Origin of the sequence: Tenuibacillus multivorans (assembly GCF_900103915.1) — a bacterium.
In the GTDB taxonomy this organism is placed as follows: domain Bacteria; phylum Bacillota; class Bacilli; order Bacillales; family Alkalibacillaceae; genus Tenuibacillus; species Tenuibacillus multivorans.
Genome location: NZ_FNIG01000013.1, coordinates 1 through 57,671 on the forward strand (window position 1 = coordinate 1; position 57,671 = coordinate 57,671).

The 57,671-nt window shown below is 39.7% G+C and carries 62 protein-coding genes, 1 rRNA gene, 1 pseudogene, 2 riboswitches and 1 other annotated feature (1 of these 67 running past the window's edge); of the genes and pseudogenes, 23 read left to right on the forward strand and 41 right to left on the reverse strand.

The features are described from left to right. The 3 genes from BLP77_RS14535 to leuS form a co-directional block, all read right to left on the reverse strand. Positions 1–297, reverse strand: a 16S ribosomal RNA gene (locus BLP77_RS14535); the annotation flags it as partial. Positions 298–669: 372 nt separating this feature from the next. Next, complete coding sequence (locus BLP77_RS14540; protein WP_093857848.1) at positions 670–978, reverse strand: rhodanese-like domain-containing protein; 309 nt, start codon at positions 976–978, stop codon at positions 670–672. A gap of 170 nt (positions 979–1,148) precedes the next feature. Further along, the gene (leuS, locus tag BLP77_RS14545; RefSeq protein WP_093857849.1) at positions 1,149–3,563 is read right to left on the reverse strand and encodes a leucine--tRNA ligase; all 2,415 of its coding nucleotides are present in this window, start codon (positions 3,561–3,563) and stop codon (positions 1,149–1,151) included. A gap of 76 nt (positions 3,564–3,639) precedes the next feature. Further along, positions 3,640–3,856, reverse strand: a binding site (T-box leader). 142 nt (positions 3,857–3,998) lie between these two features. Here leuS and mnmM point away from each other — a divergent pair. Next, on the forward strand, positions 3,999–4,565 hold the full coding sequence (gene mnmM / locus BLP77_RS14550) for a tRNA 5-(aminomethyl)-2-thiouridylate-methyltransferase MnmM (RefSeq protein ID WP_093857850.1): 567 nt from the start codon (positions 3,999–4,001) through the stop codon (positions 4,563–4,565). Positions 4,566–4,569: 4 nt separating this feature from the next. Here mnmM and BLP77_RS14555 read toward each other — a convergent pair whose 3' ends face one another. Together BLP77_RS14555 and BLP77_RS14560 are read right to left on the reverse strand one after the other, a co-directional pair. After that, positions 4,570–5,640, reverse strand: coding sequence for a tetraprenyl-beta-curcumene synthase family protein (locus tag BLP77_RS14555; RefSeq protein ID WP_093857917.1), 1,071 nt, complete (start codon positions 5,638–5,640; stop codon positions 4,570–4,572). 18 nt (positions 5,641–5,658) lie between these two features. After that, complete coding sequence (locus BLP77_RS14560) at positions 5,659–6,450, reverse strand: alpha/beta hydrolase (protein ID WP_093857851.1); 792 nt, start codon at positions 6,448–6,450, stop codon at positions 5,659–5,661. Positions 6,451–6,527: 77 nt separating this feature from the next. On the opposite strand from BLP77_RS14560, the gene BLP77_RS14565 reads away from it, so the two are divergent. Further along, on the forward strand, positions 6,528–7,040 hold the full coding sequence (locus tag BLP77_RS14565) for a gamma carbonic anhydrase (RefSeq protein ID WP_093857852.1): 513 nt from the start codon (positions 6,528–6,530) through the stop codon (positions 7,038–7,040). A gap of 260 nt (positions 7,041–7,300) precedes the next feature. Here the strand turns inward: BLP77_RS14565 and BLP77_RS14570 are convergent, their stop codons facing one another. Together BLP77_RS14570 and metK are read right to left on the reverse strand one after the other, a co-directional pair. Continuing rightward, positions 7,301–8,779, reverse strand: coding sequence for an aldehyde dehydrogenase family protein (locus BLP77_RS14570; protein ID WP_093857853.1), 1,479 nt, complete (start codon positions 8,777–8,779; stop codon positions 7,301–7,303). A 173-nt stretch (positions 8,780–8,952) separates the two neighbouring features. Next, positions 8,953–10,152 (reverse strand): methionine adenosyltransferase, encoded by a 1,200-nt coding sequence (metK, locus tag BLP77_RS14575; protein WP_093857854.1) that lies wholly within the window; start codon positions 10,150–10,152, stop codon positions 8,953–8,955. 143 nt (positions 10,153–10,295) lie between these two features. Beyond that, positions 10,296–10,408: riboswitch (SAM riboswitch) on the reverse strand. Between the two features lie 271 nt (positions 10,409–10,679). Here metK and pckA point away from each other — a divergent pair. Continuing rightward, the gene (gene pckA, locus BLP77_RS14580) at positions 10,680–12,272 is read left to right on the forward strand and encodes a phosphoenolpyruvate carboxykinase (ATP) (RefSeq protein ID WP_245686901.1); all 1,593 of its coding nucleotides are present in this window, start codon (positions 10,680–10,682) and stop codon (positions 12,270–12,272) included. 36 nt (positions 12,273–12,308) lie between these two features. Here the strand turns inward: pckA and ytkD are convergent, their stop codons facing one another. Both ytkD and BLP77_RS14590 read right to left on the reverse strand, forming a co-directional pair. Further along, positions 12,309–12,791 (reverse strand): RNA deprotection pyrophosphohydrolase, encoded by a 483-nt coding sequence (ytkD, locus tag BLP77_RS14585; RefSeq protein WP_093857856.1) that lies wholly within the window; start codon positions 12,789–12,791, stop codon positions 12,309–12,311. A 27-nt stretch (positions 12,792–12,818) separates the two neighbouring features. Then, positions 12,819–13,376 carry a hypothetical protein gene (locus BLP77_RS14590; protein WP_093857857.1) on the reverse strand — a complete coding sequence of 186 codons (558 nt, stop codon included), beginning with the start codon at positions 13,374–13,376 and terminating at the stop codon, positions 12,819–12,821. 118 nt (positions 13,377–13,494) lie between these two features. Between BLP77_RS14590 and BLP77_RS14595 the strand changes: the two genes are divergently transcribed. Next, positions 13,495–14,262, forward strand: coding sequence for a DUF6612 family protein (locus tag BLP77_RS14595; RefSeq protein WP_093857858.1), 768 nt, complete (start codon positions 13,495–13,497; stop codon positions 14,260–14,262). Between the two features lie 66 nt (positions 14,263–14,328). On the opposite strand, the pseudogene BLP77_RS14600 reads toward BLP77_RS14595, so the two are convergent. Next, a pseudogene (locus BLP77_RS14600) lies at positions 14,329–14,457 on the reverse strand (acetyltransferase); the annotation flags it as partial. 212 nt (positions 14,458–14,669) lie between these two features. Between BLP77_RS14600 and BLP77_RS14605 the strand changes: the two are divergent. From BLP77_RS14605 to BLP77_RS14615, 3 genes are all read left to right on the forward strand, one after another. Continuing rightward, a complete protein-coding gene (locus BLP77_RS14605) occupies positions 14,670–16,736 on the forward strand; it encodes a catalase (RefSeq protein WP_093857859.1) in 2,067 nt (688 codons plus the stop codon). 70 nt (positions 16,737–16,806) lie between these two features. Beyond that, the gene (locus BLP77_RS14610) at positions 16,807–17,001 is read left to right on the forward strand and encodes a hypothetical protein (RefSeq protein ID WP_093857860.1); all 195 of its coding nucleotides are present in this window, start codon (positions 16,807–16,809) and stop codon (positions 16,999–17,001) included. Then, positions 16,989–18,380: an amidase gene (locus BLP77_RS14615; protein WP_093857861.1), complete on the forward strand. Its 1,392-nt coding sequence runs from the start codon at positions 16,989–16,991 to the stop codon at positions 18,378–18,380. The genes BLP77_RS14610 and BLP77_RS14615 overlap by 13 nt, the downstream gene beginning before the upstream one ends. A gap of 301 nt (positions 18,381–18,681) precedes the next feature. On the opposite strand, the gene BLP77_RS14620 is transcribed toward BLP77_RS14615, so the two are convergent. From BLP77_RS14620 to BLP77_RS14655, 8 genes are all read right to left on the reverse strand, one after another. Continuing rightward, a complete protein-coding gene (locus BLP77_RS14620) occupies positions 18,682–19,011 on the reverse strand; it encodes a hypothetical protein (RefSeq protein ID WP_093857862.1) in 330 nt (109 codons plus the stop codon). 75 nt (positions 19,012–19,086) lie between these two features. Further along, positions 19,087–19,929: an ABC transporter ATP-binding protein gene (locus tag BLP77_RS14625; protein ID WP_093857863.1), complete on the reverse strand. Its 843-nt coding sequence runs from the start codon at positions 19,927–19,929 to the stop codon at positions 19,087–19,089. Positions 19,930–20,085: 156 nt separating this feature from the next. Beyond that, positions 20,086–21,198 carry an o-succinylbenzoate synthase gene (gene menC / locus BLP77_RS14630; protein ID WP_093857864.1) on the reverse strand — a complete coding sequence of 371 codons (1,113 nt, stop codon included), beginning with the start codon at positions 21,196–21,198 and terminating at the stop codon, positions 20,086–20,088. Continuing rightward, positions 21,195–22,676, reverse strand: a complete 1,482-nt coding sequence (locus tag BLP77_RS14635; RefSeq protein WP_093857865.1) for an o-succinylbenzoate--CoA ligase — start codon at positions 22,674–22,676, stop codon at positions 21,195–21,197. The genes menC and BLP77_RS14635 overlap by 4 nt, the downstream gene beginning before the upstream one ends. 125 nt (positions 22,677–22,801) lie before the next feature. Further along, a complete protein-coding gene (gene menB / locus BLP77_RS14640; RefSeq protein ID WP_093857866.1) occupies positions 22,802–23,620 on the reverse strand; it encodes a 1,4-dihydroxy-2-naphthoyl-CoA synthase in 819 nt (272 codons plus the stop codon). A gap of 30 nt (positions 23,621–23,650) precedes the next feature. Then, positions 23,651–24,442 carry a 2-succinyl-6-hydroxy-2,4-cyclohexadiene-1-carboxylate synthase gene (menH, locus tag BLP77_RS14645; protein ID WP_093857867.1) on the reverse strand — a complete coding sequence of 264 codons (792 nt, stop codon included), beginning with the start codon at positions 24,440–24,442 and terminating at the stop codon, positions 23,651–23,653. After that, on the reverse strand, positions 24,439–26,166 hold the full coding sequence (menD, locus tag BLP77_RS14650) for a 2-succinyl-5-enolpyruvyl-6-hydroxy-3-cyclohexene-1-carboxylic-acid synthase (RefSeq protein WP_093857868.1): 1,728 nt from the start codon (positions 26,164–26,166) through the stop codon (positions 24,439–24,441). Before menD ends, menH begins: the two co-directional genes overlap by 4 nt. After that, positions 26,163–27,551: an isochorismate synthase gene (locus BLP77_RS14655; protein ID WP_093857869.1), complete on the reverse strand. Its 1,389-nt coding sequence runs from the start codon at positions 27,549–27,551 to the stop codon at positions 26,163–26,165. Before BLP77_RS14655 ends, menD begins: the two co-directional genes overlap by 4 nt. Before the next feature lie 158 nt (positions 27,552–27,709). On the opposite strand from BLP77_RS14655, the gene BLP77_RS14660 reads away from it, so the two are divergent. Genes BLP77_RS14660 through BLP77_RS14675 form a run of 4 tightly spaced genes read left to right on the forward strand, consistent with a single transcriptional unit; the run spans position 27,710 to position 30,548 of the window. Continuing rightward, positions 27,710–28,657 (forward strand): 1,4-dihydroxy-2-naphthoate polyprenyltransferase, encoded by a 948-nt coding sequence (locus tag BLP77_RS14660; RefSeq protein ID WP_093857870.1) that lies wholly within the window; start codon positions 27,710–27,712, stop codon positions 28,655–28,657. Between the two features lie 48 nt (positions 28,658–28,705). Beyond that, the gene (locus BLP77_RS14665) at positions 28,706–29,092 is read left to right on the forward strand and encodes a hotdog fold thioesterase (protein ID WP_093857871.1); all 387 of its coding nucleotides are present in this window, start codon (positions 28,706–28,708) and stop codon (positions 29,090–29,092) included. Between the two features lie 10 nt (positions 29,093–29,102). After that, a complete protein-coding gene (locus BLP77_RS14670) occupies positions 29,103–29,459 on the forward strand; it encodes a TraR/DksA C4-type zinc finger protein (protein ID WP_093857872.1) in 357 nt (118 codons plus the stop codon). Between the two features lie 54 nt (positions 29,460–29,513). After that, positions 29,514–30,548, forward strand: coding sequence for an NAD-binding protein (locus BLP77_RS14675; RefSeq protein ID WP_093857873.1), 1,035 nt, complete (start codon positions 29,514–29,516; stop codon positions 30,546–30,548). Here the strand turns inward: BLP77_RS14675 and BLP77_RS14680 are convergent. The 3 genes from BLP77_RS14680 to yugI form a co-directional block, all read right to left on the reverse strand. Beyond that, positions 30,537–30,944, reverse strand: coding sequence for a YugN family protein (locus BLP77_RS14680; RefSeq protein ID WP_093857874.1), 408 nt, complete (start codon positions 30,942–30,944; stop codon positions 30,537–30,539). The genes BLP77_RS14675 and BLP77_RS14680 overlap by 12 nt on opposite strands. Before the next feature lie 208 nt (positions 30,945–31,152). After that, the gene (locus BLP77_RS14685; protein ID WP_093857875.1) at positions 31,153–32,316 is read right to left on the reverse strand and encodes an iron-containing alcohol dehydrogenase; all 1,164 of its coding nucleotides are present in this window, start codon (positions 32,314–32,316) and stop codon (positions 31,153–31,155) included. Between the two features lie 109 nt (positions 32,317–32,425). Beyond that, complete coding sequence (gene yugI, locus BLP77_RS14690; protein ID WP_093857876.1) at positions 32,426–32,803, reverse strand: S1 domain-containing post-transcriptional regulator GSP13; 378 nt, start codon at positions 32,801–32,803, stop codon at positions 32,426–32,428. Positions 32,804–33,022: 219 nt separating this feature from the next. Here yugI and map point away from each other — a divergent pair, with 219 nt between their 5' ends. Beyond that, positions 33,023–33,775: a type I methionyl aminopeptidase gene (gene map / locus BLP77_RS14695; RefSeq protein WP_093857877.1), complete on the forward strand. Its 753-nt coding sequence runs from the start codon at positions 33,023–33,025 to the stop codon at positions 33,773–33,775. A 110-nt stretch (positions 33,776–33,885) separates the two neighbouring features. On the opposite strand, the gene BLP77_RS14700 is transcribed toward map, so the two are convergent. Continuing rightward, positions 33,886–35,538, reverse strand: a complete 1,653-nt coding sequence (locus BLP77_RS14700) for a catalase (RefSeq protein WP_093857878.1) — start codon at positions 35,536–35,538, stop codon at positions 33,886–33,888. A gap of 291 nt (positions 35,539–35,829) precedes the next feature. On the opposite strand from BLP77_RS14700, the gene BLP77_RS14705 reads away from it, so the two are divergent. Beyond that, positions 35,830–36,999, forward strand: coding sequence for a MalY/PatB family protein (locus tag BLP77_RS14705; RefSeq protein ID WP_093857879.1), 1,170 nt, complete (start codon positions 35,830–35,832; stop codon positions 36,997–36,999). 39 nt (positions 37,000–37,038) lie between these two features. Here the strand turns inward: BLP77_RS14705 and BLP77_RS14710 are convergent, their stop codons facing one another. The 6 genes from BLP77_RS14710 to ribD all read right to left on the reverse strand — a co-directional run bounded on the left by BLP77_RS14710 (position 37,039) and on the right by ribD (position 41,473). Next, positions 37,039–37,620 (reverse strand): superoxide dismutase family protein, encoded by a 582-nt coding sequence (locus tag BLP77_RS14710; protein WP_093857880.1) that lies wholly within the window; start codon positions 37,618–37,620, stop codon positions 37,039–37,041. A gap of 102 nt (positions 37,621–37,722) precedes the next feature. Next, positions 37,723–37,911, reverse strand: coding sequence for a hypothetical protein (locus tag BLP77_RS14715; protein ID WP_093857881.1), 189 nt, complete (start codon positions 37,909–37,911; stop codon positions 37,723–37,725). Between the two features lie 94 nt (positions 37,912–38,005). After that, the gene (gene ribH / locus BLP77_RS14720; RefSeq protein ID WP_093857882.1) at positions 38,006–38,476 is read right to left on the reverse strand and encodes a 6,7-dimethyl-8-ribityllumazine synthase; all 471 of its coding nucleotides are present in this window, start codon (positions 38,474–38,476) and stop codon (positions 38,006–38,008) included. Positions 38,477–38,481: 5 nt separating this feature from the next. Further along, positions 38,482–39,669, reverse strand: coding sequence for a bifunctional 3,4-dihydroxy-2-butanone-4-phosphate synthase/GTP cyclohydrolase II (locus BLP77_RS14725; RefSeq protein WP_093857883.1), 1,188 nt, complete (start codon positions 39,667–39,669; stop codon positions 38,482–38,484). A gap of 52 nt (positions 39,670–39,721) precedes the next feature. Further along, positions 39,722–40,372, reverse strand: coding sequence for a riboflavin synthase (gene ribE / locus BLP77_RS15920; RefSeq protein ID WP_147034614.1), 651 nt, complete (start codon positions 40,370–40,372; stop codon positions 39,722–39,724). After that, positions 40,373–41,473, reverse strand: a complete 1,101-nt coding sequence (gene ribD / locus BLP77_RS15925) for a bifunctional diaminohydroxyphosphoribosylaminopyrimidine deaminase/5-amino-6-(5-phosphoribosylamino)uracil reductase RibD (RefSeq protein ID WP_147034613.1) — start codon at positions 41,471–41,473, stop codon at positions 40,373–40,375. 31 nt (positions 41,474–41,504) lie between these two features. Then, positions 41,505–41,654: riboswitch (FMN riboswitch) on the reverse strand. Positions 41,655–41,938: 284 nt separating this feature from the next. On the opposite strand from ribD, the gene BLP77_RS14735 reads away from it, so the two are divergent. The 3 genes from BLP77_RS14735 (at position 41,939) to BLP77_RS14750 (ending at position 43,945) form a co-directional block, all read left to right on the forward strand. Further along, positions 41,939–42,064: a YjcZ family sporulation protein gene (locus tag BLP77_RS14735; protein WP_093857884.1), complete on the forward strand. Its 126-nt coding sequence runs from the start codon at positions 41,939–41,941 to the stop codon at positions 42,062–42,064. 369 nt (positions 42,065–42,433) lie between these two features. After that, on the forward strand, positions 42,434–43,141 hold the full coding sequence (gene deoD / locus BLP77_RS14745; protein WP_093857885.1) for a purine-nucleoside phosphorylase: 708 nt from the start codon (positions 42,434–42,436) through the stop codon (positions 43,139–43,141). Between the two features lie 201 nt (positions 43,142–43,342). Next, positions 43,343–43,945 (forward strand): biotin transporter BioY, encoded by a 603-nt coding sequence (locus BLP77_RS14750; RefSeq protein WP_093857886.1) that lies wholly within the window; start codon positions 43,343–43,345, stop codon positions 43,943–43,945. Positions 43,946–44,008: 63 nt separating this feature from the next. Here BLP77_RS14750 and BLP77_RS14755 read toward each other — a convergent pair whose 3' ends face one another. From BLP77_RS14755 to BLP77_RS14770, 4 genes are all read right to left on the reverse strand, one after another. Beyond that, entirely contained in the window at positions 44,009–45,484 is a 1,476-nt protein-coding gene (locus tag BLP77_RS14755) for a leucyl aminopeptidase (protein WP_093857887.1), read from the reverse strand. A gap of 105 nt (positions 45,485–45,589) precedes the next feature. Further along, positions 45,590–46,264, reverse strand: a complete 675-nt coding sequence (locus tag BLP77_RS14760) for a 3D domain-containing protein (protein ID WP_093857888.1) — start codon at positions 46,262–46,264, stop codon at positions 45,590–45,592. A gap of 100 nt (positions 46,265–46,364) precedes the next feature. Continuing rightward, positions 46,365–46,682: a YuiB family protein gene (locus tag BLP77_RS14765; RefSeq protein WP_371859602.1), complete on the reverse strand. Its 318-nt coding sequence runs from the start codon at positions 46,680–46,682 to the stop codon at positions 46,365–46,367. 106 nt (positions 46,683–46,788) lie between these two features. Beyond that, the gene (locus BLP77_RS14770) at positions 46,789–48,009 is read right to left on the reverse strand and encodes an NAD(P)/FAD-dependent oxidoreductase (protein ID WP_093857889.1); all 1,221 of its coding nucleotides are present in this window, start codon (positions 48,007–48,009) and stop codon (positions 46,789–46,791) included. Positions 48,010–48,330: 321 nt separating this feature from the next. On the opposite strand from BLP77_RS14770, the gene BLP77_RS14775 reads away from it, so the two are divergent. Further along, positions 48,331–49,326, forward strand: coding sequence for an NAD(P)/FAD-dependent oxidoreductase (locus tag BLP77_RS14775; protein WP_093857890.1), 996 nt, complete (start codon positions 48,331–48,333; stop codon positions 49,324–49,326). Positions 49,327–49,526: 200 nt separating this feature from the next. Continuing rightward, positions 49,527–50,249 (forward strand): TerC family protein, encoded by a 723-nt coding sequence (locus tag BLP77_RS14780; RefSeq protein ID WP_093857891.1) that lies wholly within the window; start codon positions 49,527–49,529, stop codon positions 50,247–50,249. Position 50,250: 1 nt separating this feature from the next. Here the strand turns inward: BLP77_RS14780 and BLP77_RS15695 are convergent, their stop codons facing one another. From BLP77_RS15695 to BLP77_RS14805, 5 genes are all read right to left on the reverse strand, one after another. Beyond that, positions 50,251–50,562, reverse strand: a complete 312-nt coding sequence (locus BLP77_RS15695; RefSeq protein WP_218118859.1) for a hypothetical protein — start codon at positions 50,560–50,562, stop codon at positions 50,251–50,253. 109 nt (positions 50,563–50,671) lie between these two features. After that, on the reverse strand, positions 50,672–51,028 hold the full coding sequence (locus BLP77_RS14790; protein WP_093857893.1) for a HesB/IscA family protein: 357 nt from the start codon (positions 51,026–51,028) through the stop codon (positions 50,672–50,674). A gap of 62 nt (positions 51,029–51,090) precedes the next feature. After that, entirely contained in the window at positions 51,091–51,954 is an 864-nt protein-coding gene (gene dapF / locus BLP77_RS14795; RefSeq protein WP_093857894.1) for a diaminopimelate epimerase, read from the reverse strand. Between the two features lie 11 nt (positions 51,955–51,965). Further along, the gene (locus BLP77_RS14800; protein ID WP_093857895.1) at positions 51,966–52,202 is read right to left on the reverse strand and encodes a YuzB family protein; all 237 of its coding nucleotides are present in this window, start codon (positions 52,200–52,202) and stop codon (positions 51,966–51,968) included. A gap of 44 nt (positions 52,203–52,246) precedes the next feature. After that, positions 52,247–52,570 carry a YuzD family protein gene (locus tag BLP77_RS14805; protein ID WP_093857896.1) on the reverse strand — a complete coding sequence of 108 codons (324 nt, stop codon included), beginning with the start codon at positions 52,568–52,570 and terminating at the stop codon, positions 52,247–52,249. Positions 52,571–52,722: 152 nt separating this feature from the next. Between BLP77_RS14805 and BLP77_RS14810 the strand changes: the two genes are divergently transcribed. After that, complete coding sequence (locus BLP77_RS14810) at positions 52,723–52,947, forward strand: NifU family protein (protein ID WP_093857897.1); 225 nt, start codon at positions 52,723–52,725, stop codon at positions 52,945–52,947. A 43-nt stretch (positions 52,948–52,990) separates the two neighbouring features. On the opposite strand, the gene BLP77_RS14815 is transcribed toward BLP77_RS14810, so the two are convergent. Next, entirely contained in the window at positions 52,991–53,950 is a 960-nt protein-coding gene (locus BLP77_RS14815; RefSeq protein WP_093857898.1) for a 2-hydroxyacid dehydrogenase, read from the reverse strand. Positions 53,951–54,034: 84 nt separating this feature from the next. Between BLP77_RS14815 and BLP77_RS14820 the strand changes: the two genes are divergently transcribed. Next, a complete protein-coding gene (locus BLP77_RS14820) occupies positions 54,035–54,529 on the forward strand; it encodes a phosphatidylglycerophosphatase A family protein (RefSeq protein WP_093857899.1) in 495 nt (164 codons plus the stop codon). Here BLP77_RS14820 and BLP77_RS14825 read toward each other — a convergent pair. Both BLP77_RS14825 and hepT read right to left on the reverse strand, forming a co-directional pair. Beyond that, entirely contained in the window at positions 54,526–55,290 is a 765-nt protein-coding gene (locus BLP77_RS14825) for a TIGR01457 family HAD-type hydrolase (protein ID WP_093857900.1), read from the reverse strand. The two genes, BLP77_RS14820 and BLP77_RS14825, sit on opposite strands and share 4 nt — an antisense overlap. Positions 55,291–55,295: 5 nt before the next feature. Next, on the reverse strand, positions 55,296–55,739 hold the full coding sequence (hepT, locus tag BLP77_RS14830; protein WP_093857901.1) for a type VII toxin-antitoxin system HepT family RNase toxin: 444 nt from the start codon (positions 55,737–55,739) through the stop codon (positions 55,296–55,298). Positions 55,740–55,898: 159 nt separating this feature from the next. Between hepT and BLP77_RS14835 the strand changes: the two genes are divergently transcribed. Both BLP77_RS14835 and BLP77_RS14840 read left to right on the forward strand, forming a co-directional pair. Continuing rightward, on the forward strand, positions 55,899–56,174 hold the full coding sequence (locus BLP77_RS14835; RefSeq protein WP_093857902.1) for an SAV0927 family protein: 276 nt from the start codon (positions 55,899–55,901) through the stop codon (positions 56,172–56,174). 39 nt (positions 56,175–56,213) lie between these two features. Further along, a complete protein-coding gene (locus BLP77_RS14840) occupies positions 56,214–56,492 on the forward strand; it encodes a hypothetical protein (protein WP_093857903.1) in 279 nt (92 codons plus the stop codon). A gap of 34 nt (positions 56,493–56,526) precedes the next feature. On the opposite strand, the gene BLP77_RS14845 is transcribed toward BLP77_RS14840, so the two are convergent. Next, positions 56,527–56,802: a YutD family protein gene (locus BLP77_RS14845; protein ID WP_093857904.1), complete on the reverse strand. Its 276-nt coding sequence runs from the start codon at positions 56,800–56,802 to the stop codon at positions 56,527–56,529. Between the two features lie 119 nt (positions 56,803–56,921). Here BLP77_RS14845 and BLP77_RS14850 point away from each other — a divergent pair, with 119 nt between their 5' ends. After that, positions 56,922–57,671, forward strand: partial view of a M23 family metallopeptidase gene (locus BLP77_RS14850; protein ID WP_093857905.1) — the 5' portion only. Its footprint extends 231 nt past the window's final position; 750 of the gene's 981 nt are visible here — the first part of the coding sequence; the start codon lies at positions 56,922–56,924; its stop codon lies beyond the right edge, outside the window.

Here is a 57,671-nt window from a genome sequence, read left to right on the forward strand (position 1 = left end):
GCCTTGGTAGGCTTTTACCCCACCAACTAACTAATGCGCCGCGGGCCCATCTGTAAGTAGTAGCATATGCCACCTTTCAACATCGAATCATGCGATTCGATGAATTATCCGGTATTAGCCCCGGTTTCCCGGAGTTATCCCAGTCTTACAGGCAGGTTGCCCACGTGTTACTCACCCGTCCGCCGCTCGTTCCACAGACGTCCTCCCGAAGGATTCTGTCTGCTTCCCGCGCTCGACTTGCATGTATTAGGCACGCCGCCAGCGTTCGTCCTGAGCCAGGATCAAACTCTCCATAAAAGTTTGATTGGCTTATTTGTCCTAATGTTTTATTTCCCATTCGAAAATAAAACGGAATTGACTACAGACTATTTTGTTTAGTTTTCAAGGTTCGAAGTTCGCCGCCCAAAAAGGCGACTAAATCATTGTATCACACGAAAACTTACAAGTCAATGAATCTTTCTTTGAAAAAGTTGTTGATTAATTGACATTCATGTGATCGGCAAGAATAAATATATCATGATTTAACGAGAAATGTCAACGTGTTTTGTTAACCAATTTTTGCCTCGATTTGTTTCCCCGCTTCAAAAGCGACAAGTAATATAATAATACGCTGACATCTGAATGTCAACAGATTATATTAAAAAATCTTTCATTACCTTAAACCTATGATTAATCTGTAACGTCGCCTTCCCATTCAAGCATTCCGCCTTTTAGATTGTTCACGTTAATACCTTTTTCATCTAAATAGAGGGATGCATTATAGCTTCTTCGACCTGAGCGGCAGACCATCACATACTCTTTATCCTTAGAGAACTCATCTAAGTGTTCAGGAATAGAGTTAAGTGGAATATGCTTAGCTCCAGGAATCATTCCGTTAGCCACTTCTTCATCCTCGCGCACATCTACTATTTCATATTTACTCGTGTTTAATTCTTTTTCGAGTTCTTCAGGAAGAATTTCATTAATTTCATTATCCATATTATTTACACCTCTGTTTATCATATTCTTAAAGCGTAGAATTATCATATAAAATATAATTGGTTTATGTCAAAGAAATTGATGTTTCAAATATACTATTATACATAGAAAAGACGTCCTCAAACAGTCAATGTACAAGGACGTCTTTTAACTGACATTTTAATATATGATTAATTGGCAACGATGTTAACTAATTTACCTGGTACGACGATTACTTTTCTTACCGTCTTCCCTTCAATCCATTCTTGAACACGGTCATCGTTTAATGCTAGATCTTCTAATTCTTCTTTTGAAGCTTCTTTAGGTACACTCGCACGGCCGCGAACTTTACCCATAACTTGTAGGACGATTTCGACTTGGTCTTCAACCAGTTTAGAATCATCATAAGTCGGCCAAGCTTCATAAGTGATCGTATCGTTATGACCTAATCGAGTCCAGATCTCTTCAGCAATATGTGGTGCAATAGGTGAGAGCATTTTGACAAAGCCTTCTGCATATTCTTGCGGTAACGTATCATTTTTATAGCATTCATTCACAAAAACCATCATTTGCGAAATACCTGTATTAAAATGAAGCTCCGCAAAATCTTCGGTTACTTTTTTAACGGTTTCGTGATAAATCTTATCTAGATTTTCATTCGCTTCAGCTGTTACACGATCTGTTAATTGATTGTCTTCATTAACAAATAGGCGCCAGACTCGATCTAGGAAACGGCGAGCTCCGTCTAAGCCATTGGTACTCCATGCAACGGATGCATCTAAAGGTCCCATGAACATTTCGTATAGACGTAGTGTATCAGCGCCGTGTGTTTGAACGATGTCATCTGGATTCACGACATTGCCTTTAGATTTACTCATTTTTTCGTTACCTTCCCCAAGAATCATACCTTGGTTAAAGAGTTTTTGGAAAGGCTCTTTCGTTGGTACAACGCCTAGGTCATATAGCACCTTGTGCCAGAATCGAGCGTATAGCAAATGTAGAACAGCGTGTTCAGCTCCTCCGATGTATAGATCAACCGGAAGCCATTTTTTCAGCTTTTCAGGATCGGCTATTATGTCATCGTTGTCTGGATCGATATAACGCAGGTAATACCAGCAGCTACCTGCCCATTGTGGCATCGTGTTCGTTTCAAGACGACCTTTTTTGCCCGTTTCAGGGTCTTCTACTTCAAGCCATTCCGTTATATTGGCAAGTGGTGATTCGCCAGTACCGGATGGTTTTATTTGATCGGCTTCTGGTAGTTCAAGTGGTAGTTCGTCTTCATCGATTGCGGACATGGTACCGTCTTCCCAATGGATGATTGGAATCGGTTCTCCCCAATAACGTTGACGGCTAAATAGCCAGTCGCGTAAACGGTAAGTCGTTTGACGTACACCGTATCCTTTTTCTTCAAACCAATCAATCGCTTTTGCTATAGCCTCATCTTTATATAGTCCATTTAGAAACTCAGAATTGACGTGTTCGCCATCTTCTGTATGAGCTTCTTGTTCAACATTTCCACCAGCTACAACTTCAATAATAGGTAGTTCAAACTTGGTTGCAAATTCATAATCACGTTCATCGTGAGCGGGTACTGCCATAATTGCTCCCGTTCCGTAAGACATCAGGACATAATCAGCAATCCAGATTGGCATTTTAGCACCGTTTACTGGGTTGATAGCGTACGCTCCTGTAAAGACACCTGTTTTTTCCTTAGCAAGATCAGTACGCTCTAGCTCACTCTTTGTCTGTATTTCATCTAAGTATTGATTGACGGCATCGCGCTGCTCGTCAGTTGTAATGTCATCAACTAAAGGATGCTCAGGTGACAGCACGGCGTATGTTGCCCCAAAAATCGTATCTGGACGTGTGGTAAAGGCTTTAAACGAATGGTCTGTGCCATCAATGTTAAATGTGAGCTCAGCCCCTTCTGATTTTCCGATCCAGTTACACTGCATATCTTTAAGACTTTCAGGCCAATCAAGCTCTTCTAAGTCTTCAAGTAAACGATCTGCATATTCCGTAATTTTTAGCATCCATTGACGCATTGGCTTACGTACTACGGGGTGGCCGCCGCGTTCACTTTTTCCGTCAATGACTTCTTCATTGGCAAGGACGGTTCCAAGTGCAGGGCACCAGTTAACCGGAACTTCATCCATATATGCGAGACCTTTTTCATACATTTTGACAAAAATCCATTGCGTCCACTTATAATATTTCGGATCTGTCGTATTGATTTCGCGATCCCAATCATAGGAAAAGCCTAATGATTTGATTTGACGTTTGAAGGTTTCGATGTTTTGGTTTGTAAATTCTGCGGGACTATTCCCTGTGTCAATGGCGTATTGCTCAGCAGGTAACCCGAATGCATCCCATCCCATTGGGTGTAGGACTTCATAACCTTGCATTCGTTTCATGCGTGAGACAATATCGGTTGCGGTATAGCCTTCCGGGTGCCCAACGTGTAATCCAGCACCAGAAGGATACGGAAACATATCTAATGCATAAAATTTTGGTTTGTCCGTATCTGTGTTTGCCTTAAAGGTTTTATTTTCTTCCCAATAAGCTTGCCATTTTTGTTCAATACGTTGATGGTCGTAAGCCATTTTTTCATTCCTCCTATTAAATTTTTTATAACTATAAGTTCTCTTGAGTAACTAAAAAAACTCCCACCCCAACCTTTGTTGGGACGAGAGTTTATACCCGTGGTACCACCCAAATTAGTACAGTTCATGTACTCACTTGAGATCCTTAACGCGGAAAAACGGTACATATTACTATAAGTTCATATATACAACTACGAAGGCGAGTTCAAAAGCTGTAAGGGTAACTCGCACCAACCGTTACCTCTCTGAAACGCTTAGCAGTCTTTATACTACTCCTTCATCAACGTCACGCATATTAAGTTAATAAATATTCTATTCAACCGGTGATGTTTTGTCAAATGTTTATGTCGATTTTTCTACAATATAACCAAAATGGACAAATATTATGAGTTTCCTTTATATTTTTAATAACGACTCTACATAAGAAGGGATTATATGAAAGCGATTATTCCGTTTGCACATGATTTACTTAAGCAATACATTCAACCCGGTTCGGTTGTGGTTGATGCAACTTTAGGTAACGGGCATGACAGCCTTTACTTAAGTCAACTGGTCGGTCATGACGGTCGTGTCATCGCCTTTGACGTTCAACAAGAGGCGATCGATACGTCAAGCCAATGGTTGCAGCAACATGATGTATCAAATGTTGATATGATTTTATCCGGACATGAACACGCCGTACACGAATTAACTCAACGCGGCATTCAATCCATCGACGGAGCGATTTTTAACCTTGGCTATTTACCAGGCAGTAACAAACACATCACCACGTCTAGTCAAACAACTATACAAGCGATTAAAGGGTTATTTTCCATCCTTAAAGACAACCGAATCATCGTCATCGTTATCTATCCGGGTCACGACGAGGGAAAAGAGGAAAGGGATGCTCTAATGAACGTCCTTAAACAAATACCGGCTAATCATGCTGATATTGCGAAGTATCAAATGGTGAACCGAAGTGAATCCGCTCCATTTGTCATTGGCATTTATAAAAATGGCTAGGGTATTATTGCCCTAGCCTTTTCCATTCCTTCCACTTTCGATACGCCCGTCCATTCCAATAAATCGTTTTCGCCTGGTAGCCACAATGATTTAATAATTCCTGCCTTAGCTCTTTACCGTTATTCAGTTGCTCCACCTTTGAATCGGATAGATATAACCCAACTAAACCAGAGATAATCATTTGATGGAAGTCACGATCTGGGATGGTTAAAAGATTCTCCCAACAGCCATCGATGAAAAACTTTAATCTCTCGATAGTCATCGTCTCATCATCATAGTAATAGCAAAAGTTTAAATCACCTTCTGCTTCGTCTTCTTTTTGGTCAATAAAATAATCTAGTAAAATATGTAAGCCTTGCATATAAGGAAAATACGCTCGCATCACTTCCGCACTATAATCGACACCTTGTAAGGCATATGACACCATCGCAAAAATCCCAATAGTCGAGCCTGTTACAGCCGAAAATTCGTTCCATAAAATATCGACATCGTCATTTTCTGTTTCATACCAGGTGGTTAACCGCTGAACGCGTTCTTCTAAGGCGACATGCTTATGGACTTGTAAATCGATGTACAGCTGAGCTAAGCGTCGAACGTCAGGGTAAATCGCCTCATAGTTTGGAATCGACTGAACGACTGATTGACATTCGTCGACTAAGGCTTGTAAATATCCACCATCATCCTGATCTTGACGTAGGCGATAATAATTCGTTTGCCTGGTTAACGGTTCATTGGATATCGCATCGAGCATGGATTCGTGTAGCTGTCTGAAATCATCCGGGTCCATTGATGTACTACGGTCACATAGATTGTCCAAATAATCACTAATCGTCTGGTAAGCAACGATAAAACGAATCGATTCCGTCCAATTATGTTTTGCCAACGTGGCATAGATCGCGCCGCCCTCACAATGAAAGGTTTTACCCTCTATACTTGCTAGAGCCTGCTGACGTAGCTCATCATTGGGAATCGTTTTAGCCATTTCTTCCCAGCTTGCTAGCTCTTTTCGAACCGCCGGAAATATATTTCGATAGCATGTGGTTAAGAGAGATGGTAATGTCTTTGGGACACTGATTGACAAAGCGAAATCCTCCTATCTCGTCGTTTGGTCTATTTGATGTTCGATAAAATTGACAATATCCATTACGACGTCTTCTCGTTCGGGTTCGTTTAAGATTTCGTGATAAAAGCCTTCCCATATTTTAATCGTTTTTTCGGAAATATCGAGTTCGTTAAACCAAGTTTTGACCGCTTCTACTTTAACTAAATGATCTATCTCACCCTGTAATAATAACGTTGGGACGTTAGGGTAATGTTTGATGTCTTTAAAGGCTGCGACAATCGCTTTTTCAAATTCATGATACCAACGAACTGATACTTTTCTCAAAAACAATGGGTCTGACACATCATGAGCTTTGTAGCCTTCATTACGCGTGGCAATGTCTGACTTAATCCCCGTCGGAAATCGCATTGATGGTGTTGCGACATTCAGTAGTTTAGACGCATAATATAACGGCCGTGTTAAGCCATTCTTCATACCGAGAGCAGGGGATGATAATATGACACCATCGACTTTAACGTTACCTTTTTGTACCGTACGTATCGCAGTTAAACCTCCCATACTATGGCCGAGTAAGAATACAGGCAATTGATAGTCTTTCGCCTGATTAATCCAAGTTTGGACGGTGTCAATATACTGCTGAAACGACCTGATATGGCCTCTTTTTCCCTTCGTCTTTCCCTGACCGGGTAAGTCACCCGCGACTACGTGATAGCCATAGTGATTCAATTGATCGATGACCCAATCATAGCGACCGGAATGCTCAAAGGCACCATGGATTACAACAATGACCGCTTTTGGATCTTCAGCTAACTTGACAAACATCTCATCATCCCTTACTCATTGACTTTAAATGCATCTGTTATAATAATATTAGCATAATACATAAAAGGAGGAACAATATGATACTTCCTTATCAAGGCAAATATCCAAAAATCGATGAAACAGCTTATATTGCACATGATGTTGTCATCACCGGCGATGTCACGATTGGCCCTTATAGTAGCATTTGGTTTAAAACCGTCATCCGTGGAGATGTTTCTCCGACTATTATTGGTGAAAATGTTAATATTCAGGACCAAAGCATGCTGCACCAAAGTCCTGACAACCCTTTAGTTATTGAAGACGGTGTGACAGCAGGCCATCAAGTCATGCTGCATTCCGCTATTATTCGTGAAAACGCACTAATCGGTATGGGAACGACGATATTAGATGGTGCTGAAATTGGTGAAAATGCCTTTATCGGAGCAGGTAGTCTCGTCCCTCCAGGTAAAAAGATTCCACCTCACTCACTTGCTTTCGGTCGACCAGCTAAAGTCATTCGCGAACTGAATGACGCAGACTACAAAGAAATGGACCGTGTGCGTCAAAGCTATATCGACAAAGGACAATTGTATAAAAACATGCAAGAGTAATGTTGTGTAAGCTTATGGACGTTCAAGGTTCATAAGCTATACTTTTTTGTTTAAACATTCTCATTGTACGTATAACTACATTCTTCTGCAATGAGAACTTTTCTACAGATATCGGATCGTTTTCACGGAATTCTAGTAAGGAAGAAAAGAAATGAACCACTTCATAGAGGCTGAATTTTAAAAAACGTCCCAATTCATATGGAATTAGGACGTTTTCTAGAAATGCTTGAATGGCCAACCATTTTGTTAAGGCCTAAATGCTATTCCGGGATATAAGGTAAATCTTTATCATCTGGAATATTGATCACGTGGGTATCGGTGTATGCAAGAAGTCCTTCATCGCCATATTCACGACCAATGCCTGATTGTTTAACACCACCGAATGGGAAGCGTACATCAAGTCCTTGTACGGCTGCTGTATTAATCATCGTTGTACCAGCTTGAATATGTTTGGCAACATCTACTGCATGCTCTTCTTTACCCCATACTGAGCTCGTTAGCCCGTATATACTATCATTCGCTAATCTAATGGCATCTTGCTCATCTTTAAAAGATAAAATCGGAACAGTTGGACCAAATTGTTCTTCTTTTACAATCGGATCATCTTGGTTCGCTCCTAATACGACTGTCGGATGCATGAAATAACCTTGTTCAAATAAGTCTTCGTCCATAATCTCACCTAACTTAATAACTTTTGCTCCTTTACCTTCAGCATCGTCAATTAAGTTCTGAACATGTTCAACTTGCTTTTGGTTATTAACAGGACCAATGGTGACGTTATCACCAAATGGATCACCTACTCGAATCCACTTATTAGCTGCATCGATATATTTTTCAACAAACTCATCATAAATAGCCCGGTCAACATAAATCCTTTTCGCGATCATACAAATTTGCCCAGCCGTAAGAAAGTTCGAAATAACTAGACGTCTCATGGCTCTTTCATCATTAACATCAAAGTCTTTTAGAACAATGGCCGCATCATTTCCACCAAGTTCTAACGTCATATTCTTAATGGTGTCTGCAGCTGACTTCATGATATGTTTTGCTGTTTCAGTCCCACCGGTAAATGCAATTTTTGCTACTTTAGGGTTAGATGTTAACTCAACACCAACATCTGCTTCCCCATGAACAAGGTTTAAAACACCTGGTGGAAACTCGTCCGAAATAATTTCACATACCTTACTAACTGCAAGCGGCGCTAACGGGCTTGGTTTAAGAACCATCGTGTTACCTGCTAAAAGAGCTGGGGCCATTTTAATTGTGGAAAGTGAAAGCGGGTAATTCCAAGGAGTAATCGCTGATACAACACCAATTGCATCTCTCGAAATAATGGTCTTTCCTGAATCATGCTCTTGTACTTCATTCTTCAAGACCTCTTGAACATTATCACAGGCATATTCCATCCACATTAAAGATACGGCTATTTCACCTTCTGAGTCATATAATGGTTTCCCATGTTCTCGTGATAACAATTCTGCTATTTCTGGTGTTTGATCTTTAATTTTTTGAATCGCCTTTCTCATCCGTTCAACTCGATCATCCATTGGCGACTCTCTCCACGTTATGAAAGTCTCACGAGCTACATCAATGGCTTTTACTGTATCTTCTCGCGAATTAACGGGTGCATAACCAACTATTTCATCAGGGTGTGTTGGGTTTTCACGCGGTTCTTGCTTTTCCACCTTATACTTTTCCCCATTAATAATCGCATCTATTTTGATCGGATCTTTAGACATGAACCATTTCCTCTCTTTCCTAAAAAATAAATCACTCGTAGTGTGTACATTAAATACTATCATCATTCAAGTTTTAAATAACCACAATTCAATGTCAACGCTTGTCTTATGCCATATATTTAAAAAATTAAAAAAGCTTTCCAAAACATGATCGTTTCGGAAAGCTTTATCATTCATCGGTTTAATATTGCTTTTAGTTCATCAACTTTATCGGTATGTTCCCATGTGAAGCTTTCATCTGTACGTCCAAAGTGGCCATATGCTGCGGTCTTCTTAAAAATTGGCCGTCTTAAATCTAGCATTTTAATAATACCTGCCGGACGAAGATCGAACGTTTCTCGTACAGCTTCGACCAATTGTGCCTCTTCTACTAGACCTGTTCCGAACGTATCGATTGAAATGGATACGGGCTGAGCCACTCCAATCGCATAGGCTAGCTGTACTTCACATTTATCAGCAAGACCCGCAGCCACAATGTTTTTCGCCACATAACGGGCGGCATATGCAGCTGAACGGTCAACTTTAGTTGCATCCTTACCACTAAATGCGCCTCCGCCATGACGGGCATAGCCACCATACGTATCAACAATAATTTTACGTCCTGTTAACCCAGCGTCACCTTGTGGCCCTCCGATAACAAATCGACCAGTTGGGTTAATAAAGTATTTCGTGTTGTCATCAATTAAGTCACTTGGGACAACTGGACGAATGACATGGTCAATAAGATCTTGGTTGATTTGTTCTAGCGTGATATCCGGATGGTGCTGAGTCGAAATCACAATCGTATCAACTCGTTCCGGCTTACCATTTTCATCATACTCAACGGTCACTTGTGTTTTCCCATCCGGTCGAAGATAGTCTAATTCCCCTGTTTTACGCACGTCACTTAAACGTTTTGATATTTTATGTGATAAAGAAATCGGTAACGGCATTAGTTCATCGGTTTCATTAGATGCATACCCAAACATTAAACCTTGGTCCCCAGCGCCAATGGCTTCAATCTCTTCATCGGTCATTTTGCCTTCTCGTTTTTCATAGGCTTCATCGACACCTTGTGCAATATCCGCGGATTGTTCATCGATTGATGTTAAAACCGAACATGTTTCGGCATCAAAACCGTATTTTGCTCGTGTATAGCCAATACCTTTGATCGTATCACGCACAATAGTTGGGATATCAACATAGGTTGTTGTTGAAATTTCGCCTGTAACGAGAACTAACCCCGTTGTAACGGTCGTTTCACAGGCTACACGTGCGTTTGGATCGTTTTTAACTATTTCATCTAAAATAGCATCCGAAATCTGGTCACAAATTTTATCCGGATGCCCCTCGGTAACAGACTCCGAAGTAAATAGACGACGTTGATTAGTCATTTCACCGTTTCCTCCTCGATTTATTACTTTAACGGCTCTCTTATACGACGTGAAAAGCTTAAGCATTTATTTCCAAATTGATCATTATCCAAAAAGAAAACCTTTCCTATGCGAGGAAAGGTTTCGTTTAACACTGCCTTTCACTCTTATCGTTCAAGGGTAAGATATCCCCTTGCATCAGGTTAGCACCTGTCACCTAATGTGATGGTTGCCGAGCTTCATTGGGCCTGCTCCCTCCGCTTACTCTTGATAAGAGAAATTCCGTTTCTGCATTATCATAACCTTTAATACAACGTGTGTCAATCCGCAAACACACAATTTTCATTAGGCAAATAAAATAAAATATAAACAAAATGTGAATTTTTCTATAATAGTATGGTCTATTAATTTAAATGTGTTATACTATTGATAAAGAAAACGCGCTAGATGGCGAGATGTTGGTAAGCAAACAGCGCGGTTGCACTTGGGCAGGTAAAGTAATATGATATTTTTATCTGCTCAAATATACGAAATAAAGGATGGTAAGTGTGAAGACAATAAATATCCAATCGCTTTTAACTCAATTAACTTCTTACTCAAACAACCACCAAAATCTGCCTGTAGCAGAATTGGTTGAAAAGGTTTTATCGCGTGATGAAGGAATTCTAACGTCGACAGGTGCTGTTCGTGCAACAACAGGTGCCTATACTGGACGTTCACCTAAAGATAAATTTATTGTACAGGATGAAGAAACAAATGACCAAATTGAATGGGGATCGGTTAATCAGCCGATCAGCGAAGATCATTTTTTACAACTATTAAATAAAGTTACCGATTATCTTAAAGAGCAGGATGAATTATTTACATTCAACGGTTATGCAGGGGCTGATGAAAAGTATCGCCTGCCAATTAGTGTCGTCACTCAATTTGCTTGGCATAATTTATTTGCGAATCAGTTGTTCATTCGTCCAAATGAAGATGAATTAAAGCAACATCAATCAGAGTTTACCGTGATTTCAGCGCCACATTTCAAAGCCGATCCGGAAGTAGATGGAACGAATTCTGAAACGTTTATCATCGTTTCTTTCAAGCACCGCATCGTCCTAATCGGCGGAACGGAGTATGCTGGTGAAATTAAGAAATCGATTTTCTCAGTGATGAATTATTTACTTCCAGTGAAACAAGATGTTCTACCTATGCACTGCTCAGCAAACGTCGGTCAAGAAGGCGATGTTGCCTTATTCTTCGGTCTTTCTGGGACAGGTAAAACGACGCTTTCAGCTGATCCAAACCGTCGTTTGATCGGAGATGATGAACACGGATGGTCTCAAAATGGTGTCTTTAACATTGAAGGCGGATGTTATGCTAAATGTGTCAACTTATCTGAAGAAAAAGAACCGCAAATCTACCACGCAATCCGTTTTGGTTCCGTTCTAGAAAACGTGGTCGTCAACGATGAAACACGGATGCCAGATTATGATGATACACGCTATACAGAAAATACGCGTGCGGCTTATGCCATCGAACGGATTGATAATATTGTTCAGCCGAGCATCGCGGGGCAACCAGATACAATCATATTTTTAACAGCTGATGCTTCTGGTGTGTTACCACCGATCAGTAAACTAACAAAAGAACAAGCTATGTACCACTTCTTAAGTGGCTACACGAGTAAGCTTGCTGGGACAGAGCGTGGCGTAACAGAACCTCTAGCTACTTTTTCAGCATGCTTTGGTTCACCATTTTTACCGTTACCAGCTGCGACGTATGCTAAAATGCTTGGTGATAAAATTGATGAGCATGAAGCACAAGTCTTTTTAGTTAACACGGGCTGGACTGGTGGGCCTTATGGCGTTGGTTCACGTATGAAGTTAAGCTATACGCGTGAGATGGTTCAAGCAGCTTTAGAAGGTGAATTAACTAACGTCGAGACGCAAAAAGATGAATTTTTCGGTCTAGCCATTCCTGAATTATGCCCAGGGGTTCCGTCAGACGTTCTGAATCCGAAGAAAACATGGAACGATCCAGAAGCCTATGATGAAAAAGCTAAAGAACTAGCGATGAAGTTTCATGAAAACTTTAAGCAATTTAACCATGTGACCCAGGATATTATCGATGCAGGCCCTACTTATAAAGGGTAAACAGAAAAAAAGCTTGAGAAGATGTTTTTCATTTTCTCAAGCTTCTTTATTTATATATTTCTCTCGTACAACTTTTAAGGCATGAACCAATACTTCATCCTTCATCATAAAACTAAATCGGTCGTCCTTTTTGATATTTCTCGGAATGTCATTGAGTAAAACTGGACCTTCCGTTTCAAAATAATGCTCTTGATCCTCAATCTCATCAACATTGGCAAAGTATATATTTTTAATAATATGACCAGCTTTGCCATCAACATAATATTGACCGATAAAATTGAGCCTTGAAACGTGACCTCCCGTTTCTTCTTTTACCTCACGAATGGCCGCTTCTTGTGCGTCCTCACCATGTTCAACTTTTCCGCCTGGAAACTCAGTTCCCCGATCGGCATGTTTTGTTAATAGCCATTGACCCTGATACCGTGTAATAACCCAAACATGCTTCGGTTGTTTTGAAAAGGCTTCTTTTCCTAGTACTAATTTAACCGTATTGTGATAATAATCCTTAAAGACTTTCACTTGTTGAATACATTCCTTTTTGTTTGTTTATTGATATTGTACGTTAATTATATACGGTTCGCCATTGTCATTCAATTTTAAGTCAATCATAATTGTATAAGTCCCGTAAAGCTCGAGGTCATTGGTTTGTGTCACACGGTAAGTCTGCTCGTCCAATTGCTCCAGTTCGTATTCATTTCCTTCCACAAACCATGGCGGTGTTTCGGTTGGAATAATATACAAGGCTTGTCCTTTTTCTTCGTAAAACATATCGACGTACATATCTACAACCTTTTGACTAGCTAATTGCTTAAAACTATCTTTATACGACTCCATAGATTGATAGTTTTGAACACGATAGTCTTCATCGACATCTTGTACGAGATGGTCCATAAATTTTTCGGTAATCGAGACAACTTGTGCTTCTGTTAGAGTTGAAGAAGCTTGGACATTCACCTTTCCGGCTAATTGTTTATGAAATTCTAGGTGGTGATCATGCTTGCTAATCGTGATGATTTCGGTTTCAGCGCTTACTTTGGCTAATGATATAGGAATGATGACAAAAATAATAGCCGCAATCAGAACATACGTCATAAAAGATTTCATCACTCAACCCACCTTTCTATTAAATGACTCTCATAAATACTATTCCTATTTCGAATAATATATAAACGGATTGATGAAAAAATTGAAAAAATAGAACTTTATATCTAGGGGGAAAACGATGAATAAACTAGTAACTTTGATCACCATTTTGTTTTTATTATTAGTCGGATGTTCGAATGATGTGGTTACAGATGAAGAAGAAAAAAGTACATCATCAAAGGGAGACATCATGGCAAATATTATCGATCAGGCTGATAACACTGACCATGTCACGGTTGATTTTACAATTAAACAAGATGTTTATATACCGGAAATTGATCGCGACTTAACCGTTGAACAATCCGATATGACTTATATTCAATCAGAACCATTCCGTTTTTTAACGAAGTTGGATACAGCGATTGGCCAATTTACAGTTTTTAATCAAGATCAACAACTCTATTCATATCTTCCAGAAAACGAATCCTATGAACCGTTAAACAATGAAATGCTAAATAATATAAATAACCTTATTAAGGAGCAGCGCCATCTTTCAACGCTTTTAGGACAATTAAAACAGTTTGAAGATCAAATGACGTTAGAGGAAAATGGTGAGCAAATGATCTTAACATTGAGTGGGCAAGGCGATGAATTTCAAAGCTATGTTTATAATCAGTTAATGACCTCTTCGATTGAGGGCGCTCAATTACCAATTGAGGAGCAAAACATTGTCGTCGATGCGGTTGAATTTAATATCGTGGCCAATCAAGAATCTCATCAAATCGAGGAACTGTCGACAAGCTTTGAAATGCACCGAACCACGGATGATGAAACGACCATCAAACAAAGCATTAAACGAACGTATTATGATTATCAAAAGGAAAAAGAAATACCAGATGTGGAATAATAATTCTAATACTAGAACGTAATTTTAGCGTTAAAACACTCAGAGCTATTTCTCTGAGTGTTTTTATTATTCAATTTGCTTGATAATTCTTGCCGGGTTTCCACCTACCACAACATCATCAGGAACATCTTTCGTAACGACAGCCCCTGATGCCATAACAACATTGTCACCAATCGTAACGCCAGGATTTATGACCTACCTTCAAATAATATTTGAAACGAACACATTGAAAAATCTTCCTCTTATTAGTTTAAGCGTTACCCTTCACAATCTCAATTGTTCCCCACAATCTGAACCCACCAGGCTGCACTCTACAAGTTTATGTAATTCTATATGAATGAATATGAAATATCTTACTTACATATCATAAAATGAGTATTTAAAATTAGATAAGGCTAGGTGATTACATGGATGATCAGTCATCAAGAAATATGAAAGGGGTCGGCGGAAAAAGCGAAAATATAAAGCAAGAACAACTGGATCAATACCGTATACAAAATACGGGAAAGCCACTGACTACCAATCAGGGGAAAAAACTATCAGACGATCAGGACCAATTGAAAGCCGGTGAACGCGGCCCATCGTTACGCCAGGATTATGAATTCTTTGAAAAAATGACACACTTTGTCAAAGAAGAGGAACCAGAAAGAGTCGTTCACGCAAGAGGCTACAGTGCCCATGGGGAGTTTGAATGCTATCAGTCGATGAGGCATGTGACAAAAGCAGGCTTCTTACAGGAACCCGGAAAAAAGACACCATTAACTATCCGTTTTTCTACCGTACAAGGGCCTAGAGGGTCTTATGATACGGCAAGAGATTTACGTTGTCAGGGCGTGAAGTTATATACAGAAGAAGGAAATGTCGATCTGACGACGATTGCAATGCCTGTATTAATTAATCAAGACGCGATGAAATTTCCAGATGCGATGCACGCGTACCAATCGAAGCCAGATGATGATATCCCAACAGCTACCGGTGCTCACGACTATTTTTGGGATTATGTCGCTAATAATCACGAAGCACTCCATATGGTACAGTGGATCATGTCTGACCGGGGGATTCTAAGAAGTTATCGAATGATGGAATCGTGGTCAATTAATACGTATCTGTTTGTTAACGAACAAGGTGAGGCAACCTTTGTGAGATATGTTTGGAAGCCTGTCCTTGGTGTCCATTCCCTTCTTCAGGATGAGGCACTGAAAATCGGGGGACTCGACCCGGACTTCCACCGGCGGGATCTCAGACAGGCGATCGATCTTGGTGCTTATCCTGAATATGAGTTAGGCGTCCAGATGATTCCGATGGAGGATGAGTTCAAATACGACTTTGATATTCTTGATCCAGCAAAGTTTTGGCCAGAAGAGCTCATCCCAGTTCAAATGATCGGTAAAATGACTTTAAATAGAAACATTGATAATTACCATACAGAATCAGAACAAGTTGCGTTTAACCCTGCCAATGTCGTTCCAGGAATTGATTTTTCCAATGACCCCGTTCTCCAGGGAAGGTTAATGGCTTATCAAAGCGCACAATACCATCGTATTGGCGTAAATCATCAGGAATTACCGATCAATAAACCGATTTGCCCATTTCATAATAATCAGCGACGAGGCCCGATGAGATATCGAATTGATGTTGATCAGGTAAACTATCATAAAAATTCACTAGCGAATAACACACCATACACAGTGCCACCGGAAAAAGGCGGCTATGAGTATTATCCGGAAAGAGTGGAAGGCTACAAAATTAGAGCCCGAAGTGATTCGTTCAAGGATTACTTTACGCAACCTAGAATATTCTGGAATAGTATGACACCTATTGAAAAGCAGCATACAATTGAAGCGTTTAGCTATCAACTTGGAAAAGTAGAAAGTGAATCTGTCCGCCAGCAAAACGTCAATTTGTTAGTCAATGTGGATAAGGAAATGGCTAGCGTCATTGCTGATAATATCGGTGTCGAACGCCCAAGCGGATCCCATGTTCCTATTTCTACAAGTTATCCTTCTCTTAGCCAGTACAATACACCTAGTTATGCATACACACAAAAAGTAGGTGTACTTATTGGCGATGGCTTTAACGGTCAAGAGGTAACAGATGTACTTAACTTTTTACAGCAATATGGGGTTATTATTCTTATCATTAGTGATACGCTTGGTACTGTCACAGGTGCTGACGGAACAACACTTAAAGTTGATGCAACATATCTTACAACAAGTCCCTATCTGCTTGACTCTCTATATGTCGTTGGTGGAAGCGCTAAAAATCAGGCGAAATTCAATCAAGACGTCGATAGTTATATAAAAAATGCCTATAAACACTATAAACCAATCGGTGTTGCCTCAACTGGGCAAGCCTATATTAAAACATCAGATAAAAATAACTTGGCCGGAGTCGTCTTTGCCGCCAACAACCCTGAATTCGGTCAGGATTTTGTTACTGCAATTGCTCAGCAACGCTTTTGGGATAGAACATAATATTGCTTTTTAAGGGAAATAACAAGCGTTATTTCCCTGATTTCATTTACCTAAAATAGGAGGTAATGAGATGAATCGTACAGATTTAATAAAACAAGGCTTATTTTTAAAAGGCTTACCTATCTACGAGACTGATATCCAGCACATTCAAAATATACATTTCACGATTAATCAGGCTCAAACTCCGCTTAATGCATTCCCTAATCTAAACAAAACAGTACCGATTACGGTGGTTGATAAGAGGTTGATGTTATGGCAGAACTAGCCTATTTATCCGCTACTGAACTTGCTCCCTTAATAGAGTCGAAGCAACTATCTCCAGTAGAATTGACAAAACATGTGTTAAATCGCATCGCTACAGTCGATCCAACCATCCATTCGTATATTACCGCACTTCCCGAACTAGCCCTTAAACAAGCAAGAGAAGCCGAGAATAACATCATGAATGGCCGTTATAAAGGACCACTTCACGGAATTCCGATCGGTATCAAGGATAATTACTACACAAAAGGGATACGAACGACAGCCGCCTCAAAACTTTTTGCTGATTTCATTCCCGAAAAAAATGCCACAGCAGTAGAAAAACTGCTGGGTGCAGGCGGGATTATGTTAGGAAAACTAAACATGCATGAACTTGCCCTCGGTTCCACCGGTACCAATCAGTTCTATAATACTACTCGAAACCCTTGGAACATACATTATATGCCCGGTGGCTCAAGTGGTGGTAGCAGTGCTGCTCTAGCAGCTGGGCTAGCAACACTTGCAACTGGATCGGATACATTCGGCTCTATTCGTTTACCGGCTGCCATGTGTGGTATATATGGGTTAAAGCCAACCTATGGACTAGTCAGTACTTATGGCATTTTCCCCTCAGCCTGGTCACTGGATACCGCTGGTCCAATGGCGCGGACAGTTTCAGATTTGGCCTTGATGCTCAATAATATGGCAGGCTTTGATACGAACGACCCCGCAAGCCTACGTGCATCCATACCCGATTATACCGAAGATCTTTATAAAGAAATAAGAGGAATAAAAATCGGAATTCCTACTTACTTTCTTGAGGAGTTAGATACAGATGTAGAAAGACTTTTTAAAAATGCAATAGCAACTCTTAAAAGTTTGGGAGTTGAAATACGAGAAATAGAGATTCCCGAATTAACCATGTCTACTTTCTCTGGCTATAGTATTGTGACTGGGGAATCATCTGCATTTCATTACGAATGGCTACAGACCCAACCTGAGGATTATGGAATGGATAACCGACCCTTCCTTCTATCCGGTACATTGACGAATACACCACAATATGTCAAAGCACAACAGTCACGAAGAAAGTTAGTGGAAGCATTTCATAAGGCCTTTAAGAGTGTGGATATTATGCTTGGTCCTACGATACCTATCACAACCCCAGCTTTTGCTCAGAATTGGGTCGAACAAAATTTAGAAGTTATTAGACGATGTCTGCCATTTACCGTCCCTGTCAATTTATCGGGTACACCAAGCTTATCTGTGCCAATGGGATTATGCTCAAATGGACTTCCTGTCGGGATGCAATTTATAGGAAATCATCTCTCCGAAGAACAATTACTTCAGGTTGGGTATGCGTGGGAGAGCATCAATCCCTTCCAGTTTCAAATCATGAATTGATTTAAAGAAAGCGCTGGATACGGCAAATTATTTTGGTGTCAACCGAATTGTCATTGAACACAACATTTGTATGTCCTTAGCAATCTCCCTTGGGGACACAGCGAGCGGATGAGCCTGTTTTTGAAACAGGCCCTTATAAATATTTGGGACACCCCAACTGTATAAAGCAAAATTTATTTAGTCATGTTCCCAATTGATTGGCGAGTCCTACTCCAGTAAAAAATAAACAGTCCAATTTTCAGGCAATTGGACTGTTTATTTTTGTACCTTTTAACGGATCACGATAAGACTACTTTTAGACCTATTCAAGCTTATTAAATTCACCGAAGAAAGGCATTTGTTCTACATGTTGTTTCGATTGATCGTCACCTAGCTCATAAATCATTTTATAGGCTTTTAATAATAAGTGATCATATTCATCTTGATCTTCATCGCGATGGTATTCTTTAAACGGCATATGTGAACGCCAAAACGTTCCCATATCCGCATGCTCCATCCCTTCAAAAATCTCACGTAATGCTATGATTTCATTTGGTCCGGCATATATGGTGAACTCATCATTATTTCCTGCTTTTAATTCTGAAATTTCCCGTTCTTCCACGTTGATATAAAATTTACGTTTGTCCTGCATTTTATCCACCTCAATATTAATGTGGGCAAAATGAAAATGGATATACAAAAAAAACTCCCAAGTTAAACTTGAGAGTTACATCACGCAACTATTTCTTACACCTGTTTTTTCAGCATGAGCCTCTGCTAAAATGCAGCGCCCTCTACCGTGTGGAATGCACATTGGGGTTCCAAATAACGGATCATATGTCACATCACAGTTCATTCCGAAAACATTATAAACGAGTTCACAAGAAATAATATCTTCAGGTTGACCTGTTTGATACACCTTTTTATCCTTAATCGCAACGATGTGGTCGGCATAACGACAAGCTAGGTTTAAATCATGTAAAACCATCACAATTGTACGATTATCTTTTTCATTTAACTCAAATAATAAATCTAACACATCAATTTGGTGTGTCATATCAAGATATGTTGTAGGCTCATCCAATAAAATTAATTCCGTATCCTGTGCTAACGTCATCGCAATCCATGCACGTTGGCGTTGACCACCAGATAATTCATCAACTGCTTGATATTTAAAGTCCATTAAATTGGTGTCTTTTAGAGCCTTATTAACGGCATCCTCATCTGCTTGTGACCATTTTTTAAACATACCTTGGTGTGGGTAACGCCCTAGTTTAACTAATTGATAAACTGACAAACCTTCTGGAGTCGCAGGTCCTTGTGGTAGGATTGCCATTTGTTTTGCAACTTCTTTTGTGTTCATTTTCGCAATCTCGTTTCCGTCTAGAACAACTTCACCTGACTTAGGCTGCAAAAGTCTTGCCATTGAACGTAGTAATGTTGATTTGCCACATCCATTACTTCCAATTAGGACCGTTACCTTACCTTTAGGAATTTCTATATCCAATTCATCGATAATGACCTTTTCACCATAACCGAGTGTCAAATTATTAGCTGTTAATGTCTCCATTTGACTTCGCTCCTCTTAAGAAAAACTTGGATTAACGCCAAGACTTAATGGCGAAATCATTAGCTTTTCTTATACTTTAAAGTGTAAATAACTTTACGAAGCATTTAACCTACTTTTACTGTAAATGAAAATCATTATCATTGCAACACATTTATTTTATAATTTATTGAACTTGTAATTGAACTGACGTATTGTACGCTGGTTTAAAAGCTTCACATTGACAGTCACGCCAATACCTGGGCCGTCCGGGACATTGACTAAACCATCTTTTACCACAAACGGTTCTTTAATGATGTCTTCCTCCCAATACCGGGACGATTCGGATAAATCGCCTGGTAGTGTAAACTGTTCTAGTGAAGCTAATGCCACATTATGAGCGCGACCGATTCCGGTTTCAAGCATGCCACCACACCATAATGGCATGTTAGCCACCTTAGCAAATCGGTGAATATTTAAAGCCTGTTGAAGGCCACCGACGCGTCCGATTTTAACGTTTATATTGTCACAAGCCCTAAGCTCCATTGCTTGAAAGGCATCATGCTCTGATTTGATCGTTTCATCTAAGCTAATTGGCGTGTTGATTTGTTCTTTTAATTGGTGATGATAATAATAATCATCCGTTCGGAATGGCTGTTCAATCATGAAAAGATTCAAATCATCAAGCTTCGATAGGTGTAGCATATCCTCTGGGTCATACATGCCATTTCCGTCAAACATAATCGGTGTGTCGCCAACAACCTCTTTTGCCTGATTGATGATGTCACGTTCTTTCCCTTTTTGAACTTTTAACTTATAGCGTTTATAGCCTTTTTTATTATATTCTTCGACCTGTTTTTCTATGTCATCAGTCAAGGATAAAACAACGCCGCTTTCGACTTCGTCCCGTACACCACCAAGCGTTTCTTTTAACGATTGATCTTGTAGTTTCGCATATAAGTCCCAAATAGCCGTTTCAATCCCTGCTTTTGCCATTGGATGGCCTTGTATGGCTGAAAAGATTGAACTAATTTCAGATGGATGCTCAATTCGTTTTTTATTTAACATCGGTAGCAAAAAGTTCTGCAGCTGATCCCAGGCCGTTGTCGTCGTCTCCGGACTATAAAACGGATCAGAAAACGCAACGCATTCACCGTACCCGATACGTCCATCTGTATCAAAAGCTTCGATGATTAAAGTGTCACGAACGACGACTAGACCATTCACGGTTTGAAATGGCCTCTTTAATTTCATCGATACATGTCTGACGTTCACGCGGTCTAAATGAATCATTTTTCTCCCTCCCGATCAATCAAATCTAACAGCTTCCGACGCTGAAGTTTTTTTGAGGCATTTCGAGGTAGCTCATCGATAAAATATACTTTTTTAGGGATTTTGTATTTCGCTAAATGTTCTTGTGCAAAGCTTATAACACCTGTTTCATCTAGTGTTCCATCAGACTTCACGACAAAAGCAACCGGTACCTGACCCCACCGATCATCAGCAACACCAACGACACCAGCATCTAACACACCGTTTATTCTCTTAATAGTAGCTTCAATTTCAGCTGGATAAACATTCTCCCCACCAGAAATGATTAAATCCTTACGTCGGTCGACTACAAAAAGAAAGCCATCTTCATCGAGATAACCTAGATCCCCCGTTTTCAGCCAACCATCGTTAAACGCTGCTTGATTCGCCTCTGGTCGCTTCCAATATCCCTCTGTGACGGATGGACCTTTAACAACAATCTCACCAACTTCTTGACTGGGACAATCACGACCGTTTTCGACAATTTTTAATTGCCCGGGAAATAATGGTTTGCCGGCCGAACCAATTTTCGACAGCATGTTTTCTTGATCTAATGTACAAAACTGTGATGCTGTTTCGGTCATGCCATACGACTGAAAAACTGGAACATTGGCTTCCTGACAGGTTTCAAGTAAGCCTTTGGGTGCTGGTCCGCCACCAAGTAACATACAGCGTAGTGTTTCTGGGTAACGATCTTGTCCCAATCGTCTCATTAATTGTTCTAGCATCACGGTCACAACTGAAACGATCGTCACACCTCGCTTCATAATGTCCTCATGCACTCGTTCAAGTTCAAATTTTTCGTGTAAATGTATCGGGATACCATAGATGACACTGCGATAAAGAATCGATAAGCCACCGACGTGGAACATTGGCAAACTGAGTAGCCAACGATCATGGTCGTGTAAGCCTAAATTAAAAGCAGATGCCGTCGCATTCCAAAAATGATTCCCATAGGTTAATTGCACACCTTTAGGATAGCCTGTGGTTCCTGATGTATATAACGTGTGAGAAATGTCATCAAAGTTTATTTCCTCTTGACCTTGATCTAGTGTTTGATCGGACGGGATGTCAAACAGATTACAAGCTTTAATTGACGTTCGTTTAGTCAAGGACTGAGCAGTTTCTTCAAATTCCGGATGATAAATTAACCCTTGAACCTCTCCATCATTTATCTGAAATTCGAGTTCATTCTCCGTTAAGCGTACATTTAATAAAAATGAAATGGCTTGTATGTAATGCAGTGCATGGATAATTACAGCCATTTCATAGCTATTACTTGATAAAACCGCAATATGGTCACCTTTTTTGAATCCCTGTTGCTGTAAATACGCGGCATAGCTTCGGGCATCATCCTTTAGCTGTTGAAATGTATAAGTTGTTCCATCTGGTAGTACGATCGCTTCTTTATTTGGGGATAAATACGCTCGCTTTTCTAACCAATTCGGGGTTATTGTCAACGTTCTCACCTCCATAAATAAGGAAAAGTTCTCAATCTTGATATGTTTTTTCTCATTGGTCTAACAAGAGTTCTTATAATGCAAAGTAAAGATCGCGTGTATCACGCGATCTTGTCCATTTAAACTTATGGGAAACGTGGGAACTGTTTAAAGTCTGGTTTACGTTTTTCTTTGAAAGCATCGCGGCCTTCTTTAGCTTCATCGGTTGTATAGTAAAGTAGTGTTGCGTCGCCGCCCATTTGCTGTAATCCAGCTAGTCCATCTGTATCGGCGTTGAATGAAGCTTTTAGGAAACGTAATGCTGTTGGTGATTTTTCTAGCATTTCTTCACACCATTGAAGAGTTTCTTCTTCAAGCTTGTCTACTGGAACAACCGTATTAACAAGTCCCATTTTCTCCGCTTCTTCGGCATTATATTGACGGCATAAGTACCAAATCTCACGTGCTTTCTTATGACCAACGATACGTGCTAATAAGCCTGCGCCATAGCCAGCGTCGAAGCTACCGACTTTTGGTCCAGTTTGTCCGAAGATTGCGTTATCGGCAGCAATCGTTAAATCACAGACAACATGTAGGACATGACCACCACCAATTGCGTAGCCCGATACCATCGCGACAACTGGTTTTGGAATCGTACGAATTAATCGTTGTAAATCCAACACATTTAAGCGTGGAACTTGGTCTGTTCCAACATAGCCGCCATGGCCACGAACCGATTGATCTCCGCCTGAACAGAATGCCTTATCACCAGCACCTGCTAACACAATAACACCGATGTTTGAATCGTCTCGGGCATCTGCAAATGCATCAATCATCTCTTGTACGGTCAAGGGTGTAAATGCGTTACGTTTTTCCGGACGGTTAATGGTTACTTTCGCAATTCCATTGTATTTTTCATAAATAATTTCTTCATAATCACGAGCTTTTTCCCATTGTACTGGCATAAATAGATTGCCTCCTCTTATGTAAACGTTTTAACTTAAATAGTTCATCACAATTTTACCAAAAATCTCGGGATTTTCTAAATGAACCGCATGTCCAACATTGGAAACGACTTCATGTCGAGCAATTGGTAAAGCTTGCACCATGTTTTGATTGAGTGAGGTAAACTTATGATCTAGCTCTCCTGTTATTAAGCATACAGGTAATCCTAGATTCTCAAGATTACCCCACAATGACGGTTGAGCGCCAGTCCCCATTGTTCTTAATGATAAAGCCAAACCGTCGGGATCCTGTGACAAACGTTCCTTTCGAATTTTCTTTTTCATTTCAGGTGATAGTGCTTTTTGCGTTTGGAATAGCGGTACATCCTCCCAATATTCCACAAAGGTTTGAATTCCTTTTTCTTCGATAAACTGGGCAAGCTTCTCATCCCGGTTCTGTCGTTCTATTTTTGCTTCACCTTCTAAGCCTGGTGATGCTCCCTCTAAAATTAATCGATTCACCTTGTCTGGAAAATAAGCGGTGAAAACTAAAGCAGTCCGCCCGCCCATTGAATATCCTAGTAAATCGAACGTAGAAATATCAAGCTGTTCCAACACTTGAACGACTTCTTCACAGCACTGTATCATGCCATCTAAATGAGTGGTTCTCGATTGTCCATGTCCCGGTAAATCAATTGCGATACATTGATAATCGGTTGAAAATTGGTCTATTAAATCATTCCACGTAGCGGTCGACCCCGTAAATCCATGAAATAAAACAAGTGGCGGACCCTGTCCAACAACTTTAACGTTGTAATGGTTGTCGTTTACGGTCAAAATCATAATAAACCCTCTCGCTTAATCCGTTCGTCTACTTGCTCCCATTTTTGACGATGCCATTTCATGTTTTCATCACGATTTGTGACAACCTCAAATAATTCTAATCCTTTTATCGGCTGATCGAGTAAATGCTTCATGTCGTCATAGGTACTGGGCTGGTGATATTCGAATCCAATAGCCTCAGTCATCGCAGCAATTGGCGGATCAAAAGGTGTTCCAAATAACGCTTCAAAATGCTTTTTCTCTCCGTATTGTGGAAGGAACGAAAAGATACCGCCACCATTGTTATTAAGAACGATGACGCGGAATGGTAACCGATATTGTCTCGCGATAAAAAGCGCCGTGTAGTCATGTAAAAAGGATACATCACCAATGACGAGCGTGACCAGCGTTCCAGTAGCCGCAACACCTAAAGCCGTAGAAATAACACCATCAATACCATTAGCACCCCGATTAGCCATGATGTCAATATTTTGCTTCGACGGTAGGAAAAATGTATCCATATCACGAATCGGCATACTGTTACCAACAAACACAACCTGTTCACTTAAATCAGACTCAGATAACGCTAAAACAGCTGTCCCTTCCGTTAAATTAGCTTCGTGTTTCTTTATAATCTCTTGTGCCAATTGATCGGCTTTGGTCCATTGTTCGTGCCAACCTGAATCGATACTTGGCTGAACGTCAGAATCTAAAAGCTGCTTCAAGAACGTTGCAGGATTACTAAACACCATCGTTGATTCAATATTCGTTGGCTCACGGTAACCTTGATTTTCATCGATGACGATGTGAATCTCTGGCTTCGTTTTCGTTAACCACTGTGTATAGGGTTTAGAAACCGGCATTGAACCAAAGCGAATAACAAAGTCAGCCTCTACGCGATTTCTTGTATCCTCTTGTTTTAACAGTGCATCATAGCTAGAAATGACATACTCATTTGTGTTGGCATTTTTCCTCAAATTGGATAATACATCCGCAAAAATTGGGATCTGCCATTTTTCAGCGAGCTGTAAAATTAGGTCCCGTTCCTCATGTGTTTTGAGTTCACCACATATTAACAGACCTCGTTTTTTATCCTTGATCAAGTCCATTACCGTATTAATTTGACTGGACGTGATTTGCTCCTGACCTGTGATATGATTCACATATGACTGCGAATGCTCACCCCATAGATTATCAAGCGTTAAATCAGGAATTAATGGATCACGGAATGGAAAATTAAGCTGGACGACGCCTTGATTCGGATGATTGGCAATCGCATAAGCACGACTAGCCTGACGACGTGCATATTTAATCATCTGCTCAGAGTCTTCGGGAATTGCCATTTCATGAAAATATTTTGTATAATCACCGTACATTTTAATTTGATCAATTGCCTGTGGTGCCCCATTATCTCTTAGTTCATGTGGACGATCCGACGTTAAAACGATTAATGGAACCCGACTGTAATAGGCTTCAACAATAGCCGGATAATAGTTTGCTGCAGCAGTTCCAGATGTACAGACTAATGCGACCGGTTTCTTCGTACGCTTGGCCATCCCGAGTGCAAAAAAGGCTGAGGAACGTTCGTCAAAATGAATCCATTCGTTAATTGATGGATGCTCCGAAAATGTCATCGCCAATGGGGTTGATCTTGAACCTGGTGAGATGACAACGTTCTCTAGCCCATTTAGATAAAGCTCATCGATAAAATGACTGACATAATACGTCCGTTCTCCCATGTTCATCGGGTAACACCTCCCAATGCATCGAGCATCGGCGTGAATTTAAGCTTTGTTTCTTCAAATTCAGCATCAGGTACCGAATCAGCAACGATGCCGCAACCAGCAAAAAGAGTTGCTTGATCGTGTTGAATCAATCCAGATCTAATCGCAACGGCAAATTCACCATTCCCCTCATGATCAATCCAGCCAATGGGTGCAGCATACCAACCACGTTCAAAAGGCTCTTCTTCCTCAATATACTTTATCGCTTTATCACGCGGTTCTCCACCTAAAGCTGGCGTTGGATGAAGTCTTTCAATTAAATCAAAGATAGACGTCGTTGATTTTAATGTCGCTGTTACTGGTGTATAAAGATGCTGCAATGCTCTTAACGGATAAATCACAGGTTTTTCAGGAATATCCACCGTTTCAGATAGAGGCTCGATTGCATCTTTAATCATTCGAACGACATAATCATGTTCGTTTAAATTTTTCTCGTCGTTCAGTAACTGCCAAGCTAATAAATCATCTTCACTCTCTATTTGACCACGCCCCGTTGTCCCTGCTAAACAGGTTGATAATAGGTCTCGACCTTGTACACGGACTAACCGTTCAGGTGTCGCACTTATAAAGGTCTCATCACCTTGATCAAATATAAAAATATAACTATCAGACTGTTGAAGCTCTAAACGTTTTAACACGACTGAAATGTTAATATCTTGATTAAATTTAGCGTTTAGTTCACGGGCGAGAACGACCTTGCCTAAATCACCGCGTTTAATCGTCTCGACAGCCTCATTGATTAATTTTTCCCACTCGCCATAATCAAGGCTGTTTAAAGATTGAAGGGAATGCGTGTTAGCGTCATACTCTTTTGTCTCTTGAACCTTGTCGTGCCACCCCTCTAACTCAGAAACTAATAGGTCTAGATCGGTTTCTTGAGATAGTTGAACATTATAAGTCATGTAATACGAATCATGATTAACGGTCAACATCATTTTCGGTAAAACCATCTGGCCTGGCTTAAAATTAGCCCATTTTTCGCCTTTAATATTTTCATTAAAAGAAAAACCACCAAATAACAATGGTCCTGTTTCTTTTTTTACATCATCGGAAATCATAATATCATTCAAAAATCGTTTCCACTGATTTTTAATCGTCGCAAACCGATCTTGATTGGCTTGAAACACTTTATGAACACCGATTCCAACATAATAGGTCGTATCGGTTGTATCCTTCCAAAACATGCGGTGTGTCTGTTCATGTTCAAAAGCCGTAAAATAATCGACGGGATTGATAGGGTCAATCGGCTCAACAACAGAGACTTGTTGCGTAGGTTGTTGTTCATTAAGTTGTTCTTTTGCCATACTTAGCTGTTCATATATTTGAAGCTGCTTTGTCTGTAGCATAGCTCGTACCTCCAATTATCGATAAACGCTCTTTCATTATTGTATGACTTTTTCCCTTATCCGACAAGAATAATACAGGGTTTCACGGATTGACAGGCTTACCTCCATTATCTAAACTATGTTTAGAGTTAGAAGGTTAAATGAAAGGGATGACATAAGTGACGACTAAAGAATATACAAAAGATGTCTTAGGGGAGAAATCGGGGTTTCAAATATGGTGGCGAATGTTGCGCCCCCATACATTAACAGCATCATTTGTCCCTGTTTTCGTTGGAACAGTTATTGCGAGTATTGAGACGACTGTTCATTACGGTTTGTTTTTCGCCATGCTTTTGGCTTCCATGCTGATCCAAGCGGCAACAAATATGTTTAATGAATATTATGATTTCGTTAAAGGCCTAGATACTGAAAAATCAGTCGGCATTGGAGGCACGATTGTACGCGATGGTATTTCACCGCAAACCGTTCGATGGTTAGCCTTTATGTTTTATGGCCTTGCCATTTTATTAGGTTTTTATATTTGTATCGAAACTAATTTTTGGATAGCGCTTATTGGACTTATTTCAATGTTATTCGGTTATTTATATACAGGCGGACCATATCCAATCGCTTATTCACCATTCGGCGAGCTGTTCTCTGGATTTTTTATGGGGACGGTCATTATTGGTATTAGTTATTTCATTCAAACGAGTTATTTATCAGTTGAAGCTGTTCTCTTATCCTTACCGGTCGCAGTATTAATCGGTGCGATTTTATTATCAAATAATATTCGTGATTTAGAGGGTGACAAAAAGAATGGTCGCAAAACATTAGCGATTTTAATAGGTCGAGATAACGCCATTCGCTTACTTGCTTACTTCTTTATTTCAGCGTATGTATTTACAATTATTCTAATCACGTTAGGCATGATGCCAGTTTGGGGCGTCATCACCTTACTAAGCATTAAGAAACCGATAAATGCGGTTAAGGTTTTCAAAAACAATCATACGCCGTTAGAGATGATGCCTGCGATGAAATTTACAGCACAAACGAATACCATGTTTGGAATTTTATTCGGTATTTCGTTTTTATTAAATCATCTTTATTCGATTCAAAGTTTAGCTTAATGTGGTATAAAATTTTCATCCATAAACACCATAAAAGGAGAGAGGGAATTGAATTTAGAGAACACGTTGTTTGAAACGTTAGATATTGATGTGATGAAACATGACAAAGATGAAGTCATTTTAAAAATGCCAGTAACTCCTACTGTTCATCAGCCTTTAGGTTATTTACATGGTGGTGCCTCTGTAGCTCTTGCAGAATCAGCTGCAAGCCTGGGTGCGTTTTTAAACGTAGACCCTGAACAGTATAACGTTTTCGGAATTGAAATTAATGCGAATCACGTTAAAAGTAAGCGGGAAGGCTATGTTCAAGCTAAAACAACACCGATACATGTTGGCAAGTCCACCATGGTCTGGGAAGTCAGAATCGTTGATGAACAGGAACAATTAATTTCCATCTCTCGTTGTACGATTGGCGTTGTTGAACGAAAATCATGAGGTGATCTTTATGGATGAACAATTAATACAGGAATTGAAGCAACAACTACTCAATGAGAAAGAAGAGTTAGAAGAGCATATTAAATCGTTTGAATCAGAAACAGATTTTATGGAAGGAACAGTCGGTGAGCTAAACTCATATGATCAACAGCACCCAGGTGATTTTGGAACGGAGTTGTATGAACGCGAAAAGGATATGGCTTTTAAAGGGCGAGCCAATGAACAACTAGAAGAAATCGAACACGCCTTACACAAAATAGAGAATGGGACATATGGCATATGTGAGCGAACAGGACAACCAATCCCTAATGAACGACTCAAAGCGATGCCAACAGCAAGATATGTTATTGACGAAAACATGAGCTAATCGACAAGGTTAGCTCATGTTTTTTTGGTTTAATTTCACCTAAGGCTGGAAACAATGGAATATGGCGTTAGGGGAGTGAAAAACATGCTTTATCGATTCAAACGATTGTATTTTCAAATACCGCAATTTATACGACTGTTACTCACGATATTTGCTTCAATGATTGTGTTTGGATATATTATTCACCTGATTGAACCCAATGAATTCAAAACTGTTTTTGACGGTGTTTGGTGGGCATTCATTACAGGATCTACGATTGGTTATGGCGATTATGTACCACATACAACAATTGGAAGACTCCTTGGAATTTCATTAATTTTACTTGGTGGAGGGGTGTTGACGTTTTACATGGTGACTTTTGCAAAAACTACCATATCCCGCAAGGATGCATACGAAAAAGGAGATGTTGCCTACAAAGGGACTGAACATTATATCATAGTGGGCTGGAACGAACGTTCAAGGAGATTAATTCAGTTATTACAAGAAAATTATGAGGAGGGCCTGAACATTGTTTTAATCGATGAAACAATTGACAAAGACCCGGTACAGGCTTCTCATGTGCATTACATCAGAAAAGACCCTACTTTAGATACGACTTGGAAAAAGGCGAACATTGAACAGGCTAGAAAAATCATCATTACAGCGGATCAATCTAAAGACGAACGTGATTCTGATACCTACTCCATACTAATAACGATTACAGCAAGGGGGCTCAACCCCCAAATACCCATATTAGTTGAAATTCTAACGAGCACCCAAAAGGCAAATGCTGAACGGGCTGGAGCTACCGAAGCAATTCGTACCAATGAGTCAACGAGCACCTTATTTTTTCATGAATTAACAAGCCACCAAAAGATACAGACATTTGAATATGTCATGGCCATGCTATCGGATCAAGAATTTTTAATCCATGAAGTCACTGAAAAAGGCGAAAACCGCTCAGTTTTAGAGTTAACTTACGAGATGAAGAAACAAGGTCTCTTACTTCTGGGGATGATTCGTGATGAGAAAATCATCATGAATCCCAAGCCAGATGAAGTCTTTACTAAATCTGATAAAATTATCTTTTCAGAGAAATTAGTGCAATAATGCCCGTTCAACATTTTGTAATACCTGTTCAGCTTCATCAACGTATTGGGGTTCTACTTCTGAATCCGGATCCTCTGGTGATGCAAATTGGTTAAAAGTAGCCCCTGCATTTGCCGAAATGCCTTGTTGATCTGTTCCGGATTCGAATCGATGCGAAAGGACAAATGGTTTACCGATCCGAACGTGAGCATCTTGTTCATCTAGGTTACCAATTTCGGTTGTCACTGGAATACGCAAAAACACATATTTTTCGTGATCCTTTTCAATTTCATAATCAAAAAAGGCGTGGTCATACTCCCAATTTCCACCGACAACGAAGTCGAGTCTTTTTAATATATTTTCTAAATCCTCAAAGTTAAACATTTGATTGTCGATACCTGATTCAAGCTGCTTCATGTTAATCACCTCACCCCTAGTATGTACGCGAAGGTGATAATCATGTATTGGTTTTACTGGCCTAAAAAAGTAAACATCCAGCCGACTAAACGACTGGATGTTTAAATTACTACTGTTTTCACAAAGTTTGTTACTATAGCCATCTCAGTAGAAATTTATTCCAATAAAATTATCTGTTAAAAACAACAATCTTTTAGAAAACAGCCTATTACAACGACATCGTCAAAATTTGTTTAACATCTTCATCATGCAATGGGTTAAAGTTACCGAATGGACCATTTTTCATCGCACGGTCAACCATTAAATCAAGCTTAGAATCGTCTATATCATAATCAGCTAAGCGTGTTGGCGCACCTAAAGCTGACCAGAATTGTCTTAGCCGCTCGATCCCCTCTAAGCCAACTTCGTCATCCGTTTTTCCAGTTGGATCAACCCCAAACACACGCGTTGCCATTTGTTTAAAACGCCCAGGATTTACTTGTAAGTTATGTTTCATCCAATTCGGGAAAAGAATCGCTAACCCTCCAGCATGTGAAATATCATAAACAGCCGAAACAGCATGTTCAATATTATGGGAAGCCCAATCTCCTCGATATCCCATTTGTAACATACCATTTAAAGCAATCGTTCCAGCATACATAATCGTTTCACGATATTCATATGATTCTTGGTTTTTCAGTAGTTTTGGAGCGGTTTCGATTACGGTACGAAGCACACCTTCACACATACGATCCTGAACAGGTGAATTCATCGGCTGATGGAAATACTGTTCAAAGACATGGCTCATCATATCGACAATACCGTAAACGGTTTGTTTTCGTGGCACTGAATAAGTATGAACAGGATCTAAAATAGAGAACTGCGGGAATGAAAGCGGCGATCCCCAGCCGTATTTCTCATTAGTTTCCCAGTTCGTTATCACAGCACCGGCATTCATTTCGGAACCAGTTGCTGCTAAAGTTAGGATGGTTCCTAATGGTAAAGCGTCCTCTGGTTTAACTTTATTAGTCACGAGATCCCATGCATCTCCATCATACTTCGCAGCAGATGCCATTGTCTTTGTACAATCAATAACACTTCCGCCACCAACAGCTAATAAGAAATCAATATTATGTTCCTTACAAAAATCGGCTCCATTATTAACGGTTGAAATTCTCGGATTAGGCTCAACGCCACCAAATTCAAACACTTCATACCCATTGTCTGTTAACTTTTTCTCGGTGTTTGCAAAAATTCCATTACGTTTAATACTGCCACCACCATACACAATTAGAACCCGTTTAACACCCTCAGGCATTAAGCTAGGTAAGCTTTCTAATTGCCCACGGCCAAAAACCAGCTTTGTCGGATTATAGAACGTGAAGTTATCCATTAATCCTTCCCCTTTCATTCCTTCATTTAAGTTTATTATGAAGAAAAAATGTCTTTTAATCAAAAGAAAAGAGTCTCAGGGATATTTGTTCCCCAAGACTCTTTTAACATTAGTTACGATAAGTCTGTTCACGGTCTTTTGATTGTTCAATCCATTCTTCAAGCTTATCCTTTAAGACATTAAAACCCGTTCCTTCTTCACTCGTTTCGTTTTTAGTACGAACAGGCTTTTTCATGCTAGGTTTTTCTATTGTCGCACGAATGGATAAAGAATATTTGCCTTGATTTTCATCAATATTAAGCACTTTAACCTTAACATCATCTCCAACTGAAAGATGATCCTGAATATCTTTGACATAACCGTGTGTAATTTCTGAGATATGAACAAGTCCTTGAACATCTTGATCAATTTCAACAAAGGCTCCGTATGGCTGGATACCTTTTACTTTCCCCTCAACAACCTGTCCTTCTTCGATGATTTTTGACATAATATACAACTCCCGACTCTATTTCTCTCGCACAATTTCGTATTGTATCATATATTGATTCGCATATCAAAAACGGTTCGATTAAATGAGACTAAATTCATACCGTCCTTACTGATGTTGAGTGTGAATTATGATAAAATCTTAACAGTGATAATTCATTAACCATTTCATGCATCAATAACATATCATAAAGGTAGTAGAAAGAAAGGAATTGACGTTATGATTACAAGAAAAAGTCAAAGAGAAATCGAAAAAATGAAAGAAGCTGGTGATCTCTTAGTGGAAATTCATAAAGAGATTGCTAAAATGATTGAACCAGGCATAACCACAATGGAAATCGATGCTTTTGCCGAAGAGTATATGAGAAAACATGGTGCTACACCTGAACAAAAAGGGTTTAATGGCTATCAATATGCCACTTGTGCATCCATTAATGATGAAATCTGTCACGGCTTTCCACGCGATCAAAAGCTAAAAGACGGGGACATCGCCACTATTGATATGGTCGTTAATCTAGATGGCGGCCTAGCTGACTCTGCATGGACATACGCAGTTGGTGATGTTGATGAAAAAGGAAAGCAGCTCATGGAAGTGACTAAAAATTCATTAAACAAAGGGATTGAGCAAGCGCAAGCAGGTAATCGACTTGGCGATATCGGACATGCGATACAAACCTATGCTGAAGGCGAGGGATTCTCGGTAGTGCGTGAATTCACAGGCCATGGTATCGGTCCAACGCTCCATGAGGATCCACAAATCCCGCATTTCGGATCACCTGGAAAGGGCCTTCGCTTAAAAGAAGGTATGGTCATCACGATTGAACCGATGATTAATGAGGGTGCTTGGCAAAGCCGAATGGACAATAACGGCTGGACGGCTAGAACGATGGACCAAAGTCGTTCAGCCCAATATGAACATACGCTTGTGATCACAGAAAATGGACCAATCATCACAACTGATCAAAATAAATAAAATATCACAAAACCGTATTTTATGTTAATACAAAGAATCCATTTTGAGTTTGATCAAAATGGATTCTTTTCTATGAAGTCAGTATATACTTTTTATTTTAAACAGCTTTTTTAATAAGGATCAGATTCGTGACTTTTCTTCACTGCATCTTCTGTAGCTTCCTTCTGAAATTTATAACCCTGACCATATTTAGTTGACTCCCCTGCTTCACGGCCGGGAACTTTACTATCTCCCTGCATCTCTTGCATTTCCTTCATTTTAGCTTCAATACCTTCTTTTACACGGCGCCCGTATTCTTCATCGGCTTGAGTAAAGTGCTCAATCATCGCCTTTTGAATACGTTCGTCACATATAGCGAGGGCTTCAGAGAGGTTCTTTATTAATTCATCGCGCTCCCAATCCTCAAAACTACGGTAAGTATCACCAGCCTGGCCATAGTAATTAGGGCGATCAATGGGTGCACTCATAGCCGCAGCATTATAAGTAGGCTCATGAGGCGGATTTTTTGATTCATCCGCTTCTTGAAAACCGCCCTTCATTGAAGGTTCATAGTTAATATGCGGGTTTTCTCCAGATTCTCTAGGATCACGTGTGTCCATTTGACCGCGCTCCTGATTTGTCCGGACTCCCGTATGAGGAGCGTTAACAGGCAATTTTAAATAGTTCGCTCCTACGCGGTACCTCTGAGTATCAGAGTAAGAGAAAGTACGCCCTTGCAGCATTTTATCATCGGAAAAGTCCATTCCATCAACAAGGACACCTGTACCAAATGCAGCTTGTTCAATCTCCGCATGGAAGTCATCTGGATTGTGGTCAAGCACCATACGCCCAACTGGAAGCCATGGAAACTTATCTTCCGGCCAAAGTTTTGTATCATCAAGTGGATCAAAATCAAGCTCCGGGTGATAACCATCCTCCATAATTTGAACAAATAATTCCCATTCTGGATAATCTCCGCGGTCAATCGCCTCATATAAATCTTGAGTTGCATGAGACACGTTTTTCCCTTGAATCTCGTTCGCCTCTTCTTGTGTCAGATTACGAATCCCTTGTTTAGGTTCCCAGTGGTATTTGACTAACACTGCTTCCCCTTTGTCATTGACCCACTTATACGTGTTTACCCCTGATCCCTGCATATGACGGTATGTAGCCGGAATACCCCACGGTGAGAACAGGAAGGTAATCATATGGGTGGCCTCCGGAGAACGGGAAACGAAATCAAACATTCGCTCAGGATTTTTCACATTCGAAGAAGGATCCGCCTTAAACGCGTGAATCATATCAGGAAACTTCATCGCATCACGAATAAAGAAGATCTTCAAATTGTTTCCAACTAAATCCCAGTTGCCATCTTCCGTATACATTTTTATTGCAAAGCCACGAGGGTCACGATCTGTTTCTGGCGAGTCTTTAGCTCCTGCTACAGTGGAGAAACGAACCATTAACGGTGTTTGCTTACCTGCCCCAGAAAACACTTTCGCACGCGTATATTTCTCTACTGGCTCGTCCCCGACTTTTCCATACGTTTCGAAATAGCCATACGCGCCAGATCCTCGTGCGTGTACGACACGCTCTGGCACCTCTTCCCGATCAAAATGGGAAATCTTTTCAATAAAATGATAATTCTCGAGTGTGGCTGGACCTCGATTTCCAATTGTACGGATGTTTTGATTATCCGTTACTGGGCGACCTTGACGTGTCGTCAATGTCTCACGTTTAACGTCTTGCCCGTTTGAATCATTCTTATCCTTGTTATTTGCCATAATGAAAACCTCCTAGAATTAGTCACCCTTAACTTACCTACTAATTAGAAAGTTTATTCAGTCATAAGCGTTTAAAATGAATTTTAATAACGTCATTCAACTATTTTTCTGATAAGGAATCAAAAATTTTTATTAAAAATATGTTTATAATTTTTAAAAACGGTTATAACTAATAGTGTAATACTTTCTCGTATTCCCCCTTTGGCAAAGTGTTTTCTAACACTTTGCCTTTTTTTGTTAAAAAAGCCTATATATAATGTGTTAAGATAGAAATAGTTAGGAGTGAAAGCTATGACTTATGATTTTAAACAAACCATTAATCGAGAAAATACACGATCAGTCAAGTATGACTTTAGAGAGAAATTATTTGGACGTCAGGACGTCTTACCGATGTGGGTTGCAGACATGGACTTCACATCCGTTCCCGAATTACAGGATGCGTTAATTGAACGAGCTAAACATAATGTTTATGGCTATACGTCCTATGACGATGCTATTTTAAATGCTATTTTAGGCTGGCTTAAAAATCGTCACCAATTTGAAGTGAGTACAGATTTACTTAGCTTTAGCCCAGGTGTTATTCCATCTTTACATGCACTCGTGCAAACATTTACTGCGGAACATGATCAAATTGTCATTCAACCACCTGTGTACCCTCCGTTTTTTTCGGTCATTAAATCACATAACCGTGAACTAGTTGAAAATCCTCTTATGAATCGTAACGGACGCTATGAGATGGATTTTGAGCATTTAGAGGAGTTATTTAAGCAAGGGGCTAAAGCCTTTATTTTATGCAGTCCACATAATCCAGTCGGTCGTGTTTGGACAAAAGAAGAATTGACACGTTTAGCGGATTTGTGCGTGCAATATAATGTCTACCTTTTTTCCAATGAAATTCATGCTGACATTGTCTTTAAACAGGCTAAGCACTACCCGGTGGCCACCCTAAACGAAGAAATAAACCAGCTAACCTTTACATTAATGGCACCTTCAAAAACGTTTAATATTGCTGGTTTACAAGCATCATTTGTTGTTTCACCTAATCAGGAGTTGAAAGAGAAATTTGATCAACAATTAATGCAACAAGGGTTTGCTTCCTTAAATACGTTCGCGTTTACAGCACTTGAAGCTGTTTATAAACACGGTGAGCCTTGGTTAGATGGGCTTATTAAACAATTAGAGGAAAACAAAGCCTTAATTGATCAAAAATTAAAAGAAAACGAGATTGGCATCTCCAGTGTCTATACCGAAGGAACATACTTAATCTGGCTTGATTTCTCAGGCACGGGGCTTAAACATGATGATATTAAGCGTAAATTGAATGACGAGGCTAAGGTTGGTTTAAACGAAGGTAAAATGTTCGGGGCTCAAGGGGAACAGTTTATGCGAATGAATATCGCTGCTCCACCTGAAACTGTAGAGGAAGGTATTAATCGAATTATTAAGGCATTTAAGTCATAAGGAAACGCTCGGGTTGGATACCGACCCCGAGCGTTATATTTATTTCTCTTCTGCTTCTTTTTCAACTTGATCGCCAGGGTTTTGTCCTTGGGAGCGTTCCTCACCTTTAATAATTTCGCCGCAAGCGATCCGTTCACCTGATTCACCTGATGGCTGGCTCACACCATCGTCCTGACCAGAATGAATGATGAGTGCCTTGCCACCATCTTTGAAAATAGACCCGTTCCCATCCTGGAGTGTGGCATCTTCAATGACATATTCATATTTTGCTACTGTTCCATCCCCACTAACTTCAAGGTTAGTCATATCGCCAATGTGATGACCCTCTGGATGCATGAGGCCATGCTTTTTATCGGCTTCGTTACTCCAATGGTTCCCAGCCGATTCAAAATTAGGTGGCTCACACTTCGGAAATTCGTGAAGATGAATACCATGGAAACCTGGTGTTAGTCCTTCAGCCGTCACAGATACTTTAACCCCACCAGGATCTGTTTGAAATTTGGCTTTACCGATAATATCTAAGTCTTGATTTTTAATATCAATTTCATGAACCGCTTCTGCATCTGCTTGACAAGCACTTAATATAATCAAAATGCCAATCAAGAAAATTAACTTCCGCATCTTATATCACCTCATTACTCAGTTTGGTGAATAATGCGAAGAAATAAACGTCTAACCAACATTTTTCTAATTGCAGAAATCATAATAAAAAAACCTAGACAACTATTGCCTAGGTTCATTTGATTCACGTTTAGCTTCCGGATATTTAGATTCAAATTGTTCGCGTTCGCGCTTCGCCTTTTTAACGATCAATTTCATCGCAACGAAAGCGCCGTAGGAAAAAATAAGAAGCGTAATAAGTGCTGGAATATATTCCATTTTATTTTCTGGAAAATATAAAAAATCCATCATGGCTAAATCACCTGTTTCGTTTCAAAGCTTAACTCTATTATACCAGACGAATACCCGCTTGTTCTAAGTAGAATGTTTCATCTTTATGACTTTATCAATCCATGTCTTTTAAGAGATTAGCCATTTCAATCGCACCAACGGCATTATCATAGCCTTTATTACCAGCTTTTGTCCCAGCCCGCTCAATCGCCTGCTCAATCGTGTCAGTTGTTAGTACACCAAACATAACAGGTACACCTGTCTCTAAACTAACGGAAGACACACCGCCTGCAACTTGACTACAGACATAATCGAAATGAGGCGTTGCGCCACGAATGACCGCGCCTAACGTTATGATGGCATCATACTCACCGGTTACAGCCATTTTTTTAGTTGTTAGCGGTACTTCATAAGCGCCTGGTACCCAAGCGATATCTATGTCGCCCTCATCTACACCGTGACGTTTTAATCCACTAACAGCACCGTCTACTAATTTCTCTGTAATAAAATCATTAAATCGTCCAGCTACAATCCCTATTTTAAGTCCCGATCCGACTAAATTTCCTTCAAATGTTCTCACTTTCATGCCCCCTAGAATAAGTGTCCTAACTTATCTCGTTTTGTATTTAAATATTTTTCATTATTTTCATTAGGCTCCATTTTTAACGGTACACGCTCTACAATTTCTAAATCGTAACCGTGTAACCCTTTTATTTTTCGTGGGTTATTGGTTAATAGACGCATTTTTCTTACGCCTATGTCCTCTAAAATTTGAGCGCCTATACCATAATCGCGTAAATCGGCTGGGTAACCTAGCTTTTGATTCGCTTCTACCGTATCATAGCCTTCTTCTTGCAATTTATAAGCCTTGAGTTTATTTAATAATCCAATGCCGCGGCCTTCTTGACGCATATAGAGTAAAACACCATGTCCAGCCTCTTCGATTTGTTTGAGTGCGGAGTCGAGTTGTGGCCCGCAATCACAACGATGTGATCCGAAAACGTCACCGGTTAAACACTCACTGTGCACACGCACTAATGCTGGTTCATTTGGATCAATCTCACCTTTAACTAAGGCGATATGTTCTCTTCCATCAATTTGGTTTGTATAAGCAACCGTACGAAAGTCACCGTAAGAGGTTGGTAGATTGATTTCCACTTCGCGATGTACTAATTTTTCATGCATGCGACGATATTTAATTAGTTCTTCAATTGTAATTAATTTAAGCCCATGTTCATCGGCAATTTTTCTGAGTTGAGGCACTCGTGCCATCGTTCCATCTTCATTCATAATTTCACAAATCGCACCTGCTGGTTTAGCCCCGGCCAAACGAGCTAAATCAATAGCCGCTTCTGTATGACCAGCGCGGCGTAATACGCCACCCTTCTTCGCGATAAGCGGAAAAATATGTCCAGGTCGTTTAAAATCTGTTGGGACAACATTATCATCCGTTAAACGTTGAATCGTTCTGGAACGTTCGCCAGCACTGATCCCAGTCGTCGTTTCTATGTGGTCAACACTTACCGTAAATGCTGTCCCATGACTATCTGTATTCACATCAGCCATTAAATTAAGCTGTAATTGCTCTGCCTTTTCCTGTGTAATCGGCGAACATAATAGACCGCGCCCTTCTTTAACCATAAAATTAACGACTTCAGGTGTAGTTTTTTCTGCTAATGCAACAAAGTCACCTTCGTTTTCGCGATTTTCATCATCAACGACGATGACGACTTTCCCCTCTTTTAAATCTTCTATCGCTTCCTGAATTGAATCAAACATTTATGCCCCTCCTATTAAGTACGAGCGCAAAAACAAACGCTCCTCCCTCCTTTTATTCCCCTAAAAATCCTGCCTGCTTCAGTTGTTCTAAGGACACACCTTTATCACTATTCTCCTCCGGTTTAACTAAGCGATGGACATATTTTAATAACATATCGCATTCAATATTGACTTCATCACCGACATGTTTACGCGTTAAAATCGTCGCATCCTGTGTGTGTGGTATAAGTGAAATCGTAAAGTGATGGTCACTTAAACCAAAAATCGTCAGTGACGTTCCATCCACACTAACCGAACCTTTCATCATCATATATTTTGAGAGCTCTGGTGAAACTTCGATATCAAAATATTCCGCGTTATCTTTTGTCTCACGCCTCATAATTTTGCCAACACCATCCACATGCCCTGAAACAAAATGACCGCCAAAACGACCATTGGCATGCATCGCGCGTTCTAAATTCACCTTCGAGCCTTCTGTTAATCTTTTTAACGCCGTATGATGAAAGGTTTCCGGCATAATATCCGTATCAAAGGTTGTATCCGTGAAATTCGTAACCGTTAAACAGACACCGTTAACTGAGATACTATCTCCCAAATTTAAATCGTTTGTTATGTTTCTTACCTCAATCGATAATTCTAACGACTCTTCGCCTTGTGTCATGTGTTTAATGGTGCCGACTTCTTCAACTATTCCTGTAAACATTTATATCTCCTCCGTCTGAGGCTTTGCAATAATTTTAATATCGTCTCCGATTGGTTCGATCGTTTTAAATTCAACACGGATTGATTCACTGACCTCATCAAAACCAAACTGATTATAAAACGCCTTACTCATCGACCCACCGATCAGCTTCGGTGCCATATACAAGTGAATTTCATTAAATAGACGCTCTTGTATAAAAGCTGAATGAATCGTGGAACCTCCTTCAACATAAAGACTCATCAACTGTTCATCAGCTAACTGAGTCACTAATGAAGAGAGCTCCACTCGCTCTTGGTCCAAACGCCACACTTGCGTATGCTCAAACGCCTTAATGTCATCCTCTTTGTTAGTATCTGCATGTTTTCCACAAACTACTATCGTTTTAGCATCTTGATTTTGTAAAAGTTTTGCATGTAAAGGAATCGATAAATGTGTATCGAGGACGATACGTGTAGGGTTCTTACCTCCGTGGGGCAAACGGGTGGTTAAAAGCGGATCATCTCGTAAAACCGTCTCACTACCAACTAAAATAGCATCATGACGATGTCGATTAAGATGAACATCTAAACGTGATGACTCACTCGTAATCCATTTACTATCTCCACTATTAGCGGTCATTTTTCCATCTAGAGAAACAGCCGTTTTAAGTGTGATGTATGGCTTACGTTGCTTCATATAGTAAAAAAACATGTTATTAATTTCTTGTGCTTCGTCTTCTAAAAGACCAACTTCAACATCAATGCCTTCGCTTCGAATCCATTCCACACCTTTTCCGGCGACTTCTGGATTCGGATCTAACGTTGCGACATAGACCTTTTTAATCCCACTGTCAATAATAGCTTTCGCACAAGGCGGTGTTTTGCCATAATGAGCACAAGGCTCAAGGGTGACAAAAATTTCAGCGTCTTTTGCATGTTCACCGGCCTGCTCTAGTGCGAACACTTCAGCGTGTGGTTCGCCTGGTGTCATATGCGTACCCGTTCCAACCACGATGCCGTCTTTAACGACTACAGCACCAACAGATGGATTCGGTCGTGTCTGGCCAATCGTTAAGCGAGCTAATTCCAAGGCATGATGCATATAAAATTGCTTATCTCTCAACCGTTAACCTCCTCTCAAATCGGTTAACGATCTGATCCTTCTCCCATCCAGACTTTCACTGTCGGCTCTAGATTCTCACTAGATCAACCGCTCGATGCGGGTCGCGGACTAAGAATGTTACGGGAGCACCCTAACATTCATCACCGCCGGTCGGGATTTTCACCCTGCCCCGAAGAATCAGTATTCAGATTTTTTAGACTGAATACAATTAAACCCTAAATCAATTGATTTATCGCTTTTAATTTTAGCATAAGAAGAAAAAAATTAAAATTTTTTGCTCATGACTATCTATTTATTTTGTTTATGAAAAATTATATGATAATTCACAATCATGAATGGAAACTCAATTGCCACTTATACTTTGCTTAATATCTCCATATAATTTCAGTTAACTAGTCACCCGCTCACCCGCCAAAAAATTTTATACATACGTTATTACTAACCATCGAAAAAGGGGGTGTGTTTATGGGCGCAGGATACGGAGGCGGATTTGCCTTAATCGTTGTTCTGTTTATTCTTTTAATTATCGTCGGTGCCGGCGGCTACGTCGGTGGCTTTGGCGGTGGATACGGCGGATACGGTGGCTATTAATTAGTCAAAAATTAATAATTAACCGCCACCATCTGTTAACCTCCTTTCGAGGACGGATTAGGTATTAATCCGTCCTTTTAACAAATCTTTAGGTTTTATTTTATAAATTTCTGCACTTCATTTTAGACTAGAAGGAGATTTGTTTCCTTTAGAGAATATATAGTTGGTTAAAGCAAAAACATATTGAGTTTGGTCCTCTGAATGTGCACCCTGAAAATGGGATGGGAGGATTTGGTTTTAAAGATCCTGATGGTAACAATCTTAGCGCAACAAATGTCCTGCATAAACACCAAGCATAGTTCTCAATTGTTTCAATAAACTAATTATGATAGCTTTATTGAAGGAAGAATGTTTGAAGGAGGACATATAATGAGTACACATATTGGTGCAAACAAAGGTGACATTGCGGATACGATTTTACTACCTGGTGATCCGCTTCGTGCCAAATATATTGCCGAAACATTTTTAGAAAACCCAACCTGCTATAACGAAGTTCGCGGTATGTATGGTTATACCGGTACATACAAAGGTATACAGGTTTCCGTCCAAGGAACGGGTATGGGAGTCCCGAGCATTTCCATTTATGTTAATGAATTAATTCAAGAATACGATGTTCAAAACTTGATTCGTGTTGGATCATGTGGAGCGCTACAAAAAGACGTTAAAGTCCGGGATGTTATTTTAGCTCAAACTTCTACAACCGATTCTCAAATGAATCGCATGGTGTTTGGTGGTATTGATTATGCACCAACAGCGGATTTCAATTTATTGAAAAAAGCTTATGATGTTGGTGAAGAAAGAGGCTTAAATCTACGCGTTGGTAACGTCTTTACGAGTGACAGCTTTTACCGTGAAAATGCGATGGACCTATTCCAAAAGCTAGCCGACTACAACGTGCTAGCAGTCGAAATGGAAACAACTGCCTTATATACATTGGCAGCAAAATATGATCGACAAGCACTTTCTGTTTTAACGGTCAGTGACCACATCCTGACAGGTGAAGAAACAACTGCTGAAGAACGTCAAACGACATTTAATGATATGATTGAAGTCGCTTTAGATGCAAGCGTGAAGTAATCCTACCGTCCTAATACATAGGACATTTTATGAGTATCTCAGTTAATAAGGCTTAGAGAAATTTTTATCTCTAAGCCTTTTTTCGTACTTTTATACTCAGAGAGGAACTAATTATAATTTAATTGTTTACCATTTTAAATTATAGGTTGACAATTAATTATATTTTGTTTACGATAATTTTCAGAAAGGGGCGACAGTTATATGAACTCAAAATTCAGAGCAATCGATCTAACACTAGGTGCTGTATTTGTTGTATTAATGATGATTGGAGCCAACCTCGCTACTTGGTTTCCTGCATTTAAAATTACGTATGCTAGCGGTGAAGTTCCAATTACGTTACAAACTTTCTTTGCAATTTTAGCTGGACTTCTTTTAGGTAAAAAACTTGGTTCCTTTTCAATGCTTGTTTACTTAGCCGTAGGAACTGCTGGTGTTCCGGTATTTGCTGAAATGACATCCGGTGCATTCCAGTTTGTTTCACCAACAGGTGGATTTCTGATTTCATTTATATTTGTAGCTTTCATTTCGGGTTGGATTGTTGAGAAAAGTAACCAACCAAACATTGGCACTTATTTAGTAGCTACATTTGCTGGACTCATGACGAACTATCTCATAGGAACACCGATTATGTACCTATCGCTTAATTATGTGATGGAAATGACCATTTCATTTAAAGCATCTGCCCTAACGATGGTCCCATTCTTTATTAAAGACTTTATTATAACGATGGGTATGGCTGTTGTCTTACCGCAGTTCGTCTCAAGATTGTCTAAAGCAGTCCCAACATTAGCGTCTCGCTCTTAGATGATTATTCCTTTTCCACAAAAAATGGCCTGGTTGAAAAAGACAACCAGGCCATTTTTATAATTAATAATTCTGATTCATAATCGTCTTAGCTAAGGTTCTTGCCATCACCCCAGTTGGCCCTTTTGGACCTAGGTCATGCTCAGATTCCGTAATCGCTGTTCCGGCAATATCTAAGTGTACCCAAGGTGTATCCTCAGCGAATTCCCCGACAAAGCAGCCGGCTAATACGGCGTGTCCTTTACGTCCTGGAGAGTTGTTTAAATCGGCAATATGGCTTGTGCGAACTTTTTTCTTAAATACATCATGGTAAGGCAGCTCCCATAACAGTTCGCCTGTTTGTTCAGATGCCTCATAAACTTGATCATACCATTCACCGCTATTGGTCATCGCACCAGTCATTTCATCACCTAATGCGACGACCACACCACCTGTTAAGGTTGCCACATCAATAATTTTAGCAGCTCCGTTTTGACGGGCATACGTCACCGCATCAGCGAGAGCCAACCGACCTTCTGCATCTGTATTACGTACTTCAATGGTTTTGCCACTCATGGATACAATGACATCGTCTGGTTTAAATGCTGAACCACTAATCATATTATCAGTCGATGGAATTAAACACATGACGTTTTCTTCAGGCTTGGTTTCGCCAATCGCATCCATCGCTCCTAGGACAGCCGCAGCGCCACCCATGTCCATTTTCATTCCGATAATACCTTCTTTACCTTTAAGAGAGTAACCACCCGTATCAAAGGTAATGCCTTTACCAACAAGTGCGATAGGGCTTTCCCAATCGTCTTTTCCTTGGTATTTCATAACAATGAAGCGTGGCGGCTCCTCTGAACCTTGGTTAACCGCTAGAAGGGCACCCATACCCAGCTTTTCAATTCCTTCTTTGTCGAACACTTTGATTTCCATGCCATGCTTCTCAGCGATATTTTCCGCATATGACGCAAGGTCTGTTGCGGTTAATAAATTACCGGGTAAATTAACTAAATACCGAGATGTATTTGATCCGTGTCCTAAAGCATATCCTACGTGAAGTGATTCTAATAAGCTAGCTTCAGTTGTGATCAAATCTAAATTAGTTAATTGTGCGTCATCTTTCTTCGATGTATGATACGTCTGTAATTGATACGTTGATAGCGTAAAGGCCTCTCCCACTGCCTCTACAAAAACAGGATCGGTTGTTAGGCTTTCCATCGCAAGACTAGCTTTGTTATTTCCATCACGATTGATTCGCTTAAACACTTTCCCCATCGCCTTGCGGAAGCGAGATACGTCTAATTCGTCTTTCTTTCCAAGACCGACAAAATAAATTCGTTTGGCACCGATTTTTCCTAACGTATGTACTTTCGATACCGTGCCATAACTGTTTGTGACGTCTTCACTTTTGACTAAGTCGTCAAGTTGGCCGTCTAAAGCGTCATTTAGCTGTTGGTACACAGCCTGTCCCACTTTATTTTCTTCAAATAACCCGATGACTAATGCCTCTGTGTGAGCATTTTTAACTGCATCGTTAACTGTATTAAACATAGTTGACACCTCCATGTAGATAACTATATCTTATCAGAAAATTTTATAATCCGAAATATCCGGACATTGAAAAAGCAGTTGCGACTGAGCACAACTGCTTAAATCTTATTGTTGATTCAAAACGGGTAACGCATTATTTTTGATTTGTTCTTCCCAATAAGCGATGTCTTCTTGAGTCACGGAACCATTGCCTTCCTCAATGACATACACGTCCACTTCACGTTTACCCCACTCATCATACACATCATCAACGGTATCATAATATAAATCTATTTTATGTCCTTTAATGGCACCACCAATATCCATAACAATTCCATACCCATAATCTGGAACATATATAACTGTTCCTAATGGAAACACCGATAAATCAGCGGCAACGGATGAAATGACATCACGCTGTACCATAAGTCCAGAATATGTCACACCATATTGAGGGTGGTCCTCTGTTTTCCCAGTAGATTCATAACCCGCTGTATATCCAGTTGCGACAACAGTTTTAACTGGAAATTGTTTAAAAGCTACCTCAGCGGACATAGACGCTAATTCGACATCTTCCCCTGCTGTCTGATTTACTTCCCCATCGACTTGTACGGTTTCTTCCTCTTCCCATTCAATCACTTTATCAGATAAAGAAACGTGTTGTCCCTCGTGATTTTTATATGGTTTTAATGGTGTATCCTCATCTACTGTAATCGAAAGGAAATTAACAGATAACAGTATAAACGCAATGCTTGTCAACAAAATAGCAAAAAAGAAATGGTTCTTAAATTGGTTACGCATTTTAAACACCTCTTTAGGCAAAAGCGTAACCAGATTAAGAACCTTTTATACATTTATCTGAAAATTTTATCTATTATAACTATTAAAGTATAATAATTAACTAGAACATGCGATAACCTTTTTTGCGTAATAGTTTAATGACATAACCGGCCACAAGTGTGCCAACAAATCCTGAAATCAGCACAATAATATCAAAAGTTTCTAGGCTTACGAATTGTTCTCCTAAAGCGGAAAACGCCTGACCTGGAGAGTGAAAATAACTCCAAAATGACATATTATCTATAATTAGAATAACCACAATCGGAAAAATAAACGCCATTAACCACGTCGCGCGTAGCAGCATATTTAAAATAAAGGCAATCCCAAAAAATAAAACGAAAAATAAGAGGGCTGCCACAAATCCAAACAGAATACCCAAAGCGATTCCCCTACCTTTTATTTCTCTTTTTCACTTCAATTATTGTATCTTATAATATGGCAAAAGAAAAGCAAAGGCAGTTTAAAAACACCTTTGCTTAATCATTTTAGTGATACATATCAAGTTTACCTTTTTTAAGAAGTAGTCCGACACCGCCAAGTTTAAGTAAGTAACGATTATCAATAGCTTTTTTCATGATGGATGCGGAACGACCATATAACTTCGTATCATCAAACACAACACCGATCGCATCCGTATAACCTAATGAGGCCACGGTACCTTGGATGTTTGGTTGGAAGCTTTCTAATTTGTCATTTCCGTTAATAAGCTGCTTAAGGTTATGTGCAGTCGTATCAGCCATTTGAATCGCAATTTGTGCTGTTGGCGGGTAAGGGCGCTCGGAATCTGGGTTCATAATCACGGCACAGTCACCCACAACAAATACGTCATCATAATCAGGTGTACGTAGGTCATCACGAACAGGTACGCGACCACGGTTCACTTCAAATCCAGATTCTTGAACGATTGAATTACCGGTAACACCTGCTGCCCAAATCACGTTCTTAGATTTAATTTCTTCTTGTTCTTCATCCTTCTCAACGATAATGCCTTCTTCATTACATTTCTTAATCATCGTGCCAAGTCTGAATTCAACACCTTTTTCTTCAAGACGATTCATCGCATATTCAACTAATTCAGGGTCAAAGCCTGCTAGAGCAGTTGGACCACCTTCAACGTTTAATAAGCGAACTTTTTCTCTAGGAACATCATACTCCTGGCAAAGCTCTGGAATGCGATTAGCAACTTCTGCTACAAACTCGATTCCAGTGAAACCTGCACCACCCACAACTATGGTGATCAAGTCTTGGCGTTCTTCTTTTTCAAGGTTATATTGAGCAAAATTGTACTCAATATGATCACGAATTAAACGTGCGCTGTTAATGTTTTGAATAGAGTAAGCATATTCCTCTAGCCCTTCGATACCGAAAGTAGCCGATTCAAAGCCTAGTCCAATAACTAAATAATCATAAGATAATTCCCCATCTTCTAGCTTCACTGTTTTACTTTTCGGATCAATCGATTCAACCGTGTCTTGAACAAAGTTGATTTTGTTGAAGTCCACTACATCTTTAATCGCGATACGTGTGCGATCATGATGTAATGTACCTGCCGCATTTTCGTGTAACCATGTTGTTTGATAGTGGTAATCATTTTTGTTTACCAGTGTGATGTTCGCCTCTTCAGGTGAAACCTGCTTTTGAAGGTTGACAGCTGTCATAATGCCGCCGTAACCTGCACCCACAATGACAATGTTTGGTCTGTTCATTCTAAATCCCTTCCATCTCAAAAAATTTTAGAAAACCGAGCTTCCGTGCAGTCGAAAGCCTTAGTTTTAATAATGAAAAAAAGTGCATTGAAAAATAATCACAAGATAACTTTGTGATTTTTTTCACAGATAAAGATAAAAATTGTCATAATTTCGTAATACATTACCTAAAATCAATCATAGAACTTTTTGATATGTTTTTCAACCCTCACAATATTTTCGGACGTTTCAGACAATTTGCCTAAAGGTTATCAAATCATTTCTTATAATGTTATAATGTTCAATGGTGCAATTTGAAATACATTAAAGGTGGGGAAAAGTATGAATGACCAAGTAAGAGACATTACGATCATTGGTGCTGGTCCGGTTGGTCTTTTCACTGCTTTCTACGGTGGCTTACGGCAAGCTGACGTACAAATCATTGAAAGCCTCCCACACATCGGTGGCCAATTAACTGCATTATACCCTGAAAAATACATTTACGACGTTGCCGGATTTCCTAAAGTCCGTGCGCAAGAATTAGTCGATAATTTATATGAGCAAGTTAAGCCTTTCAACCCAGAGATTACACTTGATCATGCGGTTCAAGAAATCGAAAAGGTTGAAGAAAACTTATTCAACATCAAAACGGACAAAGATGTTTTCCAAACTAAATCCGTTATTATTACAGCTGGAAACGGCGCCTTTGAACCACGTAAGGTCAAGGTAGAAGGCGCCGAAAAATACGAAGACACGAATCTTCATTACTATATCAAAGATCTTGAAGCCTTTAGAGATAAGCGTGTCATCGTATTTGGTGGCGGGGACTCAGCAGTGGACTGGGCCCTCATGTTAGAGCCTATTGCTGAAAAAGTAACACTCGCTCACCGCCGTAATCAGTTCCGCGCCCACGAGCACAGTGTCGAACAATTGAAAGAGTCCTCCGTTGAAATTTTAACACCATATGTTCCAGTTGAGTTTCACGGTGAAGAAAACATTAACAAAGTAGTTCTTCAAAAGGTTAAAGAGGAAGAAACCATCGAAATTGATGTTGATGATGTCATTGTCAATTACGGTTTTATTTCCTCATTAGGCCCTATTAAGGATTGGGGCTTAGAAATCGAGAAAAACAGTATCGTTGTTAATTCAAAAATGGAGACAAACATCGAAGGCATTTATGCGGCTGGAGATATCACCACCTATCCAGGTAAAGTTAAATTGATTGCCTCAGGATTCGGCGAAGGCCCAACAGCTGTTAATAATGCGAAGGTTAGAATAGATCCAAATGCACGTGTTCAACCGAAGCACTCAACTTCTATGAAAATATTTGATCAATAGAACTATTGACAAATTTGTGAAAGTTATATAACCTTTGAAATATATCAAGGGGGAGTAGCTTTTACAATAAAAGTCGTCACTTCAGGGGTTCTGCCCTCGGCTTTATTGGCAATGCTTCAATTGTTAGCGAGACCTTTGCTTACTCGTTATGAGTAGGTAAAGGTCTATTTTTATTTACATAGTCATAGAGGAGAGATTTGATGGAATTATTCAGCGCTGAATTTTTTTCAGCCTTATTTTCAATTATTTTAATTGATTTAGTTTTAGCTGGTGATAACGCAGTTGTAATCGCTTTAGCTGCAAGAAATTTACCGAAACATCACCAGAAGAAAGCCATTATATGGGGAACAGTCGGGGCGATTGTCATACGTGCAACAGCAACATTGCTCGTTGTATGGCTCCTTAAGATTCCTGGTTTACTTTTAATCGGGGGACTTGTCTTACTGTGGATTGCTTATAAGCTATTAACAGAAGATGAAGATCCTGACATAAGGGCTGGTAACAGTCTTGGTTCAGCTATTAAGACCATTATTATTGCAGATGCGATGATGGGACTCGACAATGTGTTAGCAGTTGCGGGTGCAGCACACGGAAGTTTCCTACTCGTTGTAATTGGACTATTGATTTCAGTTCCAATTGTGATTTGGGGAAGCCGCCTTGTTCTAGGCCTTATGGAAAAATACCCGATTATCATTACAATCGGTGGTGCTGTCTTAGCCTGGACCGCCTCGAAAATGATTGTAAAAGAATCGTTTATTAAAGCTTATTTTGAAAATCCCTTCATTAAATATGGGTTTGAAATTTTTGTTGTTGCTCTCATAATTTCTCTTGGTTATCTTAAGAAACGTTCTAATAAAAGGCAAAAAGAAGAAGAAAATCCACAGAAAGAACAGAAAGAAACTGTTGCTGAAGGGCAAGTATAGATTAAAGGGGCATTCTCCATTGAGGATGCCCCTTTAATCCTTTGGGCTGATTGAATCCGTGATGAAACATCATGAATACCCAATCACCATGTCCGGATCCCCAATAATCGAGATGAGTCCCCAATGAGGCTTGTTTTTTACCCGATGATGGCTTCTGAGTCCCCATTGATGCTTGTTTTTTGCCCAATGATGGCTCCTCTTTCCCCATTGAGGCTGTTTTTTGGCCCAATGACAGCTCCTCTTTCCCCATTGAGGCTTGTTTTTTGCCCAATGATGGCGTATGAATCCCCAATGAACCTCTCTGAATCCCCAATAAAAACCTTAAATCCCCAATGTTTCCTATGAATGCCCAATATAGCCTCATAAGCACCCAACAAGTTCAAAAAAATAGCTTGTTGTCAATTCTGACAACAAGCTTCCGATTAACAATTTTCTGGAGTTCCAGCGTTTGTTTTTGTTTTAAAAGATGAGCCACAGCCACAAGAGACAATCGCATTCGGATTATCAATCGTAAATCCGCCGCCCATCATGTTTTGTTTAAAATCAATCGTTGTTCCCTCAATGATTGGGCGATCCATTTTCGCAATCACAACAGGAACATCATAATCCTCATAAAGCTCATCTGTTTCTTTTACTTCATAGTCAAAACCTAATTTATACGAGAGACCGCTGCATCCGCCCCCTTTAACGCCGAAGCGTAAATACACTTGATCAGCTGACTCTTCTTTTAACATTTCGTTAATTTGTAACTGTGCTTGATCTGTTAATTCAATTGCCATACGATCTACCTCCTCTACTTATAGTATACAAATCATTGGCCGATGCTTCAAACAGTCTGCAATTAAGTTTTCAAAAAATAAATACCTTCTGCAACATTAACAGCTGGCCCCTTCATCATGACGTGGCCATTTTCTTCCCAAGTAATCGTTAAATCCCCGCCATCTAAATGAACCGTTACGCTCTCGCCTCGTTTAACATAATTGTTTAACACTGATGCGACCACTGATGCACACGCCCCTGTCCCACAGGCTTGTGTAATACCAGACCCGCGTTCCCATACTCGGAAATTGATTTCATGATCATTTAAAACTTCGACAAATTCGACATTAACGCCTTCTGGAAATCGGGCATCACTAGTTACTTCAGGCCCAACCGTATCAATCGGAGCATCATTAATATCCTCAACGTAGAAAATAACATGCGGGTTCCCCATCGATACAGCCGTCGCAAACAAATCTTGATCACCAACTGGAAATTTCTCATTGATAACAGTCTCATTAGTATAATTTGCTGTTACCATTGGGATTTGCTCACGTTGTAAAATGGGCTCACCCATATCAATCGTCACTTGCTCTACGATGCCGTCAATGACTACCACTTCTGCTTCAACAACACCTGATTTGGCTTCAATTTGAAATTGTTCTTTCGGTACGTAGCCGGAGTCGTATGCCAACTTAGCTACACAACGCAGTCCATTTCCACAATTCATAGCCTCAGAACCATCTTTGTTAAAAATTCGCATGCGCACATCGGCATTAGTTGAAGGTAACATCAAAATAAGTCCGTCAGACCCTATTCCAGTGTTTACGTCAGAAACAGCTTGGGACAATTGGGGTAATAGCTCTTCATTAATTTTCGTTTCAAATCCATCAATATAAATATAATTGTTACCTAAGCCGTGCATTTTTGTGAAAGGTATTTTCATAGCCATACTCCCTAAACGATTGGATTTTCATCTAGATGCTTATAAATATTATTTAATAATTGTTCTGGTGTCTCGCCTGTTACACATTCCCCTTCTACAAGAGCAAAGAGCGTCATAGAACATAACGCACAATGGCTTGTACACCCTAATTCAACGACATCTAAGTCAGGGTCGCGGGCCAATTGATCAAAAACCTCTTGTGACCCGCTGACCAAATTATTGATACAAAATTCAATTATTGGGTTCATTTGGCTTACACCCCTCAGTCTGTTTTTCTTTGAACCCTATTTCCCTATTGGGGTTGTAGTCCACGATCCTCTAATGCGCGATAAACGGTTTTAAGTCTCGGATTTCCTTCACCCACAATTTCGTCTTCAATAAGAACTACGGGATAAAACATATCTTCTTCAATCACACGTTCAGCAAAACCCTTATACGGTTGTTCCTCTGGTGGGTTAAATATATCGATATATTTATATGTCACGTCATTTTCGCCATACTTTCTAGTGATGGCAGCTTGGAGCCAACCGTACTGTTCCTTTGAACTAGGCAAATTAACGCAACTTGGACATAACACTTCAGCTCCGTAAACGGTTAATTTAATTTTCTCCCCCATGCTTCCCCTCCTATATAATCTTCAGTTAATTTTATTTTACATGAGAATGAATTAAAGTTACAATGATAATGATTCTCAATAATTTATGAAAAACGCTTAGAAAAATATCGCATTCGTGATATAATATAAAATAAGAAAGGGGAAGATGAACGATGTTTGAACAAGTACATGAAGTCATTGGAAAACTACGCCCTTTTTTACTTCGTGACGGCGGTGACGTTGAACTTGTAGATGTAGATGATGAGGGCATTGTTCTTTTACGCCTAAAAGGTGCATGCGGGAATTGCCCGAGTTCGGCGATTACATTAAAAGCTGGCATTGAGCGTGCGTTACGTGCGGAAGTCCCAGGTGTTCAAGAAGTAGAACAAATTTTCTAATCTTATAAAAGGAGCAATGGCTAATAACCATTGCTCCTTTTGCTTATTTAACTGGTGTCACGGGCTCCTTTCCCCTTAAAACCTTTTCAACATTTTCAATGGCTAACTCCATCATGTTCAGCCGTGTTTCAACACTGGCTGAGCCGATATGCGGGAGGGCTACAACATTGTCTAATTCCAATAATGGGTGATCATGACGAATAGGTTCGTTGTCAAAGACATCTAACCCTGCTGCCTTGATAGTCCCGCTATCCAAAGCTTTATACAGGGCTTCCTCATCGACAACTCCCCCACGAGATGAATTAATAAAAATAGCCGAGCTTTTCATTTGTTTAAATATCTCTTCATTAAACATACCCTTCGTTTCGTTAGTTAACGGCGTCATACATACCACAAAGTCTGACTGCTTAATAAGCTTATCAAATGACACATACGTCGCATTTAAGGCCTCCTCAGCCTCTACCTTCCTCGAACGATTATAATAAAGAATCTCCATATCAAAGCCTGTGGCGCGCTTAGCAACGACTTCACCAATATTCCCCATGCCGACAATCCCAATCGTTTTATGATGCACATCTGAACCAGCTAATAATAACGGTGACCATGTCTTCCATTGATCATTTTTAATATACGTCATGCTTTCAGGTATTCTGCGTGCTGTCGCTAATAGTAAGGCAAAGGTTAAATCAGCTGTTGTATCAGTTAGCACATCAGGTGTGTTGGTAATCGTCACATTGTGCTTTTTAGCCGCTTCAAGGTCAATATTGTCATAACCCACAGCCAGATTGGCGATGATTTTTAAGTTTTTTGCCTGTTCAAATACCTCATCGTCTATTTTTTCGGTAAGCATGGTGATTAAGCCATCGACCTCTCTAGCCTTTTCTAACAAAACTTCGCGCGTCACTGGCTTTTTTTCATAAGGCCACATATCAACCTCAAACTGGTCATAAAGTTTAGCCATGACAGAATCGGGTAATTGACGAGTAACAAAAACTTTTTTCAAACAAATAACCTCCCGTTTTCATATTTATAAAAATGTCTGGTTGAAGTAAAATATATTTAAATCATATAAAGTAGGTGTTAGTTTATGAAAGAACTAGAACAAGTTGCATTAGAAGCATTAAAAAATCGTGGTGTGGACCTCGATGCCATTGCAGATTTAGTTTATTTTCTGCAGAAGAATTATCATGATGCTTTATCAAAAGAGGAATGCTTAGATAATGTCAAAAAGGTATTACAAAAACGTGAAGTACAAAATGCGATTATAACAGGTATTCAATTAGATAAATTAGCTGAAAAGAACGAGTTAGATGAGCCATTACAGCAAATCATTGAGGCGGATGAAGGTCTTTATGGAATCGATGAAATCGTTGCTTTTTCAATTATTAATATTTACGGCTCGATTGGTTTTACGAATTATGGTTATATCGACAAAGTCAAACCAGGGATACTCGAAGCCTTAAATGATAAGCGTAATGGCTGTCATACATTTTTAGACGATATTGTCGGTGCCATTGCAGCGGCTGCTTCTAGCCGATTAGCACACAGTCAAGATAATCCTATGGACACACTAGATGATTAGTCGAACCAATCTGCTAACGTTTTGATTGAATAGGTCGGTTGAACTGAGTATTGACGCAGCTCCTCTTGTGATGTTACCCCTGTTTGGACATGTAATGTATCCATGTTCGCCCGAATGCCGGCTTGTATGTCAGTCTGATAATTATCACCCACCATGATGGCGTCACTCGGTTCGACACCTAATTGTTCTAACGCAATATAAAGCATATGGCCAGTTGGTTTGCCGACAATTTCCGGTTTCATCCCCGTGACATTTTCAACAAGCGTGGCGAACGCACCATTACCGGGTACAAAACCTTTTTCAGTCGGAACTTTGATGTCGGGATTGGTTGCAATAAATGTTGCGCCATTTTGTAAATGAACACAAGCCTCAACTAGCTTTTTATATGTATTATCTCGGTCAATCCCCATCACGACATAATCAGGATCCTTATCGACAACCTTAATTCCTTTGTCTTCTAATGCTTTAATTATCCCATCTTCTCCAATGACAAAAGCTGTTGCATCTGGCTTTTCCTCTTTGATAAGACTAGCTGTAGCTAAAGATGCTGTCATAATTTGTACTGACTCAGCCTCAATGCCAAAATTTATAAGCTTTTCTTGCGTTAATTCTGGCGTACGTGATGAATTGTTTGTCACAAACATAAACGGAATCTGTCTAAATTTCAACTCATCTATAAACACCTTCGCCTCTGGTATTGGTTGTTTACCACGATACATCGTTCCATCTAAATCAATTAAATAGGCCTTATAATGTTTCACTTATCTTACTCCTCACGCTCTTTAAAGGTTGTTAAAGGTCCCATTTCCTTCTCTAAATAATCTAAAACGTAGGGACGGAATTGCTGTAACGTAGATAAATGTTTCGATAATACATCGGCAATTTGATCGTGGTTGATATTTGTATATTCACGGACGAGCATTTTTCGAAGTGCAATCGTCTCTTTAAAAGCCTGTTCATCTTCTTTTGGAATCACCTGTTCATCAATTAATATGTCAATGATATCCTCATAACTACCAGGGTCGCGCATAATAAACCCATCAATCATCATGTTTCCAACATCGATAACTGATTCGACCACCATTTGTGCTAGACGTTCAACGCCTAATTTCTCTAAAAAAGTCGCACTATTCTCTTGTTCAAACGTTTCTAATAAACCTTTCATATACAGTAATGTATTTTCAATATGACCTCGATCAACAAAATACATGTTTATCACTCCTAGAAGTATTAAATTAACGATGACCTGGTATGATTGACTTCTTACAATATCAAGTCTAACACAAACGCAGCATTTTACAGTTATATTATGACACATCTCCTCCATTTTGCTAAAATAATAACCAATACATATGAGGAGGTTACGATCATGGATATCCATTTCTTATCAGACGTAACAGAGCAGGCCGAAGTTCGTTACATTAGTATGCACACCGAGACACGCCGATACGATGTTGCTGTTCTGACAAGCCCTCGATTAGAAGAAAAGAATGAAGTAGTCTTCATTGATTTACAAGGTCCTCGTTATACTAAAATAAATAAAAATCATATTGAAGACAGTGAATACTTAGCACATGCCTTTAATGTTAATGAATACGAATCTGATGAAATATATGAGATCTTAAATCAAATTTTGAATAACTAACTGTCTCCTGTAGAAACTAAAGAAAAAGGAGGCAGTTACATGCGAAGAAGAAAAAAGCAGCAGGATGATTTTACCCCTGTAGAAGTACGGGATAATTATCAAGTTCCAGAGGAATTCCCAGAAGGAACATACGGAAATCCAATCAACGCTGATGAGCCTTTACATGCTATGCCAGAAAAAGAATCAAAACGACATCACTCTGCATTCGCGTATGAAAATAAAGAGTTGCATGCAGATTTACCTCGACAATTCCCAGACGCTCATGATCCTCAGGATTATCCTGATGAAGAAGGGATTACACATCCTGAAAAAAAATGACCTGAAACAGGATTCAGGTCATTTTTTATGGATCTTATAGATCTATCCGTTTCAACACAAAATAAGCACAACCAAAATTACAATACTCATACAAATAATCTTCTAATGTTGAAATTTTAGTATCAAATGAAGCTTTTTGATTTTGATCATCGTAAAAACCTTTTAAACGTAGTTGACCAAATCCCCAATCACCTACGATGTAATCGTACTTTAATAAAATATCACTAATACGTTCCTCAATGGCTTCTGCTTCGTATCCTTCTTTATAGTCATGTAACAATTCGTATTGCTGTCCGAGTAGTTCAATCACTAAAATCACCTCTAATATCTAATAGTGTACCATATTTTCCTATTTTTAAGGACACATTTTTTTCATATAACTGAACAGTATAAAAACCAAGCAGAATTTTATAAAAGGGGTTTTTTAATATGAACAGGCTACATAAGCGAGTCGGTGTTCTATTTATTTTAATGATGTCGTTTATGTCTCATTCATTTTTGATACAGGCCGAAGATGGTAAAGATAAAGAAATAGATGATGCAACCTTAAGACAATCACTTTATGAAAAAACAGAGACACTTACCCAAATTCCCTGGTATTATATCGCGGCCATAGATCAATATGAAGGCAATATAAGAAAATCAAACGATGATCGTTTAACAGGTATACAACTTCCTTTTCAAGATTGGTATGGTGTCCTACCCGTTGATCCTGAACATGCATTAGACGAAAAAACGATTAACCTATTTGGGGGAATCGGAAAAGATGGAGATGGTGATAGTATTGCAGATCCGACAAATGATGAAGATGTTTTATATACGTTTGCTATGGAAGTTCAGCAAAAAATTGCCGAAAATAACAGCTTTGAATCGGCGCTTACTGCTTATTACGAACGAGAAAAGACAGCTCAAATAATCACTGAAATCGCAACGCTTTTCAAGCATTATCAAACGACTGATTTAAGTGAACGTGCTTTCCCTATTCCTAAATGGAATAACTACAGTTACCGTTCAACCTGGGGTGATAGCCGTGGTTATGGAGGTAGAAGAATCCATGAAGGAACGGATATCTTCGCATCATATGGGACACCCGTCCGAAGCACCTCATATGGGATTGTTGAAATAAAAGGCTGGAATAAATTTGGTGGCTGGAGAATCGGGATACGCGATAAGTATAAC

Coding starts and splice junctions, on each gene's coding strand:
- map (WP_093857877.1), top strand. CDS start 33,023: ATGATTACAAGAAAAAGTCAAAGAGAAATCGAAAAAATGAAAGAAGCT.
- BLP77_RS14715 (WP_093857881.1), bottom strand. CDS start 37,911: ATGATGGATTTTTTATATTTTCCAGAAAATAAAATGGAATATATTCCA.
- BLP77_RS14700 (WP_093857878.1), bottom strand. CDS start 35,538: ATGGCAAATAACAAGGATAAGAATGATTCAAACGGGCAAGACGTTAAA.
- BLP77_RS14615 (WP_093857861.1), top strand. CDS start 16,989: ATGGCAGAACTAGCCTATTTATCCGCTACTGAACTTGCTCCCTTAATA.
- BLP77_RS14790 (WP_093857893.1), bottom strand. CDS start 51,028: ATGGCAATTGAATTAACAGATCAAGCACAGTTACAAATTAACGAAATG.
- BLP77_RS14595 (WP_093857858.1), top strand. CDS start 13,495: ATGAATAAACTAGTAACTTTGATCACCATTTTGTTTTTATTATTAGTC.
- BLP77_RS14735 (WP_093857884.1), top strand. CDS start 41,939: ATGGGCGCAGGATACGGAGGCGGATTTGCCTTAATCGTTGTTCTGTTT.
- BLP77_RS14680 (WP_093857874.1), bottom strand. CDS start 30,944: ATGAAGCAGCTTGAATCAGGTATCGACAATCAAATGTTTAACTTTGAG.
- yugI (WP_093857876.1), bottom strand. CDS start 32,803: ATGTCAAAAATCATCGAAGAAGGACAGGTTGTTGAGGGGAAAGTAAAA.
- BLP77_RS14670 (WP_093857872.1), top strand. CDS start 29,103: ATGGATGAACAATTAATACAGGAATTGAAGCAACAACTACTCAATGAG.
- BLP77_RS14705 (WP_093857879.1), top strand. CDS start 35,830: ATGACTTATGATTTTAAACAAACCATTAATCGAGAAAATACACGATCA.
- menH (WP_093857867.1), bottom strand. CDS start 24,442: ATGATTTTGACCGTAAACGACAACCATTACAACGTTAAAGTTGTTGGA.
- BLP77_RS14625 (WP_093857863.1), bottom strand. CDS start 19,929: ATGGAGACATTAACAGCTAATAATTTGACACTCGGTTATGGTGAAAAG.
- BLP77_RS14810 (WP_093857897.1), top strand. CDS start 52,723: ATGTTTGAACAAGTACATGAAGTCATTGGAAAACTACGCCCTTTTTTA.
- BLP77_RS14770 (WP_093857889.1), bottom strand. CDS start 48,009: ATGAACAGACCAAACATTGTCATTGTGGGTGCAGGTTACGGCGGCATT.
- BLP77_RS14775 (WP_093857890.1), top strand. CDS start 48,331: ATGAATGACCAAGTAAGAGACATTACGATCATTGGTGCTGGTCCGGTT.
- BLP77_RS14655 (WP_093857869.1), bottom strand. CDS start 27,551: ATGCTACAGACAAAGCAGCTTCAAATATATGAACAGCTAAGTATGGCA.
- hepT (WP_093857901.1), bottom strand. CDS start 55,739: ATGTATTTTGTTGATCGAGGTCATATTGAAAATACATTACTGTATATG.
- BLP77_RS14605 (WP_093857859.1), top strand. CDS start 14,670: ATGGATGATCAGTCATCAAGAAATATGAAAGGGGTCGGCGGAAAAAGC.
- BLP77_RS14835 (WP_093857902.1), top strand. CDS start 55,899: ATGGATATCCATTTCTTATCAGACGTAACAGAGCAGGCCGAAGTTCGT.
- BLP77_RS14565 (WP_093857852.1), top strand. CDS start 6,528: ATGATACTTCCTTATCAAGGCAAATATCCAAAAATCGATGAAACAGCT.
- BLP77_RS14780 (WP_093857891.1), top strand. CDS start 49,527: ATGGAATTATTCAGCGCTGAATTTTTTTCAGCCTTATTTTCAATTATT.
- BLP77_RS14590 (WP_093857857.1), bottom strand. CDS start 13,376: ATGAAATCTTTTATGACGTATGTTCTGATTGCGGCTATTATTTTTGTC.
- BLP77_RS14800 (WP_093857895.1), bottom strand. CDS start 52,202: ATGAACCCAATAATTGAATTTTGTATCAATAATTTGGTCAGCGGGTCA.
- BLP77_RS14620 (WP_093857862.1), bottom strand. CDS start 19,011: ATGCAGGACAAACGTAAATTTTATATCAACGTGGAAGAACGGGAAATT.
- BLP77_RS14710 (WP_093857880.1), bottom strand. CDS start 37,620: ATGCGGAAGTTAATTTTCTTGATTGGCATTTTGATTATATTAAGTGCT.
- BLP77_RS14685 (WP_093857875.1), bottom strand. CDS start 32,316: ATGGATAACTTCACGTTCTATAATCCGACAAAGCTGGTTTTTGGCCGT.
- BLP77_RS14760 (WP_093857888.1), bottom strand. CDS start 46,264: ATGCGTAACCAATTTAAGAACCATTTCTTTTTTGCTATTTTGTTGACA.
- deoD (WP_093857885.1), top strand. CDS start 42,434: ATGAGTACACATATTGGTGCAAACAAAGGTGACATTGCGGATACGATT.
- metK (WP_093857854.1), bottom strand. CDS start 10,152: ATGACTAATCAACGTCGTCTATTTACTTCGGAGTCTGTTACCGAGGGG.
- BLP77_RS14675 (WP_093857873.1), top strand. CDS start 29,514: ATGGAATATGGCGTTAGGGGAGTGAAAAACATGCTTTATCGATTCAAA.
- BLP77_RS14805 (WP_093857896.1), bottom strand. CDS start 52,570: ATGGGGGAGAAAATTAAATTAACCGTTTACGGAGCTGAAGTGTTATGT.
- menC (WP_093857864.1), bottom strand. CDS start 21,198: ATGATTCATTTAGACCGCGTGAACGTCAGACATGTATCGATGAAATTA.
- BLP77_RS14570 (WP_093857853.1), bottom strand. CDS start 8,779: ATGTCTAAAGATCCGATCAAAATAGATGCGATTATTAATGGGGAAAAG.
- BLP77_RS14840 (WP_093857903.1), top strand. CDS start 56,214: ATGCGAAGAAGAAAAAAGCAGCAGGATGATTTTACCCCTGTAGAAGTA.
- menD (WP_093857868.1), bottom strand. CDS start 26,166: ATGAACATGGGAGAACGGACGTATTATGTCAGTCATTTTATCGATGAG.
- ribH (WP_093857882.1), bottom strand. CDS start 38,476: ATGAAAGTGAGAACATTTGAAGGAAATTTAGTCGGATCGGGACTTAAA.
- BLP77_RS14755 (WP_093857887.1), bottom strand. CDS start 45,484: ATGTTTAATACAGTTAACGATGCAGTTAAAAATGCTCACACAGAGGCA.
- BLP77_RS14750 (WP_093857886.1), top strand. CDS start 43,343: ATGAACTCAAAATTCAGAGCAATCGATCTAACACTAGGTGCTGTATTT.
- mnmM (WP_093857850.1), top strand. CDS start 3,999: ATGAAAGCGATTATTCCGTTTGCACATGATTTACTTAAGCAATACATT.
- BLP77_RS14725 (WP_093857883.1), bottom strand. CDS start 39,669: ATGTTTGATTCAATTCAGGAAGCGATAGAAGATTTAAAAGAGGGGAAA.
- dapF (WP_093857894.1), bottom strand. CDS start 51,954: ATGAAAATACCTTTCACAAAAATGCACGGCTTAGGTAACAATTATATT.
- BLP77_RS14540 (WP_093857848.1), bottom strand. CDS start 978: ATGGATAATGAAATTAATGAAATTCTTCCTGAAGAACTCGAAAAAGAA.
- menB (WP_093857866.1), bottom strand. CDS start 23,620: ATGCCAGTACAATGGGAAAAAGCTCGTGATTATGAAGAAATTATTTAT.
- BLP77_RS14610 (WP_093857860.1), top strand. CDS start 16,807: ATGAATCGTACAGATTTAATAAAACAAGGCTTATTTTTAAAAGGCTTA.
- leuS (WP_093857849.1), bottom strand. CDS start 3,563: ATGGCTTACGACCATCAACGTATTGAACAAAAATGGCAAGCTTATTGG.
- BLP77_RS14820 (WP_093857899.1), top strand. CDS start 54,035: ATGAAAGAACTAGAACAAGTTGCATTAGAAGCATTAAAAAATCGTGGT.
- BLP77_RS14560 (WP_093857851.1), bottom strand. CDS start 6,450: ATGTTTGTCAAGTTAGCTGAAGATCCAAAAGCGGTCATTGTTGTAATC.
- ribE (WP_147034614.1), bottom strand. CDS start 40,372: ATGTTTACAGGAATAGTTGAAGAAGTCGGCACCATTAAACACATGACA.